At 43.2% G+C, this 57,671-nt stretch carries 48 protein-coding genes and 1 other RNA gene (1 of these 49 running past the window's edge); 29 read left to right on the top strand and 20 right to left on the bottom strand.

Features of this window, described 5'->3' with window-relative positions; genetic code table 11:
• The 4 genes from BTW00_RS11285 to BTW00_RS11270 form a co-directional block, all read right to left on the bottom strand.
• Positions 1-344: the 5' portion of a 16S rRNA (uracil(1498)-N(3))-methyltransferase gene (locus BTW00_RS11285; protein WP_075107488.1), read on the bottom strand. The gene continues 523 nt to the left of window position 1, outside the view; only the first 344 of its 867 coding nucleotides appear in the window; its start codon is at positions 342-344; the stop codon falls past the left edge of the window.
• A 297-nt stretch (positions 345-641) separates the two neighbouring features.
• Positions 642-1,490: a methylenetetrahydrofolate reductase [NAD(P)H] gene (gene metF, locus BTW00_RS11280; RefSeq protein ID WP_058025018.1), complete on the bottom strand. Its 849-nt coding sequence runs from the start codon at positions 1,488-1,490 to the stop codon at positions 642-644.
• Positions 1,491-1,503: 13 nt separating this feature from the next.
• Positions 1,504-2,928, bottom strand: coding sequence for an adenosylhomocysteinase (gene ahcY / locus BTW00_RS11275; protein ID WP_075107487.1), 1,425 nt, complete (start codon positions 2,926-2,928; stop codon positions 1,504-1,506).
• A gap of 352 nt (positions 2,929-3,280) precedes the next feature.
• Entirely contained in the window at positions 3,281-5,194 is a 1,914-nt protein-coding gene (locus tag BTW00_RS11270) for a TonB-dependent siderophore receptor (RefSeq protein WP_075107486.1), read from the bottom strand.
• A gap of 420 nt (positions 5,195-5,614) precedes the next feature.
• On the opposite strand from BTW00_RS11270, the gene BTW00_RS11265 reads away from it, so the two are divergent.
• A complete protein-coding gene (locus BTW00_RS11265) occupies positions 5,615-7,561 on the top strand; it encodes a mechanosensitive ion channel family protein (protein ID WP_371915072.1) in 1,947 nt (648 codons plus the stop codon).
• 40 nt (positions 7,562-7,601) lie between these two features.
• On the opposite strand, the gene BTW00_RS11260 is transcribed toward BTW00_RS11265, so the two are convergent.
• From BTW00_RS11260 to BTW00_RS11240, 5 genes are all read right to left on the bottom strand, one after another.
• Complete coding sequence (locus BTW00_RS11260; RefSeq protein WP_075107484.1) at positions 7,602-8,234, bottom strand: DNA-3-methyladenine glycosylase; 633 nt, start codon at positions 8,232-8,234, stop codon at positions 7,602-7,604.
• A gap of 171 nt (positions 8,235-8,405) precedes the next feature.
• Complete coding sequence (locus BTW00_RS11255) at positions 8,406-9,137, bottom strand: Smr/MutS family protein (protein WP_075107483.1); 732 nt, start codon at positions 9,135-9,137, stop codon at positions 8,406-8,408.
• 107 nt (positions 9,138-9,244) lie between these two features.
• Positions 9,245-10,120, bottom strand: a complete 876-nt coding sequence (gene trpC, locus BTW00_RS11250) for an indole-3-glycerol phosphate synthase TrpC (protein ID WP_075107482.1) — start codon at positions 10,118-10,120, stop codon at positions 9,245-9,247.
• Between the two features lie 80 nt (positions 10,121-10,200).
• Positions 10,201-11,322 (bottom strand): anthranilate phosphoribosyltransferase, encoded by a 1,122-nt coding sequence (gene trpD / locus BTW00_RS11245; RefSeq protein WP_075107481.1) that lies wholly within the window; start codon positions 11,320-11,322, stop codon positions 10,201-10,203.
• Positions 11,323-11,423: 101 nt separating this feature from the next.
• Entirely contained in the window at positions 11,424-12,047 is a 624-nt protein-coding gene (locus tag BTW00_RS11240; protein ID WP_075107480.1) for an aminodeoxychorismate/anthranilate synthase component II, read from the bottom strand.
• Between the two features lie 819 nt (positions 12,048-12,866).
• On the opposite strand from BTW00_RS11240, the gene glnA reads away from it, so the two are divergent.
• Both glnA and BTW00_RS11230 read left to right on the top strand, forming a co-directional pair.
• Positions 12,867-14,276 carry a type I glutamate--ammonia ligase gene (gene glnA / locus BTW00_RS11235; protein WP_075107479.1) on the top strand — a complete coding sequence of 470 codons (1,410 nt, stop codon included), beginning with the start codon at positions 12,867-12,869 and terminating at the stop codon, positions 14,274-14,276.
• A gap of 218 nt (positions 14,277-14,494) precedes the next feature.
• Positions 14,495-15,187, top strand: a complete 693-nt coding sequence (locus BTW00_RS11230; protein ID WP_075107478.1) for a DUF4124 domain-containing protein — start codon at positions 14,495-14,497, stop codon at positions 15,185-15,187.
• Between the two features lie 121 nt (positions 15,188-15,308).
• On the opposite strand, the gene BTW00_RS11225 is transcribed toward BTW00_RS11230, so the two are convergent.
• Entirely contained in the window at positions 15,309-16,025 is a 717-nt protein-coding gene (locus BTW00_RS11225; protein WP_075107477.1) for an SIMPL domain-containing protein, read from the bottom strand.
• A gap of 255 nt (positions 16,026-16,280) precedes the next feature.
• Here BTW00_RS11225 and ffs point away from each other — a divergent pair.
• The 11 genes from ffs (at position 16,281) to BTW00_RS11170 (ending at position 30,831) form a co-directional block, all read left to right on the top strand.
• Positions 16,281-16,377: signal recognition particle sRNA small type (gene ffs / locus BTW00_RS11220), an RNA gene on the top strand.
• A 209-nt stretch (positions 16,378-16,586) separates the two neighbouring features.
• Positions 16,587-17,183: a LemA family protein gene (locus BTW00_RS11215; RefSeq protein WP_075107476.1), complete on the top strand. Its 597-nt coding sequence runs from the start codon at positions 16,587-16,589 to the stop codon at positions 17,181-17,183.
• 39 nt (positions 17,184-17,222) lie between these two features.
• Positions 17,223-20,111 carry a M48 family metalloprotease gene (locus tag BTW00_RS11210; RefSeq protein WP_075107475.1) on the top strand — a complete coding sequence of 963 codons (2,889 nt, stop codon included), beginning with the start codon at positions 17,223-17,225 and terminating at the stop codon, positions 20,109-20,111.
• A gap of 62 nt (positions 20,112-20,173) precedes the next feature.
• On the top strand, positions 20,174-21,079 hold the full coding sequence (locus tag BTW00_RS11205; protein ID WP_075107474.1) for a DNA polymerase III subunit psi: 906 nt from the start codon (positions 20,174-20,176) through the stop codon (positions 21,077-21,079).
• Positions 21,080-21,171: 92 nt separating this feature from the next.
• Complete coding sequence (serC, locus tag BTW00_RS11200) at positions 21,172-22,314, top strand: 3-phosphoserine/phosphohydroxythreonine transaminase (RefSeq protein WP_075107473.1); 1,143 nt, start codon at positions 21,172-21,174, stop codon at positions 22,312-22,314.
• A gap of 295 nt (positions 22,315-22,609) precedes the next feature.
• On the top strand, positions 22,610-24,442 hold the full coding sequence (locus BTW00_RS11195) for an extracellular solute-binding protein (protein ID WP_075107496.1): 1,833 nt from the start codon (positions 22,610-22,612) through the stop codon (positions 24,440-24,442).
• A gap of 132 nt (positions 24,443-24,574) precedes the next feature.
• On the top strand, positions 24,575-25,354 hold the full coding sequence (gloB, locus tag BTW00_RS11190; protein WP_075107472.1) for a hydroxyacylglutathione hydrolase: 780 nt from the start codon (positions 24,575-24,577) through the stop codon (positions 25,352-25,354).
• A gap of 98 nt (positions 25,355-25,452) precedes the next feature.
• Positions 25,453-26,523 (top strand): microcin C ABC transporter permease YejB, encoded by a 1,071-nt coding sequence (gene yejB, locus BTW00_RS11185; RefSeq protein WP_075107471.1) that lies wholly within the window; start codon positions 25,453-25,455, stop codon positions 26,521-26,523.
• Positions 26,523-27,644 (top strand): ABC transporter permease, encoded by a 1,122-nt coding sequence (locus BTW00_RS11180; RefSeq protein WP_256714060.1) that lies wholly within the window; start codon positions 26,523-26,525, stop codon positions 27,642-27,644. The genes yejB and BTW00_RS11180 overlap by 1 nt, the downstream gene beginning before the upstream one ends.
• Before the next feature lie 31 nt (positions 27,645-27,675).
• Complete coding sequence (locus tag BTW00_RS11175) at positions 27,676-29,343, top strand: ABC transporter ATP-binding protein (RefSeq protein ID WP_075107494.1); 1,668 nt, start codon at positions 27,676-27,678, stop codon at positions 29,341-29,343.
• A 183-nt stretch (positions 29,344-29,526) separates the two neighbouring features.
• Positions 29,527-30,831, top strand: a complete 1,305-nt coding sequence (locus BTW00_RS11170) for an iron-containing alcohol dehydrogenase (RefSeq protein WP_075107470.1) — start codon at positions 29,527-29,529, stop codon at positions 30,829-30,831.
• Positions 30,832-31,356: 525 nt separating this feature from the next.
• Here BTW00_RS11170 and folE read toward each other — a convergent pair.
• Positions 31,357-31,953 (bottom strand): GTP cyclohydrolase I FolE, encoded by a 597-nt coding sequence (gene folE, locus BTW00_RS11165; RefSeq protein WP_178379295.1) that lies wholly within the window; start codon positions 31,951-31,953, stop codon positions 31,357-31,359.
• Between the two features lie 384 nt (positions 31,954-32,337).
• Here folE and BTW00_RS11160 point away from each other — a divergent pair, with 384 nt between their 5' ends.
• Entirely contained in the window at positions 32,338-33,147 is an 810-nt protein-coding gene (locus BTW00_RS11160; RefSeq protein ID WP_075107468.1) for an enoyl-ACP reductase, read from the top strand.
• A 135-nt stretch (positions 33,148-33,282) separates the two neighbouring features.
• A complete protein-coding gene (locus BTW00_RS11155) occupies positions 33,283-33,981 on the top strand; it encodes a YoaK family protein (RefSeq protein WP_075107467.1) in 699 nt (232 codons plus the stop codon).
• A gap of 64 nt (positions 33,982-34,045) precedes the next feature.
• Here BTW00_RS11155 and BTW00_RS14085 read toward each other — a convergent pair whose 3' ends face one another.
• Entirely contained in the window at positions 34,046-34,210 is a 165-nt protein-coding gene (locus BTW00_RS14085; RefSeq protein WP_167669405.1) for a hypothetical protein, read from the bottom strand.
• Between the two features lie 404 nt (positions 34,211-34,614).
• On the opposite strand from BTW00_RS14085, the gene BTW00_RS11150 reads away from it, so the two are divergent.
• The 5 genes from BTW00_RS11150 to hrpA all read left to right on the top strand — a co-directional run bounded on the left by BTW00_RS11150 (position 34,615) and on the right by hrpA (position 42,392).
• Positions 34,615-36,036 carry a DASS family sodium-coupled anion symporter gene (locus tag BTW00_RS11150; protein WP_075107466.1) on the top strand — a complete coding sequence of 474 codons (1,422 nt, stop codon included), beginning with the start codon at positions 34,615-34,617 and terminating at the stop codon, positions 36,034-36,036.
• A 128-nt stretch (positions 36,037-36,164) separates the two neighbouring features.
• Entirely contained in the window at positions 36,165-36,965 is an 801-nt protein-coding gene (locus BTW00_RS11145) for a metallophosphoesterase (RefSeq protein ID WP_178379294.1), read from the top strand.
• A gap of 68 nt (positions 36,966-37,033) precedes the next feature.
• Positions 37,034-37,621: a DUF1543 domain-containing protein gene (locus BTW00_RS11140; protein ID WP_075107465.1), complete on the top strand. Its 588-nt coding sequence runs from the start codon at positions 37,034-37,036 to the stop codon at positions 37,619-37,621.
• Position 37,622: 1 nt separating this feature from the next.
• On the top strand, positions 37,623-37,940 hold the full coding sequence (locus BTW00_RS11135; RefSeq protein WP_075107464.1) for a hypothetical protein: 318 nt from the start codon (positions 37,623-37,625) through the stop codon (positions 37,938-37,940).
• A 234-nt stretch (positions 37,941-38,174) separates the two neighbouring features.
• Entirely contained in the window at positions 38,175-42,392 is a 4,218-nt protein-coding gene (gene hrpA / locus BTW00_RS11130) for an ATP-dependent RNA helicase HrpA (protein ID WP_075107463.1), read from the top strand.
• 70 nt (positions 42,393-42,462) lie between these two features.
• Here hrpA and BTW00_RS11125 read toward each other — a convergent pair whose 3' ends face one another.
• The 3 genes from BTW00_RS11125 to BTW00_RS11115 all read right to left on the bottom strand — a co-directional run bounded on the left by BTW00_RS11125 (position 42,463) and on the right by BTW00_RS11115 (position 44,998).
• A complete protein-coding gene (locus BTW00_RS11125; protein ID WP_058024686.1) occupies positions 42,463-42,792 on the bottom strand; it encodes a hypothetical protein in 330 nt (109 codons plus the stop codon).
• Positions 42,793-43,417: 625 nt separating this feature from the next.
• The gene (locus BTW00_RS11120) at positions 43,418-44,278 is read right to left on the bottom strand and encodes an AraC family transcriptional regulator (RefSeq protein ID WP_075107462.1); all 861 of its coding nucleotides are present in this window, start codon (positions 44,276-44,278) and stop codon (positions 43,418-43,420) included.
• A 63-nt stretch (positions 44,279-44,341) separates the two neighbouring features.
• A complete protein-coding gene (locus tag BTW00_RS11115; protein WP_075105864.1) occupies positions 44,342-44,998 on the bottom strand; it encodes an IS1595 family transposase in 657 nt (218 codons plus the stop codon).
• Positions 44,999-45,166: 168 nt separating this feature from the next.
• On the opposite strand from BTW00_RS11115, the gene BTW00_RS11110 reads away from it, so the two are divergent.
• A complete protein-coding gene (locus tag BTW00_RS11110) occupies positions 45,167-45,580 on the top strand; it encodes an organic hydroperoxide resistance protein (RefSeq protein ID WP_058024690.1) in 414 nt (137 codons plus the stop codon).
• A gap of 350 nt (positions 45,581-45,930) precedes the next feature.
• On the opposite strand, the gene BTW00_RS11105 is transcribed toward BTW00_RS11110, so the two are convergent.
• The gene (locus tag BTW00_RS11105) at positions 45,931-46,848 is read right to left on the bottom strand and encodes a DMT family transporter (RefSeq protein ID WP_075107461.1); all 918 of its coding nucleotides are present in this window, start codon (positions 46,846-46,848) and stop codon (positions 45,931-45,933) included.
• A 326-nt stretch (positions 46,849-47,174) separates the two neighbouring features.
• Here BTW00_RS11105 and BTW00_RS11100 point away from each other — a divergent pair, with 326 nt between their 5' ends.
• Positions 47,175-47,858, top strand: a complete 684-nt coding sequence (locus BTW00_RS11100; RefSeq protein ID WP_075107460.1) for a DUF421 domain-containing protein — start codon at positions 47,175-47,177, stop codon at positions 47,856-47,858.
• 48 nt (positions 47,859-47,906) lie between these two features.
• On the opposite strand, the gene BTW00_RS11095 is transcribed toward BTW00_RS11100, so the two are convergent.
• The 4 genes from BTW00_RS11095 to pnuC form a co-directional block, all read right to left on the bottom strand.
• Positions 47,907-48,563: an IS1595 family transposase gene (locus BTW00_RS11095; protein ID WP_075107459.1), complete on the bottom strand. Its 657-nt coding sequence runs from the start codon at positions 48,561-48,563 to the stop codon at positions 47,907-47,909.
• A gap of 127 nt (positions 48,564-48,690) precedes the next feature.
• Positions 48,691-48,948, bottom strand: coding sequence for an inner membrane CreD family protein (locus BTW00_RS14305; protein WP_371915071.1), 258 nt, complete (start codon positions 48,946-48,948; stop codon positions 48,691-48,693).
• Between the two features lie 60 nt (positions 48,949-49,008).
• A complete protein-coding gene (locus BTW00_RS11085; protein WP_256714059.1) occupies positions 49,009-49,587 on the bottom strand; it encodes an AAA family ATPase in 579 nt (192 codons plus the stop codon).
• Positions 49,559-50,263, bottom strand: a complete 705-nt coding sequence (gene pnuC, locus BTW00_RS11080; protein ID WP_075107456.1) for a nicotinamide riboside transporter PnuC — start codon at positions 50,261-50,263, stop codon at positions 49,559-49,561. Before pnuC ends, BTW00_RS11085 begins: the two co-directional genes overlap by 29 nt.
• 279 nt (positions 50,264-50,542) lie before the next feature.
• On the opposite strand from pnuC, the gene BTW00_RS11075 reads away from it, so the two are divergent.
• From BTW00_RS11075 to dnaX, 6 genes are all read left to right on the top strand, one after another.
• Positions 50,543-51,688, top strand: a complete 1,146-nt coding sequence (locus BTW00_RS11075; protein WP_075107455.1) for a beta-ketoacyl-ACP synthase III — start codon at positions 50,543-50,545, stop codon at positions 51,686-51,688.
• Positions 51,689-51,926: 238 nt separating this feature from the next.
• Positions 51,927-53,018, top strand: a complete 1,092-nt coding sequence (prfA, locus tag BTW00_RS11070; protein ID WP_058024705.1) for a peptide chain release factor 1 — start codon at positions 51,927-51,929, stop codon at positions 53,016-53,018.
• A 104-nt stretch (positions 53,019-53,122) separates the two neighbouring features.
• Positions 53,123-53,431 carry a type II toxin-antitoxin system HigB family toxin gene (locus BTW00_RS11065; RefSeq protein WP_058024706.1) on the top strand — a complete coding sequence of 103 codons (309 nt, stop codon included), beginning with the start codon at positions 53,123-53,125 and terminating at the stop codon, positions 53,429-53,431.
• Entirely contained in the window at positions 53,421-53,771 is a 351-nt protein-coding gene (locus BTW00_RS11060) for a type II toxin-antitoxin system HigA family antitoxin (protein ID WP_071001597.1), read from the top strand. Before BTW00_RS11065 ends, BTW00_RS11060 begins: the two co-directional genes overlap by 11 nt.
• Positions 53,772-53,854: 83 nt before the next feature.
• The gene (lysS, locus tag BTW00_RS11055; protein ID WP_075107454.1) at positions 53,855-55,381 is read left to right on the top strand and encodes a lysine--tRNA ligase; all 1,527 of its coding nucleotides are present in this window, start codon (positions 53,855-53,857) and stop codon (positions 55,379-55,381) included.
• A gap of 151 nt (positions 55,382-55,532) precedes the next feature.
• A complete protein-coding gene (dnaX, locus tag BTW00_RS11050) occupies positions 55,533-57,518 on the top strand; it encodes a DNA polymerase III subunit gamma/tau (protein ID WP_075107453.1) in 1,986 nt (661 codons plus the stop codon).
• Positions 57,519-57,671 lie beyond the last annotated feature (153 nt).

The raw sequence follows: 57,671 nt of genomic DNA, 5'->3' as shown, positions 1-57,671 counted from the left end.
CCAAGCTCGGTTGCTTTTTGTACCGCATAATCCATACGCTCGCCGCGACTCATTACTAAGCCGATTTTACTAATAATAGGCGCCGTACGATCATCCTTTAGATGAGTGAGGAGGGTAGCCGTCGCGTTTTTTTTACTGATTGCTTTTAGCTCTACCTTATATTCACCACCAAATCCATCGAACAAGATACCTTGATCACCGATATTTGCACGCAGCACTCGGCACCAATGATGGACGATGCTGTCTGGCAACTCAACGTGGCTCCCTAGAGGTAGGTCACCCAGCTTAGGTAAAGGCATAGCATCAGTATTGTCGTTATTAATGGCATAAAAAAAACGTCGCACTTGGTCTTATTCCTATTATTTGATTGTGAGCAGTTATTATTGACCCAATAGAATATCACTTGATGCCACGAAAGGCATTCCTTTTATGATAATTACTGCCAGATAACAGCGCTCAACGGATAAACGACATTATCATATAGTAAGAAAAATTTAAGAAATACATTAAGATGAAATGTGTTTTTTGATACATGAATGTCCAGTAGATAAAATTTTCCAATAAAAAAACTGGCACTCCGAAGAGCGCCAGTTAGTTATAAATTCATTATATACTTGCTTAATTATCAAGATTATCAAGTATTAAACAGTAAGTCCTAATGCTTCAACCAAGCGTTTATTTGGCTCAACTTTGTTCATGCTATAAAAATGCATGGCTGGCACGCCTTCGCTCATTAAGCGCTCACATAAGCGATACACCACATCAAAACCAAACTCGCGAATAGATTTGCTGTCATCGCCAAAATCCGCCAATCGCTTGCGCACGTAACGCGGAATATCAGCGCCGCAGCTATCAGCAAAGCGTATCAGGTTACTAGAGTTGGTGATCGGCATGATGCCAGCTACCAATGGTTGGGCAATGGTATCGATACCGCGTTTCTCTAACGTGTCACGCAAATACAGATAGCTGTCTGCATTATAAAAGAACTGCGTAATTGATGCATTGGCACCAGCGCGGTACTTATTCACCAAGTTGTCAACATCAAACTCAAAGCTACGCGCTTGTGGATGCATCTCAGGATAGGCCGCCACTTCGATATGGAAGTGATCGCCTGAGTGCTCACGAATGAACTTGACCAAATCTACTGCAAATGGCAGCTCACCCATACCCACCTGACCGGATGGCAAATCGCCACGTAGTGCGACAAGACGTCTGATGCCTAAGCTTTTATAAAACTCAAGTAACTCAGCGATTTGCGCTTTGTCATCGCCGATACAAGACATATGCGGCGCAATTTCAGTCTCACTGCGCGCGCTTAGTGCTTGTACGATGTCTAAGGTACGGCTACGAGTTGACCCGCCCGCACCGTAGGTCACCGAAAAATACGCCGGTGACAACTTATTTAGCTCATCATAAGTGCTAAGAAGCTTTTCGTGACCTTGCTCGGTTTTTGCAGGAAAGAACTCAAAGGAGAAAGCAGGCTTACTCACAGTCAGGCTCCTTTTAGTATTTATAAGTGTCAGGTTTGAATGGACCTTCGACAGGCACACCCAAATATTCAGCTTGCTTTTGGGTCAGCTTAGTCAATGTACCGTTAAAGCCTGCAACCATCGCAGCGGCCACTTCTTCGTCCAACTTCTTAGGCAATACTTTTACGTATAAGTTATCAAAGCGCTCATCAGTCGGCAGATCAGCGAACTTCTCTTCGAACAGATACATTTGAGCCAAGACTTGGTTGGCAAATGAGCCGTCCATGACGCGTGATGGGTGACCAGTAGCATTACCTAAGTTCACTAGACGACCTTCAGCAAGCAAGATCAAATAATCGTTTTCATCGTCTGAGCGGAAAATTTGATGAACTTGTGGTTTGATCTCAACCCAGCGCCAGTTATCACGCATAAACTGTGTGTCGATTTCGGTATCAAAGTGACCAATGTTACATACAACCGCACCAGGCTTAAGGGCAGCTAGCATATGACGGTCACAAACGTGATAGTTACCAGTCGTGGTGACGATCATGTCAGTGTCTTCAAGCAAGCGTTTGTTGATGCTGTCTGCACCGCCAGTGTTGTCACCGTCAATGTATGGTGATAATACTTCAAAGCCGTCCATACATGCCTGCATGGCACAGATAGGGTCAACTTCTGAGACACGTACAATCATGCCCTCTTGGCGTAAGCTTTGTGTAGAGCCTTTACCTACATCGCCGTAACCGATAACCAAAGCACGGCGACCAGCAAGGAACATGTCGGTAGCACGTTTGATAGCATCATTTAAGCTATGACGACAGCCGTACTTGTTGTCGTTTTTAGATTTGGTAACCGCGTCGTTGACGTTGATAGCAGGCACCTTTAGTGTGCCTTTGTTCAACATCTCAACCAAACGGTGTACACCAGTGGTGGTTTCTTCTGAGATACCATGGATATTGTCAAGAAGCTCAGCATATTCATCATGAATCAGAGCGGTCAAATCACCACCATCATCCAAGATTAAGTTGGCATCCCACAGCTGGCCTGACGCTTCGCCGCCAACATGTACTTGCTGGCGTAGGCACCATTCATACTCTTCTTCTGTTTCGCCTTTCCAAGCATAAACAGAGATACCAGCAGCAGCGATAGCCGCAGCAGCATGATCCTGAGTTGAGAAAATGTTACATGAGGTCCAGCGTACTTCAGCACCTAGCGCGACTAGCGTTTCGATAAGTACGGCAGTTTGAATGGTCATGTGGATACAGCCAGCGATTTTCGCGCCTTTTAATGGCTGGTCTGCTTCGTAGCGACGACGCAAGCCCATTAGGGCAGGCATTTCGGCTTCGGCAAGGGTTATTTCACGGCGGCCATAATCAGCAAGGCTGATGTCAGCAACTTTATAGTCAGTGAAAAAGGGATCGATCGTATGGGCAGAGGGTGTAGTAGACACTGCGTCCATAATATGCTCCTATCAGTGGTTAAAGAATGATAAAAAGAATAAAAACGCAGGTGCCGTTATTTGCGCTGTTGATGACCAAGAATAGGTAGCCAACAGTTAACCGAGCCTAACATAAGGGTTGAATAGCAAGTGCTTCAACATAAACACCGCCATCCGTCATTATGGCGCAACACCTCTCGGAGGTCGTTATTGTAATAGATGAGTGGTTAATTGTCACCTATTGACTGAGATAAATAGCTGACGGCGTAGGTAAACAAAACTTTAAACAGGAATCTATAGCCATAAAAAAAGGCCACCTTTAGATGACCTTTTTTATTTTAGTTCAGATGGTTTTAATCAGACTAAGTTAAACTTAGTACCAGTTATAAGTTAGAGAGGTGAAATAGTTAATACCGTCAGTATTATAGCCAATATCTGTTATATAATCTTCGTTAGTAATATTATTTAGACGTGCAGTCATAGACAAGCTATCAGTAAGTTTGTAGTTACCACTGATATTCAACAATCCATAATTGTCTACAAATTGAGCGTCAGTATTGGTAATTCTGCTGTAATAGTCTCCCACATACTGATATTCAGCGCGTATATCTAAACTTGGTAAACGGTAGCCTATGTAGACTAATCCTTTATGTTCAGGACGATAAGGAAGGTGGTTACCACTGTAATCTATGGCATTCTGACTAAAATCTACTCTGCCAGTATAGTCACTCTTATCTTTAGCATCTTGATAGTCATAGCTACCACCAAATAAATAGCTATCAATAACCCAATCAGATGTTAATGATACACCTCTAATTTCAGCTTTATCTACATTGACAGCTGTGCCTTCTGGAAACGAAATTAGATCATCAACATCATTATAATAGCCAGTCAGCCGTGTAGCTTGTAATGGTGTGCTGTATTCAACAAAGGCTTCATAGTTGTCGCTGGTTTCCGGCTGTAGATCAGGGTTGCCACCATATCCAGGGTATATATCATTGAACGTAGGTGCGCGGAACCCTTTTGCGTAGCTGGTACCAATACGCCATTCAGGGTTAATATGGTAGGCGCCGCCGAAATTATAAGTGGTTTCATCACCATATTGTGAGTTGTCATCAAAACGTATATTAGCTTGGGCATCGAACTGGTTAGTTGCCAAAACATAGCCTAAAAAGGTACTGGTCACATCGCGATCATCAATGTCATATTCACTACTATCTAGGCTTTGATTTAGGTACTCAACGCCGTAAACGCCTTGGCCGACCGCAAGTTGATGTTGACCTACTAAGCTGATTTGATCTTGTTTGCTGTCAAACACTCCACCGTATTCGCTAGAAGAGTCACTTTTATCAATTGAGTGACCATACTGTAATTTAAGTGAAGAGCCTGGTAGATAACGCCAATCTACGTATGCTTGAGCGCTACCGTTTTCTTGATCAGCATGAGCATTCTCATAATCACCATCATCAAAATCGGTAGTGGATTTACTGTACAAAGCACTGGCGCCTGCCAACCATTGATCATTAATACGTTGATTTAAAGCAATACTTACGTTGTCGCTTTCAAATCCATCTTCATCTTTATTATAACCAACTGCATTAGGCAGCTTGGCGCTAATGCCGTCATCTTCATTGTGACTAGCTGACAAACTCAATGTCGTGCCAGTCTCGTTAGCGAACTGTGCGCTAGCACCGTATAAGTATTGATCATTTGAGCCGACACCAGCGGTAACTGACATACTGCTTCGATCTATATTGCCGCCTTTAGTGAATACTTGAATGACACCGCCCATCGCATCCGCACCGTAGATGCTAGAACCTGATGCTCCATAGAGAACTTCAATTCGATCAATTTGATCAGCAGGTAGCAAGTTTAACGCGGCGCCGCCCGCACTTAACGAGCTATACCGTATACCATCAATAAGTACTAATATTTGTTTATTATCATAACCGCGCATATAAAAATTTGAGGTAGTCCCTGAGCCGCCATTGGTGTAATGACTGAACCCTGGCTGACGTTTTAAAACGTCAAGTGCCGTCTGACCTTGATAACGTTGTAGCTCTTCCTTATCGATCACTCGTGTTTGCGCGACCACATTACTGGTTTTGGTAGGCGTACGAGTCGCTGTCACGACAATTTTGTCAAGCTCAACTTGTGGCATCTCGCTATCGTTAGTATTGATTACCTCAGGAGTCGCCGCCATTGCTGTGTTGACTGCAAATAAACCAAGCGCGCTTAAGATACTTAGGCGAAGATAGGTACGTGAAGATGAACGTGATAAAGACATGGTCAATTCCAAAATAATCAAATTAAAAAATACAGACATAAGAAATAACTATTAAGACGTAAAAGGTGTCAAAAGTTACAAAAATCAGTATATAAGCAAAACTGCGCTCATTATCTACAAAAGTTCCGCCTTTATAAACCACTTTAACCTAATGTTTCTTCACGGTAGGATGAATATAATTCATGATGAGATGCTACTCATTCATTGGAAAGCTACTTTTCTTATTAATACATATTATTTTTAGCAAGTGAGAGAGGTTGCACAGAGCAATAAAAATAACTGACTCACACAGTTAGCGACAAAAACCTATAATCAAAAGCACTGCTGTTATAAATAATTGTTATCATAGTGCCGATATTATGTGTTCTTCATTGTGCCACTCATAAAGTTAAGAGGTTTGTTTTGTCTACTCAGCATAATCTGACTCCCAGTACCGCGTCCTCTCTCCTAAATTCCATCATCAAAATATCCTCTATAGTCATAGCGCTGGTGCTGGCTGCCGTGTTGAGTATGGTGGTGCCGCATACTGCTTTTGCTGTGGATGCGGGCGCGCTTGGCGTGAATGGTGATAGTAGTGAGGAGACGGTAGCTACACCTTTACCTGATTCATTTGGGCGAGATACGCCGCGTCATACTGTACAGGGTTTTATCAGTGCGCTGGGCGAAAACGACTACTTGCTGGCAAGTAACTATCTAAATTTATCCAAGTCCGATAACCCAACGACTGTCGTACGTCAGTTTAAACAAGCGCTCGATGCGGGTGGACGATTCCAACCTGATTTGCAAATCAGTAATACCCCTGAGGGCAATCTCACCGATCAACTACCTCCAAGTCAAGAAAATGTCGGTGTGATTAATATCGGTGAAAAAAGTGTGTCGTTGTTACTAGAAAGAGTGGTCTCCAAGGAGAACGAGCAGTATTGGCAGTTCTCGAGTGAGACGCTGAGTTCTATACCAGAAGTGATAGAAAACTCAGAGCCGACCTTGGTATCGCGCTACACGGTGGATTCGTTAGATGGCAAAAAGCTCTTTGGTTATCAGCTGGCTGATTTGGTCGCTGCGCTATCCATGATTGTGAGTAGCTTTGTCCTCACTTATATCGCAGTATGGCTGTTATACCATCTATTGAGGATTGTTTATCCTCGTGTGCGCGGCGTGCCTTTGCCATTACCTGACAAAGTGATACTACCGCTTTCTGTGGTCATTATGGCGCTGATCTTATCTGAAGTGATGGTCTATGCAGGCGTGTCCGTCACGCTGCGCGAACCAGTCAATCGCTTTACTGATATTGCTTCTTGGCTTGCGCTAACTTGGCTGCTATTACGAGTTATTGATGCAATATTTACTCGAGCGGTTAACCTAAGCTATAAGAAAAACTATACTGAGCGTGTCTCAATCTTGGGACTGATGCGAAAAGTCGTCAAAGCGCTACTCTTAATATTTGCGGTCATTGTCATTTTTGGTAATTTGGGTTTTGACTTAACCACGGGTATTGCTGCACTGGGTGTGGGTGGTTTGGCATTGGCACTTGGTGCACAAAAGACCATTGAAAACCTTGTTGGTAGCGTCGTAGTCGTCGCGGATTCACCAGTACGTATCGGTGATTATTGCAAATTTGGCACTTATGAAGGTACTGTTATTGACATCGGTATTCGCTCATCACGTGTGCGCACATTGACACGGACCGTTGTCACGGTGCCAAACGGTGATTTTTCATCGATGCAGATTGAAAACTTTACCTCGCGTGATATGTTTCGCTTCTTTCATCAGTTATATCTGAAGCGTACTGCGGATATCGATGTGGTCTTCAAGATGGTCAAAGACTTAGATGAGTTTTTAAATGAGCATTACTTGACCAACCAAGAATGGAATCAAGTTAATATTTTAGAGCTACGCCAAGATTGCTATGTCATTCAGCTACAGGCATATATCAATGCCAATAATGTGATGGAGTTTTATGATAAGCAAAACGTGGTATTCGTTGATGTATTAAACCAAGTCACAAAATATGATGTCGAACATGCATTGCCAACCCAGCAGCTAATCGTCAATCAAGCTGAGCTTGAACATCATATGGAAAAAAATACTACTGAAACAGAGGATGAGGCCTCAGAAGACCATAGCGATACGAATAGCAATGAAACGAACGTCAGTCTAGAAAGTAATGATGATAATAATTCTGACGGTGTGATTATCAACAAAGACAATGCTAACGATGATATGGCAAATAACCAAAAGCCATCTATGGCAACTGTCAGTAGAAAGGGTGCGCTCAAAGCGCTCAAACACAAAAGTCGTATGCTAAGAAAAAGCAAATTTAAGCACACTAAAAACAAATTTAGCTTGTCTATATGGAATCAGCCTTAGAAGTGATTTTTCCATATAGGCAATTATTCTACACGGTCAGCTATAAAGGTACTGCGGTTTTATTGCGTAATAAGCCGTGGTAAGACCAAAGCAGTAAGCTGGCAGCGCTGCGATACGGTGACCAGTGCTGAGTGAAGTTTTTGAGCTGCTTGGGCGTTGGTCGCTCTTCTAAGCCTAGCAACTCCATCGCCGCAACCTTAATGGCCAAGTCATCGACAGCAAGCACGTCTGCGCGTTTTAAAGAAAAGAGCAAGTACATCTCAGCGGTCCAGCGTCCGATGCCCGTAACCGCGGTAAGTGTGTTTATTACCTCTTCATCAGGCATGTTTTCTAAAGCCATAAAATCTATATCATGATTGACTAAAGAGCGGATATAGCGAGTTTTTTGCTTAGACAATCCCTGAGCTTTTAAAGCCTCGTCAGTTGCTTCACCGATTTTATGCGGCGTTGTCAACGCTGCATCAACCAACCGCTTCCAGATACTTGCCGCAGCGGCGACAGACAGCTGCTGACCAACCATCGCTCTCATTAATTGCTCAAACCCACCTGCATTGTGCCTAAGATCAGGTAGACCAACTTGCTCGTAGATAGCCGCGAATTTTGGCTCAATTGCAATCAATGCGCTGATGTTTTCGGATAGCTCTTGGGGTGTCTCAATGGTTTGTATGCTCATATTGATGTCACTTTGGCAGTTAAATAGTGAGTGGATAATCCAATAGTAAGGGGTGGGAGGCACATATTAAAGGGAAAATCGTTAAAGATTGATATACGAGTTATAGATAAAAAAAGGACTGCAAGTAAGCAGTCCTTTTTTATTTAACAGAGTTATCATAAGCGATAACTTCTATTCGCCATCTGCTTTAGGTTTTTTAAGCAGTACCAATACCGCACCATTACCACCATCCTTTGGTGGCGCAGAGCAAAATGCCAATACCTCTGGCAATTGGCGTAACCAACCATTGACACAGGTCTTTAGAATCGCTTCGCTACCTTTACCGTGGACGATTTTTACCATGGTTTCATTTTTTTGCTTCGCTTGGCTCAGTAGCTGAGTCATGGCGTCGCGGGCTTCTTCTATCGTACAACCATGGACGTCTACCGCATCGTACCAACGCAACTTCCCTTTTTTGAGCTGATCAAAGATTTTATTTTGCAAGGTTGGCTGCTTATATGACAGGTAAGCTTCAGCGGCGACAGGGTTCAGTAGGGCTTGCATGTCTGACAAGCCTGCGCCTAAATCGCTGGCTTCACTGCCTTGAGCGGCCGCACGTTTTGATAGGGTTGCGGCATCAGGTTTGCCTACTTTTGCCGTGCTAGTAGGTGAGCGTACGTTTTTGTCTTCTAGCTGACTGACACCATGCATAGCTTGCATGAACAGTACTTTATCATCGTCAACATGTTCACTGTCTAGCTGCTTGACGGTCTTTTTCACTTGCTTTTGAGTCAGTAATGACACTGGCTCAGTGGGCTTTTGGTTTTCACCTTCAGGTGAGTTGGTATCACGGCCTTTACTTAATTGGCCTTTTAATTCTTTGAGCTGGTCTTGCATTTCTTTTGAAAACAGAGAGTTTGACATAAAAGTTAACGTATCGTTGGTTGATGAATGAAAGGTTGAGTCATTTATAGGGTAAATATTTTATTCAAGCTATCTGATTCTATTGAGGCTTGAATTATTGAGTTACTTTACTCGTCTACTGCGACGCCCGCAAGTAAGGATTGTAACGCTTGTCCAGGGTGATCGGTTTTCATAAATTGCTCACCGATTAAAAAGGTCTGAATATTATTATCTAACATAAGACGAATATCATCACTATCATGAATACCACTTTCGGTCACAATCAGTGGTTTTTGATCGGCATTATCAGCATCAGCAGAGAGTGCTTCGATTAAGATATTTTTCAAATCGAGTGTGGTTTGTAGGTCCACATCAAACGTGTTTAAATCACGATTATTAATACCATGAATATTGTGCGCTGAACGTGGTAGCTGTAGCGCCCGTTCAAGCTCAGACTGTGTATGCACCTCTATCAACACATCCATGCCAAGCTCAATACTTAGTGCGTGCAACTCTTTTACTTGCGTGTCATCTAAGCAGGCCATGATGAGTAAGATGCAGTCAGCACCCATTAAGTAAGATTGATATATCTGATAGACATCAATCATAAAATCTTTGCGAAGTATTGGTAAGCTTGAGACATTTGCCGCTTGAATAAGGTACGTATCATCGCCCTGAAAATAATCGCGATCAGTCAAAACCGATAGACAGCTGGCGCCCGCTTGCTCGTACTGTTGCGCAAATAGAGCAGGGGTAAAATTATGATTGATGATACCTTTAGATGGCGAGGCTTTTTTGATTTCAGCAATAATGCCAACGCCGTTATTTTTAGCGCTAGAGGCGCGTAAGGCAGCAGCAAAACCTCGGCGCGGTTTGTTAGCAGCTGCGACTTGCGCTTTTAAGTCTGCAAGAGATAGCGCCGCGCGAGCTGCTTTTACTTCTTCTACTTTGGTTGCGACAATGCGCTGTAGTACCGAAGGTATGTCTGAATGAGTTGTGGTCATGCTGTTATCCGAATATCATAAAAGGTGAATGGGCTTAAATAGGGTCGCGGTTAATTTTTGACGGGTTGGGTGCGTAGCAATTAACCTTCAGACATTAGCTGCTGCGTGTATTTGGCCAAAGACTCAAGCTTGAGTAAAGCATCACCATTTTGGATAATTTTTTGAGCTCGGCTAACGCCATTAGGATAGTTGCTGGCAAGTCCGGCGGTATATATTGCCGCACCTGCGTTCAAAGCAATCATATCGCGGGCTTTAAGTACAGCACGGTCATGGGTATCAGCACCAGATAGAGCAGCGCGGATCAATGCAAGGCTTTGCTCAGGAGAGTCGACATCGAGACCAATCAGGGTTTGCGATTCGATACCTGCATCTTCTGGCATCATCTCATAAACGGATATTTCACCATCTTTTAGTTCAGCAACTGTGGTCGAGGTTGCTAGACTGATTTCATCCAGACCATCTTTTGCGCCGACGACCATGACATGCCGTGCGCCTAGGTTTTTCATGACCTTGGCGATTGGCTCACACAGCTGTGCGGTAAAGACACCAATAACTAAATTGGGCGTACCAGCTGGATTGGTCAATGGACCTAAAATATTAAAGATGGTACGCGCTTTTAGCTCACGACGTACAGGATTGGCATAACGCATGGCGCTGTGATGGTTGGGCGCAAATAAAAATCCAACCCCTTCATTCTCGATACAATCTTTTGCTTGTTCTGGAGTCAGCGCAAGACTGATGCCTGCTTGCTCAAGCAAATCTGAGCTACCAGATCTGGTTGAGACACCACGATTACCATGCTTGGCAACTTGTGCGCCAGCCGCCGCGACAACGAATGCCGATGCAGTCGATACGTTAAATAAGTTGGCACCATCACCGCCAGTACCAACGATGTCGACCAAATAGTCGCAGTTTTTTGGCTCAATATTGGCAGCCAGCGCACGCATCGCACTGGCTGATGCGGTGATCTCATCGATAGATTCACCTTTCATACGTAGACCTGTCAAGATAGCGCCCATCATCGCGTCGCTACATCTACCTTGCATGATGATCAGCATCACCTGATACATCTCATCAAAGGTCAAATCGATGTGCTGAAAGATTCTACTCAAAGCCGTCGTCAATAATTGATGTATTTGGGCATCAGACAGTTTTGCAATATCCTCTGGCGTGTGAGCTTCTTCTGTTTTTGTCGTACTCATGATGATCTCGCTTATGATTGTTTTTTTATGTGAATCTGTTTTTTATGTGAATCTATCTATGATTTGAGATAGAGTAATGAAAGCAGGTTCTTAAGTCAAAACTAGCCTACCTGTGGTAGCGCATCTGATGCTAGTTTCACCAAGCCATAAGTGTGTAAAAAGTTATTAAGTAGTTGATAACCTGCTTCGCTCAAAATGGACTCAGGATGAAACTGGACGCCCTCTATGGCAAGTGACTTGTGGCGGATACCCATGATCTCTTCAATACTACCATCAACGTTCTGCGTCCATGCGGTCAGCTCAAAACAATCTGGCAGGGTACGCTTATCAATGACAAGTGAATGATAGCGTGTGACTTGTGATGGGTTTGGAAGCCCGGCAAATACGCCTTGGTCATTATGATAGACGGCTGATAACCGTCCGTGCATAACTTCGCCTGCTTTGACGACTTGTCCACCAAACGCCTGCCCAATCGCTTGATGACCCAAACAAATACCAAGTATCGGAATAATGCCTTTGAATGTCTCGATAACTTCGAGCGAAACACCCGCACGATCAGGGTCGCATGGACCTGGGCCAACAACAATCACGTCCGGTGCTAACGTTCGAATCTGCTCGATATTGACTTGATCATTACGCCAAACGGTGATGTCCTGCTGCAATTCACCAAAATATTGTACGATATTGTACGTAAAGCTGTCGTAATTATCGATCATCAAAATCATGAAGGTTTCAACTTATTAGTTTTATTCTGTTTGTAATATGGCATATACGCCTACCGTTGTTCAGGGCTTTAGTTACCAAACAAAAGCAGCTATGATTACGACAGAGGGCGTTATGGCGCGCGGTTATCTTACCACTATTTTGTTCTCTATCAAATGCAGAGCATGGGCTAGCTAAATAAGCATTACATAAAAATATTTTTCTCTGGTCATAATGATTTCACGAGCAGAGAAAAATCAGCAAATCGATATTTTATTATTGCACCGTAAAAGAACAATATAATAATTATAAAATTTTCTCAGCACCAATATAGTGCAAAATTATCACAATTAGTGCGTCGAATAACCTCTCAACATAGAGGTTGTTAGCAAAAATATATTTTTATATAAAAATTATTTGGCGTAAGTCACTGTAATTATTGGAAAATATTGGAAAATATTGTTTTAAGTGAGGTAAATAGTAATTTCTTTGAGATATTGGCATAGCCTTTGCATTAGGTTGGTATGATTATTGATGACCATAAAAACGGGTCTAAAAATAATTATTCATAAGTGCCAGAAGAGTGCAGCATGACGAGTTATATATTGCTAGAATGATATGAGAATTGACTTAGGATGTTTGTAGACCATTGAGATGACTATTGGTCTAATTAAGAAAGCGTCTTAGGTGAGTGTCTTGACTAATCCGACGAATAGTGCTGATAATAAGCATAATATCGAATGCGCTGTTTGGTATTGGAAGGACATCTGGAATTCTTGCACAAGAAATGGCACCAACAATTTTAAATTGCAATAACGTGACCAACACAACGGAGATTATGTATGTCGAACAAATTATTAGATCTTATTCAATCCTCTAATGCTAAATGGGTTGACTTTCGCTTCACTGATACGCGCGGTAAAGAGCAGCACATCAGTTTCCCAGCATCGACTGTCGATGAAGATGTCATGGAAGATGGCAAGATGTTTGACGGCTCATCTATCGCTGGTTGGAAAGGTATCGAAGCGTCTGATATGATCTTGCGTCCTGATCCAGAAACTGCTTTTGTTGATCCGTTCTTTGATGCCGTTACAGTCGTCGTGACCTGCGATATCATCGAGCCATCAACGCTACAAGGCTACGATCGCGACCCGCGCTCTATCGCTCGCCGCGCAGAAGAGTATCTCAAATCAACGGGCATCGGTGATACTGCTTATTTTGGCCCTGAGCCAGAGTTTTTTGTATTTGACGATGTAAAATGGTCAGTTGATATGTCTGGCGTCAGTCATAAAATCACGGCTGAAGAAGCTGCATGGTCGACTAACGAGACTTATGAGTGGGGCAACATGGCGCATCGTCCACGCGTCAAGGGCGGTTACTTCCCAGTACCACCAATCGACAGCTCGCATGACATGCGTTCTGTGATGTGTGAGCGTATCGAAGAAATCGTTGGTGAAGGTTCAGTTGAAGTTCATCACCATGAAGTGGCGTCTTGCCAGTCTGAAATCGGTGTTGCATTCAACACGATGGTACGTAAAGCGGATGAAGTTCAGCAATTGAAATACGTTGTCCATAACGTGGCGCACCAGTTTGGTAAAACAGCGACCTTTATGCCAAAACCAATCGTTGGTGACAACGGTTCAGGTATGCACGTACATATGTCGATCTCAAAAGATGGCGTAAACACGTTCTCTGGTGATGAGTATGCTGGTCTGTCTGAGACCGCATTGTACTTCATTGGTGGTATCATCAAGCACGCTCGTGCATTGAACGCAATTACCAACCCATCAACGAACAGCTATAAGCGTCTTGTACCACATTATGAAGCACCTATTAAACTTGCGTATTCAGCGTCTAACCGCTCAGCGTCTATTCGTGTGCCACATGTGAGCAGCCCGAAAGCGGTACGTATTGAAGCACGCTTCCCTGATCCAACGGCGAACCCATACTTGGCATTTGCTGCGCTATTGATGGCAGGCCTTGACGGTATCCAGAACAAGATGCACCCAGGCGAAGCAGCTGACAAGAACTTGTATGACTTGCCACCAGAAGAAGAAGCACAAATCCCAACGGTTGCAGAGAGCTTAGATGTTGCACTACAAGCATTGCGTGACGATCATGACTTCTTATTAAAAGGTGATGTCTTCACTGAAGACATGCTAGAAGCGTTTATCGCTTTGAAAGAAGAAGAAGTACAACGTCTGAACGTAACTGTACACCCTGTCGAGTTTGATATGTACTACAGCTGCTAATAATGAGTTAGTCGATTAATTGAATAAAAAAGAACCAGTCAATTGAATCTTGGCTGGTTTTTTTTGTACCTGTTGGAAAAGATAGTGGTATAAATGGATGATATTTTTTTAAATACCATTGATTTCACATCAAATCCTACTGATTTTGCACCAAAAGTGTCGCATAATAGTTCTCATAAAAGTATATTAATAGTAAATACTAATTAGGTTGACTGACTATGAGTTTGTTATCAAAGCGAGATTTGTTACGAGGTAATATACAGTTAGGAGCATTAGCTATCATGGCTAGCCTTTGTGCGCCTCTCAGCAATGCAGCACCCATCTATAAAGTGATTGATGAGCAAACAGGGCAAGTGACTTTTACCGATCGTCCGCAGTCTTATGAGAAGCAGGCAGGAAAACAAGTCAGCCAGACCAGTGTTAATACCGGCGAAAGTAGCGCCCCCAAAGGAATGCCAAGTGAGGTCAGAGGCAATACTGATCTTCCAGCTGCCGCTGCCACCAAACCTGCTGTGAATATCAACTATCAGTTGAGTATGATTGAGCCGAGTACTGAGCGTGCCTATCAGCGCCCTGCACAGAGTATCGTCATCGCGCTTGACGTAAAGCCTGCGCTACAGAATGGCGATCAAGTGAGTATATATTTGGATGGTAAAGAAATCGCCCAAGGATTAAGTGCTTCTGTCGCAACAGTCGATCTGCAGCCAGGCCCGCATAGCATCCGCGCTGTAGTTAAGAAGGTATCAGGACAAACAGGGCAGCAGGTCAATCGTACGGTACATGTCATTCAAAACACACTGATTCTACAAAAGAAAAAGAAGCTTGCCGAGCAGCTTTTGGCTTACGAGCGCTTGCCATGGCACCAAAAGGTTTTGTTAAAAATGCGCGGTAATGACGCTGTATCTCAATAGCAAAGTCATTAGTAATATATAAATAAAAAGGGCAGACGTGATCATCGCGTCTGCCCTTATTATTTATTGCTTCTACTGAGCTTTAAATAAGCCTGTTGTCATTTACTTATTTGGTACTTACTTATTTGGTCAGCTCAATGGTACCATTGGCAGTCACTGAGATAGTGCTGTTACCAGACTCAAAGCTTTGGCTTGGTACCGACTCGTCTGCCATGCCTGATTTCATGCTCATGGCGCTGTACATAGGACGTGGGTAGTTGCTACCTGTGTTTAGGTTAACATTGACGACGCGATAGCCACGTGCATCCCAAGCACGGGTCAGGCTCTTCGCTTGCTGCTGGAAGGCGCGAGACGCTTCTGTCATCAGTTTTTGCTCTAACGCATCTTTTTTGGTGTCTGAAACCCCAAAATTAAGATTGTCCATCACTAAGGTTTCTTGTAAATCTGCAATCAGCTGACTGGTCGCTGCAAAGTCTGTACTCTTCAAATCTATGTTTGCTTGACCTGTCCAGCCGATGATTTTGTCGTTTTTATCATAGCGTGGATAGGTACGCTGCTGCCCAGTGCTCACAGTCACGCTTGGGTAGCGCTTGGCAATTTTCATGGCATTATTGATTGACGTGTTAAGCATCGTGGCTAAAGTTTTGGCATCCGTTGCTTGTGCTTTTTTGTATAAGCTGGCGCGTACTTCATCGTTTTGGATTTCTTCTTTTATTTCTGTCTGAAACGTCAGTTGGTCATAGCCTGTTGGCTCTGCATGGGCGCTACTCATCATGGCTGTCATTAAACAAGCAGTACCAGAAGCGATGGCCAGTTTATTCAATAGAGCATTTTTCATTATTATCTCCTAAATTAGTTTTAATAGTCTTCATATGAGTGTTTTTAAAATCCGTTTTCATATGGGAAGCTGTGCGTCTCATTTTCTAAATGCGGACATGTGTGCAACTTCACTCACTAAAATAGCAAAATCTGTATAAGTTGCTGTGAGAATTTTGTGAGCTAGGTTACCGGGTTATTTTTCGATTAAAATAAACAGTTTTAAGATAGGGGTTGTAAAATTAAAAAATCCTTGTATAATCTCATCCGGTGGCTCCATTGGTAGCCTCGCAACATTGTTCTATGAATCCCGCCAGGACCGGAAGGTAGCAACGGTAATAGATTTGATGTGTGCCGAGGATGTGCTGATGGAGTCGCTTTTTTTTGCCTAAAATTTGATAGATATTCTAATAAAGTACCTAATATACCGGTATTCTGTATTAAGCCCTTCATTGTAAAGGGCTTTTTTTTGTCTAAAATTTCATTCGATTTCTCATTTAAATTAAAAACTTCATTGATTAATATGCGTTAAAATACAATGTATTAACGTTTATTAACATTCTGGACACTTTGAGGTTTGGTTATGAAGATGTTTGTTTGGTTGTTCATTGTATTTATGGTGCTAATCGTTGTATTTGGGGTGTCCATATTTAATAAATTGGTGCGTGCACGTAACCAAGCAAAGAACGGCTTTGCGCAGATAGATGTGCAGCTCAAACGTCGCCATGATTTGATTCCAAATCTAGTCGAAACAGCTAAGCGTTACCTGACTCATGAGGAAGATACACTGACACGAGTTATTAGCGCACGCAATCATGCTCAAAACCTACAAAATTCGCATAAGCATCAGCCAGACTCACAAGAGCACATGGCACTATTTGCCAAAGCAGAAGGCATGTTGTCCAAAGCGTTGAGTCAGTTTTCGGCAGTGGTAGAAGCCTATCCTGAGCTTAAAGCGGACAGTATGATCAAAGAGTTGATGGATGAGCTGACCAATACCGAAAACAGAATCGGTTTTGCTCGTCAGCACTATAACGATAGTGTGATGTTTTATAATAATGATCGTGAAGTGTTCCCTAACAATCTTGTCAGTACAACCTTTAGTTTTCGTCCGCTTAGTCCCTTGGTATTCGCAGACAGAGATGCCATTGCTAAAGCACCGAATGTTAACCTGGGCTAGGATTTAGATAAATTTGGCCAATGTTAGGCAGCCCAGTTGATGGATTTTTTTGTTGAACAGCGGATACGTACACGGCGCAGTCTATTGCTCTATGGACTGTTTTTTCTGATTGTGCTTGCTCATATGGTGGTGGCACTGGCTATCATGGGACTGCTGCTAACGATATTCACGGGTGGTATATATCATTGGGTATTGATACTAGTCATTCTGTTTATATTAGGCAGTTTCGTTGGTGGGAGTTTTTTAGAATATCGGCGCTTGAGAGCGGGTGGTCGCGCTATTGCTCAGCGAGTAGGGGCAGTCAGACTATTTATTGATAACAGTCAGGCACCATGGGAGCACAGTCATGGGGTTGTGCATCAACATGAAACCAAAGAGAAAGTTCACTATAGCGCACGTCATATAGCAGTACGCGATGAGCGCGACTTTCCACCCGTCTATCGTCGTTATTATGAGATTGCCCATCAGTTAGCGATTGCATCAGGTTTGTCTGCGCCTCTCTTATACGTACTACCCAATGAGCAAGGTATTAATGGCTTTGTCGCGGGTCGTCATAACCAAGATATGGTACTTGTTATCACCCAAGGTGCGCTAGATAAGTTGTCTGATGAGGCGCTATATGGGCTCATTGGTCATGAGTATGGTCATATATTGCATGGGGATGCCACGTTCAATCTACAGCTGATGGTGGTATTAGCTGGTTTACAGATATTATATGATTGGAGCGATCCAGTTCCTAATAGTCGCTATTCTGACAATACAGTTGCCACCGATATTCCTCTATCACAGAGACAAGTTGACAGTCGTGCACGCAATATAGAGGCGCAGACCGCCCGCTTTACCACGCATAGTGAGTGGGTAGCGTACTGGCAGACACAATCACAGCAACAGCAGGCATCAGCCAAACGTGAGTCTCGGTGGGTGCAAAGTAGAGCTGTGATCGATCGTCAAGCACCCCGTAGTGTCTGGACATTACTGCTCCATGGTCTAAGCTTCTCAAGTATGGCAAGTGCTCAGTTGATTAAGCACAGTTTTAATCGTGAGCGTGAGTTACTTGCTGATGCAACCAGCGTACAATTAACGCGCTCGCCTGCGATCATAGAAACCTTAAAAGCTATTCACCAAGATTCACTGGGCTCACGATTATCGAGTGTTGCTGATATCAACGGACTCAGCCATTTTTTCTTTGCCAGTAGTGGTACGGACTTGGGTGATGTGTCTTGGTTTGCCACTCATCCAAGCTTGACGGAGCGTATGAGTGCTATTAATGCTGATGCCTATCGTAAGTTTGCCGTACAAGTCGTTAAAGAAAAGCGGATCAATCAGCAGAAAATAAAAGAAATATATCGGCAGCGCCATCTAGGTGATTGGGGAGCTGTAATAAAAAATAGCCTAAGCAAAAATTCACAGAAAAAGTCTCAATTGCCGCATCGATCATTGTTCGATATTGATGCAGAAGAAAACCGTAAGCAGAACGCTATTTTTGATAACACTGCAAGCAACAGTGAGAGCCAGACAAATAAAGGTCTTGAGTTCACTAAAGAGGTAGATACAATTATCGATGGTCGCTTGCAGGTAGAAATAGCACCTATAGATACCGATAATTTGCTGAAGCCTTGGCAGGCCAAACCTGACGCTGACCTACCAGAAGATATATTAATTGAAGCGAGCGATATTCAAAAGGTGTCACTCCCGCAATATGTACTCAATCATATTTATCATCCACTTGGTGCACAAGCGCTAATAGAAGCGGTCATGCTTTGCCATCAGCATCAACCATTGTCAACAAATGCATTATATGGTTTGGCAGATATTTGGGGTGAGGACTTTTCTATTGAAAGTGACTCTACTAGTCATAAGCAAGTATTACCCCATAGGATAGATGCTAAGCTACTGGCCATAGTGGCCAATTTGGATAGACGTTTGGACAGTGCTTTGATTGTATTTGCATTAGCCCAGTTACGTCGTCATGACTTATCTGAAATACATATCAAAAAATTAAAGCTTCGAAGTGACAGCGAACACAGTCACGAAAGCGATCAGTACTATAAAAAACAAGCAAAATGCCGTACGATGTTGTTGCGTTACCAACAAGGTATGGTTGAGTTATTTCACCAACAGCTGACATCTGACTTAACTAAAAGCTTAGCTTGTGATTCTGTAGATCAAAAAATATCGAGTGATCGCTCTTACTCGGCAGCGAATTCATTCAATCATTCATTAGCTGTAGAGAGGCAAAAATCATCCATACTGTCATTATGGCAAGCGTTACAATTACAGCAGTTACTACCGATATTGTCTGAGGTTTTACACGATACGGATACGCAAGCTCTATCATCACAGACACTCAAAACTGGTATAGAAGGCGTAAGGGTACAGCTAGATCCTTCAGGGCAAGTATTTGAAGCACTGAGCGATGCTCAGATGTCGGTAATAGTTTTACTGGCGTATCGCCTATCAAAAGACGCTAAAGGCCAGATGATCTCAATATATGAGCGCTCATTATTGAGTGAAGGTGATGAGAGTGTGGCGCATTACATTGTAGATTTAAGACGTCATGCGCGTTTGGTTGATATTGATTTAACGACAGTGAGCGATGTCAATTTGCAATGGTTGTTATTAAAAGCACTACACTTAAATAGTATTCAATTATTAGCGATTATTGCTGCGGTTCCTATTTCTACTATTCATTCTATCAAGCGGCCCATAAATACTTTGGGTAGTACTAATTATCCAGAGAGACAACAGGATGGTAGTCAAATAGATTATAATGACGATAGCACGGTCAGACCTGCTCATCATGAGTATCGACAATGGCTAAGTACATTGCATACCGTGATGTTACACGATACGATAATCAGCCAAGATGAATATGATTGCCTGCTCGCAATGTCAGAGCGCTGGCTAGGCGTTCGGCAGCTTTTTTGATAAGAACTACCAAAATCATCTAAAAAACAATATAGACAACATAATTAGGATAGTAGAGTCGTATGAGTGATATTCAAGACCCGCTAAGTGTATTGCAGCGCCGTGTGCAGCAACGCCAAATCCTAGCGATGATGGGTATCAATCAATGGGTGCGGCCTGAGTCAAGTACCGTAAATATAGCGGATATCACGATAGATTCGGTTGAGCATTCAAATACTGGCTCTATTGATACTGAATCCGCAAATAATGAACCCGCGAGTGCTGGATCTGCTATAGAGACAGTCGTCCAGCCGACCAGTGGTTATGATACGAATGACTCTTATAGCAGCAACCATGATGATGTGAATGACGATACTCATGGTCTAGGTATTCATGAACAGGCAGCCACCGAGCAAAGCCCAGTCACCTATAGTTTTGATAGTGTGAGCAATGAGATATCTGCTACTTCAGATGCACCTCGTCTTCACAATAGTCCAGATATCGAATCAAACCAAACCGCCGCATTTTTTATAGATGAAGTGGTGCAGTCAACAACTGCGCCTATTGCGTCACATCAATTATCTCAAAGCAGTCATAATAGTGATAGTGTAAATGACGACAGCTTGAAAAAGGTAGCACCATTTAGCTTACAAGGTGGACGCTATGGGGATTGGGTGATATTGGTTGATATTCAAGCACTTAATAATGATAGCCAAAAGCTATGGAATAATATCACTCAAGCACTCTCAATGACTCATGAGACGACCTCATTTCCGATTTGCGCCGGTATGGACACAGTAGAGCTTGCCAATGCCAGCCTTGCTGGATATGTCTTTAGAATTGGTCTGCGCGAAGAGATAAAAGTTGCTGCTTTAACAGTACTACCTGAAGGTCTTCAGCACCCCAATCTTATGACTGTGCCTACATTAGATGACATGATTGCGGATAGTGATGCTAAACGTCAGTTGTGGGAGCGCATATCTCATTGAGTGATATTAAAACTGATATCGATGTAAATTTTTTTATCAACAAACTGAAATAAAGGTCGCTTCTTTATTTCATCATACCTAGGACTGTGATTATGTCTACAACCCAAACGTCTACACCCACTGCTAATACTAATAATAGTACGCCGCATCGTCTGCCAAACTTCTGTGCTGGCCCTGCCGCCATGCCAACATCCGTATTGGAGCGTGCTCAGAGCGAATTGCTCGACTGGCAAGGTCGCGGCCTATCGGTCATGGAAGTCAGCCACCGTAGTAAAGAGTACATGGCGATTACTGACAAAGCAGAAGCTAAGCTACGCACGCTTATGGAGATACCAGACAACTATAAAGTGCTGTTTTTGCAAGGCGGCGCTAGCTTGCAGTTTTCTGCCATTCCATTGAACCTGCTCAATGGTGGACGCGGCGATTATTTGACGACTGGTGCATGGTCAGGTAAGGCGATTAAAGAAGCTCAGCGCTATGAAGCACTTGGTCTGGGTAAGATTAACTTGGTCGCGACTGGCAAAAAGGATAACTTTACGACTGTACCCGCCCAAAGTGAGTGGACTGTGAGTGACGATGCCGCTTATTTTCACTACTGTGCCAACGAGACCATTCATGGGTTGCAAATATTTGAGCCGCCACAAGTAGACGCGCCAATCATTGCCGATATGTCATCTTGTATCTTGTCACAGCCGATAGACGTGTCTAAATTTGGTATGATCTATGCAGGTGCCCAAAAGAACATCGGTCCTGCAGGATTGGTCATTGCAATCATCCGTGATGATCTGTTGGGGCAGGCAAGTGAGTGGTGTCCTATGCTACTGAACTATGAGCACCAAGCAGACAAAGAGTCTATGTCTAACACGCCAGCGACGTACTCTTGGTACTTAGCAGGACTGGTGTTTGATTGGTTGGAAGAGCAGGGCGGTGTGGCTGCTATTGGCAAAATCAACCAGCAAAAAGCCGATTTACTTTATAAGACAATTGATGACAGCAGTTTTTATAACAACCCAGTCGATCCTCAGTATCGCTCTATCATGAACGTGCCATTTACCTTAGCAGATAGTAGCCTTGATAAAGTGTTCTTAGAAGAGTCAGAAAAAGCTGGCTTGTTAAATCTAAAAGGTCATCGTGATGTAGGCGGTATGCGAGCCAGTATTTATAACGCCGTGCCACTTGAGTGGGTACAGCAGTTGGTTGATTTTATGATTGCGTTTGAGAAAAAGCATGCATAGGTCATACTAGACTTTAAAATAAAAGACGCCGCTTTTACAAGTTGCGTCTTTTTTTATGAGTATATTTATCGATGCACAGTTTGAGTAAAAAGCGTTTAATATCTACCATCATTATATCTAATACCAATGATGTCGTACTGATAGATGTCGCACTGATGCTGCGTAACATGGCAAACCATTAGGATGAATTACCTAAGTTTGTTATGATAAAATTTTGCCATCAGGCTATTTTGCCGTCAGAGCTTAATTTCTGATACCCGCATTGGTTAGCATAGAGGTTTGTTATAACGTTATGATAAGAAAAAATGCTCTGCTAAAAGCTGTTTTGCTAGCCATCACTGTCAGCTGGATACCGAGCAGTATTGCGGCGCCTATCACAACGACAGCGCTTGGGCACAATAGCCCAACTGAGTACATTAACGTACCTTACATGCCCTATGCCAATCCAGAAGCGCCGTCAGGTGGTACGTTGTCGCTAGATACACGCGGTACCTTTAATAGTGCCAATAAGTGGATGACGACGGGTGTGGCGATGATCGGTACGGATTATCTGTATGATACTTTGATGACGGGCTCATTAAATGAAGCGTTTACCATGTATCCACAGCTGGCAAGTAAGGTAACCTATGATCCAGACGATACCAGCTGGATTGTCTATCACATCAATCCTGCTGCCCGTTTTTGGGATGGGACGCCTGTGACCAGTCATGATGTCAAAGCGACTTTTGATGCAATATTGAATAAAGGTCCGATGTCTATTCGTAGCTATCTGGCTGATATCAAAGCCGTTCAAGTCATCGACGAGCAGCAAGTCAAATTTGTCTTTGCCTCTGCTGAAAACAAAGAAATCCTACTGACGGTTGGGCAGTTTCCTGTTTTTGCAAAATCCTCAATTGAGGCTGATTTTGAAAAGATCAGCCTGACACCCTTGATGGGTAGTGGGCCTTATAAGCTGGGACGCGTCGATGCGGGCCGTTCGGTGAGCTACATACGTGATCCCAATTACTGGGGTCGTGATTTGATGGTCAATCGTGGTCGCTACAATTTTGACATGATCAAGTTCGTTTATTATCAAAGCGATGAGATTGCCTTTGAAGGATTTAAATCTGGTCAGTACCGCTTTCGCCCCGAAAACAAAGCATCAAATTGGGTGAGTGGTTATGATTTTCCTGCAGTGAAAGCAGGTCTTATCAAAAAAGAGACCATAACCAGTCAAAACCCAGTGCCGATGCAGGCGTTGGTGATGAATTTGCGCCGCCCAATCTTTCAGGACATACGGGTGCGCCAAGCACTGACGGCTGCTTATGATTTTGAATGGATGAATAAAACTTTGTTTCACGGGCAGTATGAGCGATTGCAGAGTTTCTTTCATGGCTCAGAGCTTGCGGCAACTGGCACACCATCTAATGAAGAGATGCAGGTACTAACGCCTTTATTATCTGAGCTTGAACCGATTCAGCGTAAAGCTGTATTAGCAGAATGGCAGCTACCCACCAGTGATGGCAAAGGCTTTAATCGACAAGGGTTATTAAAAGCACGGCAATTATTGCTAGATGCTGGATTTTATTATGATGATATGAAGCTATATCAGCCAAATGGTCAGCTCGCCCAAATTGAGATTTTGATGACAGGCGAGACCATGGGCCGTGTGTTGTTGCCTTATATTCGTAATTTAAAACGCTTAGGATTTGAGGCAACCTTGCGCCAAGTGGATGGGCCGCAGTATTACGAGCGAACGCGCCGTTTTGATTATGATATGGTCGTCGATGTGTTTGCCCAAAGTCTATCGCCTGGTGCTGAGCAGGCTGCATTTTGGGGTAGCGCGGCGGCTGACGAGCCTGGCAATCATAATAGTGCTGGTATCAAAAACGCGGCCGTCGATCAGGTAGCCGCGGCTCTTGGTAATGCCAAAAATCGTGACGAGATTGTACTCTATACGCAGGTGCTTGATCGGTTGTTGCGAGCGGGTCATTATGTCGTACCCTTATATGGCAAATCTGGCACCAATGTTGCTTATTGGGATCAATACCGTCATGCAGACACATTACCGACCAATGCCGTCGGCATCGATTACTGGTGGGTAGATAAAGAGGCAGAAGGACGCATCAACAAATATTTAAAGCAGTAAGCAATACCTTTTTACAGGATTTGGTCTAATAATAGCTGACTGCCAAACGCATAGGCTGTCACCGCGCAGTAAAAGCGCAGCGAAATAATTCAAAATAACGAGCAAAAAAATAACTACTGGTAAGGATTTGACATGAGTATCCGTATTCACCCCATTAAAGCATTTAATGATAATTATATTTGGACCTTAATTAATGAAAATAATAAGCAGGCAATCGTCATTGATCCAGGTCAAGCCCAGCCAGTCATCGACTATCTGGAAAAGCACGAACTAGAACTCACATCAATCTGGACCACGCATCATCATCACGATCATATTGGCGGCGTTGCAGAGCTGCAAGAATCGTATCCCATGACTCATCTGGTTGCGCATAGTGAGCATGGGGTTGATGAGGATCAAACCATCAAAGATGGCAGCACGGTGAGTGCATGGGGCTGCTCTGCACAAGTCTGGGATGTATCAGGACACACCGCCAGCCACATGGCCTATATCTTAGATATCGATGGGCAAAAACATTGTTTCTGCGGTGATACGTTGTTTAGTGCAGGTTGTGGACGTGTTTTTACTGGTACGATCGAGCAGTTACATGATAGTTTTAAACGTCTAAATGAATTACCTGATGAGACACTACTGTATCCTGCGCACGAATATACGGCTAGTAACCTACGCTTTGGATTGTCTATCGAGCCTGACAACGAGGCAATGCAACAAGCACTAGCGCAAGCTGAGGCACAAACGGCACAAGGTGCGCCAACACTGCCAGTGACGCTAGAGCATGAGCGTGCGATAAACGTGTTTTTGCGTACCCAAGAGCCAAGTGTGATTGCAGGGGTTAAATCAAAAGTAACTATCGACGATGATAACTCTTTGACGGTATTTGCAGCGTTACGCGAGCTTAAAAATAACTTTTAACATGAATTAAGGCAAACATTGCTTTCGTGCCTATCATGAATATCAAAGAATCACTGCTGTCGTCATCGCCCTCTCTCTTTATTTAGGAAGTCGCCATTATGGGTCGTTATATCTTAAAAAGACTCCTACTGATATTACCGACACTATTTTTGATATTGCTTGCCAACTTTGTAATCGTACAAGCGGCACCAGGCGGACCTGTTGAGCAGCAGCTTGCCCTTATTGAGCAGGGGTCAAAAGACAACGCGCTTGGTGGTAATATTGGCGCGGGCAGTGCAGGTGGCAACGACAGCACTTATCAAGGAACGCGCGGTCTCTCTGAGGAAATGGTCGCTGCTATTAATGCTCAGTATGGCTTTGACAAATCCGCTCCAGAACGATTTTGGCTTATGTTAAAGAACTACGCTCAGCTAGATTTTGGTGAGTCGTTTTTTAAAGGACAGTCGGTGACCGATCTCATTATAGAGAAGCTACCAGTCTCGATATCGCTTGGTCTTTGGAGTACGCTACTCATTTATCTGATCGCAATTCCTTTAGGGGTGTATAAAGCGATGCATCATGGCTCAGGCATTGATAAATTCACTGCTATGCTGCTGGCTATCGGACATGCGATACCTGTGTTTGTGTTTGCGGTGATTTTATTGGTGTTTTTCGCGGGTGGCACCTACTGGAATATTTTCCCGCTACAGGGACTAACGTCCGAAAATTTTGATCAGCTCAGCGCGCTTGGCAAAGTAAAAGATTACTTTTGGCATTTGGCACTACCGCTGCTAGCCAGTACCGTAGGTGGTTTTGCGGGCTTGACGTATCTGACCAAATTTAGCTTTTTAGAAGAGCTGGGCAAGCAGTATGTATTGACCGCTCGCGCAAAGGGACTGGGTGAGCGTCAGGTGTTGTATGGTCATGTATTTCGCAATGCTATGTTAATTATCATCGCAGGTATCCCAGCCGCTATCGTTGGTATTTTCTTTGCCGGTAACTTTTTGATTGAGATTATCTTTAAACTAGATGGCTTGGGGTTGTTAGGTTTTGAGGCCATTCAACAACGCGACTATCCAGTGATATTTGGCACGCTATTTATCTTCACCTTGGTAGGGCTGCTATTGCAATTAATTAGTGATTTAAGCTATCACTTGATTGATCCTCGTATTGATTTTGAGGGGCGCTAATGTCAAATCATCAACCTTCATCAAAGGCTAATAATATTAATAGCGAACCAAATAAAGCACCAACACCTGAGCACAATCCTCAGGTAACACTACCGAAAAAGCAGCGCTTAAATCCTATTTGGCAAGCCAGACTCAATCGCTTTCGCCAAAATCGGCTTGGGGTGATATCACTGTTTGTTTTTGCGGTGATATTTGTCATCTGCATGGCGGCCAATGTCATCGCCAATGACAAGCCACTGTTGGTGCAATATCAAGGCGATTATTATTTTCCGGTATTAAAGGCCTATCCTGAAACGACATTTGGCGGCGTGTTCGAAACCGAAACCAATTATAAAGATCCTGCAGTGCAGTCGCTGATTGATGAGCAAGGGTTTTATATAATGCCGCCTATTCCGTTTGCTGATCAGACACCCAATGTCGAGCTTGGTCTGCCTTATCCAGCGGCTCCAAATGCTCAGAATTGGCTTGGCACTGATGATATGGGTCGCGATGTGCTCGCAAGGATACTTTATGGTATGCGCGTCTCATTGTTGTTTGGTCTGGCGCTGACGCTCGCTGGTGCTCTCATCGGTATTATTGTCGGTGCAATACAAGGCTATTATGGCGGCTGGGTAGATCTGGCAGGGCAGCGCTTTATGGAAGTATGGGGCGGCATGCCTCAGCTATTTATGATTATTATTTTGGTCAGTCTGTTTAGTCCCAGCATTACTATGCTATTTGCCATGATGCTGTTATTTGGTTGGATGGGGCTGGTCGGTTTGGTAAGAGCAGAGTTCTTACGTGCCCGTAATTTTGACTATGTGCGTGCCGCGCGTAATCTCGGTGTGTCTGATAGCCAAATCATGCTCAGGCATATTTTACCCAATGCGTTAGCCTCAAGCTTGTCGCAGCTACCGTTTATCTTAACGGCCAATATCATTGCGTTGACCGCGCTGGACTTTTTGGGTTATGGGTTGCCGCCTGGCTCGCCGTCTTTAGGTGAGCTGATGGTACAAGGAAAAAATAACCTTGATGCCCCTTGGCTGGCTTTATCAGGGTTTTTTAGTTTGACCTTTATTTTGTCATTGCTCATCTTCGTCGGCGAAGCACTGCGTGATGCGTTTGATCCGAGGCGCTCTTGATATGACTGATAATAGTATTGATAGTATAAGTATGGCTACCGAGCAATACAACGCGCCAAATGAAAGTCTTAATCACGCGCAAAAAAAGCTCATGCTGGCAGTAGATAGCCTAAGTATCACGACTGCTACAGGTATCCAGCTGGTCGATGCGTTGTCTTATGAGTTAAGACAAGGGCAAACTCTGGCTATCGTTGGTGAGTCAGGATCTGGCAAATCGATTGCCAGTCTTGCATTACTAGGTCTGCTACCAGAGAATTTGACGATTAAGGGTGAGGTTCAGCTGGCAAGTACAGCAGGCATGTCTCAACTACCGATAGCGAATGACAAATCGCGTAATGCCGCATTACGTGCTATTCGTGGGCAGCGGATCGGTATGGTATTTCAAGAGCCGATGACAGCGCTGAATCCGCTACATACCGTTGCAAAACAAATCGCTGAATCACTGCGTTTAAGCGGCGTACCCAAAAAGCAATGGCGAGACACCAGCATTGCCTTGCTAAATGATGTCAATATCACGGATCCCGCTGACAAGTTGAATCGCTATCCACATGAGTTGTCAGGTGGTCAGCGTCAGCGAGTAATGATTGCGATGGCATTGGCTCAGCAGCCTGATATCTTGATCACTGATGAGCCAACCACCGCACTTGATGTGACATTACAGCATGAGATTTTGGCACTACTAGATGATCTCAAATACCAGCACAATATGGCGATGATATTAATCAGCCACGATCTCAATCTGGTCAGGCGTTATAGCGACGACGTTATCGTTATGCGCCAAGGTCAAACGATTGAGCAGGGTCAAACGTCGGCGGTATTTGATCAGCCTAAAGCCGATTATACTCGCACGCTCATTCAGCAAGACTTCGGTCAAGCGCTACAGCCAGTAGCAGATCATGCAGATGGACCATCAACTGTATTAAAAGTGAGCAATCTCAACGTACAATTCCCAATCGAAAAAAGTCTATTTGGGAGTACAAAACGTTGGTTTGATGCGGTCAAAGCTGTTGATATGACCTTGCAAAAAGGACAGGCATTAGGGATCGTCGGTGAGTCTGGATCTGGCAAAACCACCATTGCACTGGCGCTGAGTCAGCTGCTTGGCAATCAAGCGCGAGTGCATGGACAAATAGTGGTGAATGGGCAAGATATCTCAGCACTGTCCAAAAAAGCGCTACGTAACTTTCGCTCGCAGATTCAAATGGTGTTTCAAGACCCTTTTGCCAGTATCAACCCTCGTATGACGGTCATGCAAATTGTGGAAGAAGGACTGTTGGTACAAGGCGTGGATAAAGACGCGCGTCAGCAGGCGGTGATGGAGAGTTTGGCTACCGTCCATTTACCTTTAGCATTCGCGCAGCGTTATCCGCATGAGCTGTCCGGCGGTCAACGTCAACGCGTGGCATTAGCGCGCGCACTCATCATGAAACCGAGCCTACTTATATTGGACGAGCCTACCTCTGCGCTTGACAGTACCACGCAGGTAACGGTGGTCAGTTTATTGCGTGAAATTCAACAAAAGCTGCAAATAAGTTATGTCTTTATCAGTCATGATCTCAAAGTAGTACGCGCACTATGTCAGCATATTATGGTGCTAAAACAAGGGGCATGCGTGGAGTCTGGGCTCACAGAAGATATCTTTAGCCAGCCACAGCATCCGTATGCCAAGCAGTTATTAAAGGCGAGCAGTACACAATAATAGCGACATACCAAAAAAGGCAGTGGTACAATCATGCTAGACAGTGGTTTGCTTTATTCAAACATCCTTGCTGTACATATACTTATCTACTCTGCTATTGGCAAACGTCGTTTAGCCTTTATCAACTAGCTCAAACTATTGTTATCGCGGTTAAAATCATCATTAAAAAGGATTTTTGTACCCATGAAAAAACAAAACAGTATTACTAAATTAGTAAAGAATAACAGCTTGCAGTATGCTGGTTATTTGGCAGTGGCTAAGACACGCGCTAAAGTGCTAAAAGCAGTCTCTTACGTGATACCTATCAGAAGACCGATGTTGTTTGTCGGTGAGGCTGCCTGTAATGAGCTATGCGACATGCTCATCAACGAAGGCAATACCAATGTCTTTATCGTCACTGATGCCGTGCTAAACAAACTCGGTATCCCTGCAAAAGTCACTGATTATCTAGATGCAAAAAATATCAGCTATCATGTCTATGATGGCATTACACCAGACCCTACTTTTAACGTAGTCGAAGAAGGACTGCGCCAATCTATAGCAGCAAATTGCGACGCTATCATCGCCATCGGCGGCGGCTCAGTGATCGATGCTGCCAAAATGATCGCTATGTCTCAAGGCAATAAATGCAAGCCTCAGAAGCTTATCGGGATCCTTAAAGCAAGAAAGCCGTCGGCGCCATTATATTGCGTGCCTACAACAGCGGGTACTGGCTCAGAGGCAACCCTTGGTGCAGTGATATCTGATGATAAAACACACCAAAAAGCATTGTCTATTGATCCAAGAATGGTGCCGCTCGCCGCAGCGATTGACCCCAATATCATGAAAGGTATGCCAGCACACATCACCGCTGATACGGGTATTGATGTATTGACCCATGCATTAGAAGCATGGATGAGTGCCAATGCCAGCGTGGAGACGGACTACTATGCCGCCTCTGCCGTCAAATCTGTCATGCATTATCTACCATTAGCTTACAAAGATGGTGGCAATCTAAAAGCAAGAGAAGAGATGGGAATTGCCGCCCATTATGGTGGTATCGCCTTTAACAAAGCGGGCTTGGGTTATGTGCATGCCATTGCTCACCAATTAGGTGCCTACTATAGCATTCCTCATGGTCGTGCTAATGCGATCGTGTTGCCTTATGTGCTTGATGTCAATCGTAAAGCAAGCAAGCAGAGACTGGCCGCACTGGCAAAAAGAACGGGTATGGTAGCAGACGGCCAAGCTGGTCATGATGCTAAAGAAATAGCAGATCATCTCATCGTACAAGTCAGAGCGCTTATCGCAAATTTAAATATTGATCCGACCGTTAGCGGTATGCAGGCCAGTGATTTTGATGATATTGCAAAAGCAGCAGCAAAAGAAGTCAGCGATACTTATGCTGTACCAACCTATCTCTCAGCAGCTGAAATTAAGGAAATATTAACGAAAATTAAGCAAGTAAGTGATGAGAGTGCTGATAAAAACACTCAGAAAGCATCATAGCATCATAGCATCATAGCATCATAGCATCATAGCATTGTACTTGTACTGATAGACTTATGATAGACAAAAAAAGCCTATGACTCTTTTGAGGATAGGCTTTTTTAACACGTTTAAAACAATATAAGATATTGAAATAGAATAGTTTATCTCTATATGTTAACTATCCTAAAGCCTGTGTCATGATCAAATCATCTTGTAATTTATCTTGTGCTACGACTTAATTAATAAAAAATAACTTAATAAATTGTAAGTATATAACAATACAGGAATGTTTTATTGATACATAAGCGTTACGATGGTTAAATGATATTATGTTTGGGAGATTTTTATGAATCGCATATTATCGTCTACAATGATTGGCCTGGTTATCGTAACAATCATTACAAGACTCTGGCGTATACGGCAAAGACTATGAGCTTGATTTGCTAAAACTTGAAATCTTACTTTGTATAGCTAAAACAAAAAGGACGCATTAGCGTCCTTTTTATTTGGTTGTTATTTATAACAGCATAAAATATTAATAGTTTAAAACGCCGGTTGGCGCTTAGGGACGGCACCCAAAAACTCATTACGAGCTTGATTGTTGTGTTGATACTCACCAAGCATCGCGGTACTACGCGTAGTCGAATGCTGTTTGCTGACACCGCGCATCATCATACACATGTGCGAGGCATCCATGACTACCGCCACGCCGCGACAGCCAGTAACATCCATGATGGTTTGTGCAATCTGTTCACTCAGGTTTTCTTGTATTTGTAGACGACGAGCAAACATATCAACAATACGGGCAAACTTCGACAGCCCCAGTACTTGACCATCAGGCAGGTAGCCAATATGAGCCACACCATGGAACGGTAGCATATGATGCTCGCACAGTGAATAAAACTCAATGTTCTGTACCAGTACTAGCTCACGATTGGCTGATGGAAAGACAGCATCATTGACCACCTCTTCAATACTTTGATGATAGCCTTTGGTTAAGTGCGCAAAAGCCTTTGCCGCACGTACAGGCGTGTCTAATAAACCAGGACGATTCAAGTCTTCGCCAGTCGAACCAATCAGTTGGCGATAGGATTCGGTACTTTCTTTATAATCTGGGGTTATTATTGGGGTGTTACTCATAAGTTTGGCAGCCATCCAAAATGTGGGTGTAGCTTAACGTTGAATCCTATCATGTCAGGATTCTTATAAAATTGTGCAAGCTGGGAAGGGCTGTGATTATACTCGAAATCTGCTGAACTTCATACTGCTGTGGTGAGTAGTTCAGAGTTTAGTCATTACAGGGCTGTCAGAGATACAATTAGAACGGTGACCATGATGATATTTCATTAGTATTATTGCGATACTAATGATAGTAACCAAGTACAGTTTACGACTGTTTACTTAAACTAATTCGTGTATAATAAGTCATCTTTTGATTTGCATCATTTCATGACGCGTCACTTTCTAATTACTCTAAATAAACCTATATTCTAAATCATCTCGATTGATTCAAAAGGAAATCTTATGCTATTGCAAGGACAACGATTTGTCGTAACTGGCATCGCAAGTAAACTCTCTATCGCTTGGGCTATTGCAGAAGCGCTACACCGCGAAGGCGCCTCACTGATCTTGACGTATCCTAATGATAAAATCAAAAAGCGTGTGGACATGGCTGCCGAACAGTTCGAAGCGGATTTGGTGCTAGAGTGTGATGTCGCCTCTGATGAGTCGATTGCTGCTTGTTTTGAGCAAGTAACCGCGCATTGGGGTGATGGTATTGATGGTGTGGTACACGCCATTGGTTTTGCCCCAATGGATCAGCTCGATGGTGACTTTGTGAGTGCCACCACGCGTGAAGGCAGCCACATAGCACATGATATCTCTAGCTACAGCTTTGTGGCATTGGCAAAAGCAGCTCGTGAGTTGCTTGCAATGCGTCATGGTTCTATGCTGACATTAACTTATGAAGGCAGTATCTCAGTATTGCCAAACTACAATGTCATGGGTATGGCAAAAGCCAGTCTTGAAGCCAGCGTGCGCTACTTAGCGACTTCTATGGGCGGCGAAGGTATCCGTGTCAATGCGATCTCAGCAGGTCCAATTCGCACGCTAGCTGCTAGTGGCATCAAATCATTCCGTAAAATGCTCGATATCAGCGAAAAAATCGCACCACTACAACGTAATGTCAATCAGATGGAAGTAGGTAACGCAGCACTATTCCTATTATCGCCTTGGGCATCTGGTATCACTGGTGAGATCATGTTTGTTGATGCAGGTTTTAATACCGTCGCTATTAGTGAGCAGTTGATGATGCTGGATGAGCCAGCGCAATAATCATTTAAGTATTTTTTGCGTTGATGGTCATTACCAATGATTCACTCAGCTATTGAAATTGAAAAGGCAGCCAATTGGCTGCCTTTTCTCGTTATACTATGAGTCTTTTTGGCAGTAGACCTTTAGGTGACAAATATGATAACCAAGTTACCAAAGTGGATATTGTGGGGTGGGGCAGTATTGGCATTTAGCGCTGGCTGCGTGAATACAACCGCATTGATGGGATTTGCCAATTTATCGGTCTCGCATGTCACTGGCAACGTTAGCTTGTTTGCAGCAGCTATCGCTTACTCAGATTCTCATAGTATTTTGTATATCGGTGCGCTACTATTGTCTTTTTTGTCAGGGGCAATATTAAGCGGTTTTGTCATTGGACAGACATCCTTAACACTAGGCCGTCGTTACGGGCGTGCGCTATATTTTGAAGCAGCATTACTAATAGCTGCCTACTGGTTATATCAGCAGCATGATTATCTCGGACAATTGGCAGCAGCGATGGCCTGCGGATTACAAAACGCGATGGTAGCCACTTATAGTGGAGCAGTTATTCGCACAACTCATTTGTCAGGACTGACATCCGATATGGGTGCAGCAATCGGTAACTGGCTTGCGGGTCGCTCCATTAGTAAGCCGACATTGGGCTTTCAGGCTGTTATTTGGTATTGCTTCTGCGGTGGCAGTACAGTGGGGGCTTTTTTGTTTGCCAAAGTTGGCTATGATGCGTTGCTTGTACCCATCGCAATCGTTCTAACAGCAGCATTTATATATAACTATGTCTCCAATCACTTGCCAGAACAAAGAGAAACCAAACTAAGAAAGCGCTCATCATCATGACAAGCGCTTCTTATTTTTGCTGTTAATACTAGATAACTGGCTTTATCTGCCGTTCTGCCATCTTTTATTTTGCGCCTTCTTCTTGATGATCTTCATGCTCATGCATACCTTGCATCATATCTAGCGCTGAGTCGTCAGTACGCTGTTGATCTTCTTTGGCCAGACTATCTTGATTAATGTCTTTTGGCGCCATTTTTGTGGTTGCATCGGTTTTATTTGCATCTGTCATAGTGTCATTCCTCTTGTTTTTATTGATGATTATCTATCTAACCCTAAGATTATGTGGTATCGGTTTTTACTTGTATAGCCCCAAATGATGAATGTTTGAATGCTTTATGTAATTTTTATCAACCAAGGCGTCCATACAAAGCAGTGAGAACAGAGCAGTGAGAACAAAGCAGTGAGAGAGCTACTATTGAAAAATCTCACAAAGTCGAGAGGTGATTATCATTAACGAATCAAACAGATATCCTAAAAAAACAAAATTAATCAAAATGTATTCATATATAAGTTATTCTGATATGATATTTTCGCGCGTAATGTTCGCTATATGAATATCATGATGTCTTATAATAAGTGTGTGTTGCAATAACTTTGACTTCATACTCACTTTGGATGCGATAAGGATAATTTATGTCAGAGAAAAAGCTGGATAGCCATATTCCTGATGATGGTAACGAGTATTTATTTACGGATACATTCCCAAAGGGAACGGGAAAAGGATTGATCGTGGTCGCCATTGCGGCAATCATTAGTCTTATTATTTACAGTGTATTGCCATTTGAGGTCAGTGCTAACAAAGGGCTAGCAATGCTGTTTTTTATCGGCGTGCTATGGCTCACTGAAGCGATACACGTCACAATCACTGCGATCTTGGTGGTTGTGGTTGGGACATTAATTGGCATTCCTGATTTTAATGCTGAAGTCGGTCTGCAAAGCTTTGCCAGTCCCATTATTTATCTCTTCTTTGGTGGTTTTGCCTTGGCGGCCGCGTTACATGTACAAAAGCTTGATAGAAAGATTGCGCTAAAAATTCTTTCGTTATCAGGTGGTAAGCTAAGTACCGCTGTACTATTGATTTTTGGCGTGACTGCGTTTTTGTCAATGTGGATCTCAAATACGGCGACAACGGCAATGATGCTACCGCTTGCCCTCGGTATTTTGACGCAAGTCGATAGTAAAGAAGATCGCGGTACATTTGTGTTTGTACTGCTCGGTATTGCGTATTCAGCAAGTCTCGGTGGTTTGGGTACGATTGTCGGCTCGCCACCAAATGCGATCGCCGCAAAAGCCTTGGATATTGCGTTTGTTGATTGGATGAAATTTGGTATTCCAATGATGCTGATACTATTACCAGTATTGTTGGGTGCGATGTATTTGTATCTAAAGCCGAACCTGAACCGCACGATGACCCTACAGCAAGATGAAACTATTCATTGGACCAAGCCGCGCGTGCTGACGATTATTGTCTTTATTGTGGCAGCGGTGAGCTGGATACTCTCTAAGCAAATTGGTGCTGCAGTTGGTATCGAAGATACAGATGCCGTTGTTGCATTGCTTGCAGCAGTGGCGGTCGTGAGTTTGGGTCTGGTGTCTTGGAAACAAGTATCAGACAACACAGATTGGGGTGTATTGATGCTGTTTGGTGGCGGTATTGCGCTATCGAATATCCTAAAAGTTTCAGGTGCGTCATTAGTACTGGGTGAGACGGTTGCTAATGGCTTACAAACCGCGCCACTATTGGTTGTGATGCTTGCAATCTCAGCCTTCATTATTTTCTTAACAGAGTTTGCATCAAACACGGCATCAGCTGCGCTCTTAGTTCCTGTATTTGCGGCAATTGCCGAGCATATGGGTATACCGAGCGAAGTCTTAGTACTTATTATTGGTATCGGTGCGTCCTGTGCCTTTATGCTACCAGTTGCGACGCCGCCAAACGCTATCGTGTTTGGTACCGGTTTGATCAAACAAACAGAGATGGTACGTACAGGTGTCATCCTTAATATTATCTCTACTGTTATCGTTGGGTGTTGGGCGTATTTCTTCCTACTATAAGTCTAACGAACCATTAGCATTACCATGATAAATAAAACCTGATGTCCCAATATTAATGAGGCATCAGGTTTTTATTTTTTATACTCTCTTAATTTATAACATCATAACTTATGGGGATAATAGACATTATGACGACATTCAATAATAAAAATTGCATTACAATCGCTGCTATTTCAGATATTCATAGTAATGTCTTCGCGCTTGACGCTGTGCTTGCTGATATCAAAAAGCGCGATGTCAATCAAATCGTCAATCTTGGTGATATTTTATATGGGCCGATAGCGCCTAAGGCGACCTATGAATTACTAATGACCCATCGAGATGATATTGTTACCATTCGGGGTAATCAAGATAGGCAGATTTATGAGGCGCTGAATTTATCAACCATGGCAGAAATCGCTGATAATCCAACGATGGATTTTATTGTGAAAGATTTACCTAAAGACGCGATTGAATGGATGCGCGCTTTACCGTTTGATTGTCATTTAAGTGAGGATGTTTATCTTTGTCATGGGACGCCAACTGATGACATGGTATATTTGCTTGAAGATATCGCAACAGGCGTACCGACAGTACGTAGCGACTCGAACATCTTGTCATTATTAAATGGTATAGCCAGCCCTGTCATTATCTGTGGACATACGCATATTCCGCGCACGGTGACACTATCATCAGGGCAAATGGTTATTAATAGTGGCAGTGTGGGTTATCCCGCCTACGAAGATAATTTGCCCATTCTTCATAAGATGCAAACGTATTCGCCTCATGCCAGCTACGCGCTTATAACCTGTATAGAAACGGCGCAAGGTAAATGCTGGCAGACTGAGCATATTAAGGTCGCTTATGATCATGAAGCAGCAGCAGAACTGGCGCTCAAAAATGGACGTAGAGATTGGGCATTTGCTTTAAAAACAGGGCGGGTATTGTAATAAGACGCGCTCGATATTATGTTCAATTAAAATTAGCTACAATGAAAAATTTATAAGGACTGCGTTACATGTTAACTTTATATATGGCTCAACTTGGTGGCCGTCCCAAAGGTCGCCTGATTGAACAGCATGACATCTTTTTTGGTGTGGCCAATCACGTCAGCGAGCTGGTAGAGGATATCAATCAGCATTGGCCAGAAGTCAAAAACAAATGGCACATTGATTCGTATCGAGCGATTACTAAAGTTGATGGCTATGCGATCAAACTGGTTAAATCAAGTGAGCAGGTAAGCAAAGATGCTAACTTAAAGCTGTTTTTTATAAATTTGGGCGGCTATCAGCAGGGAAGTTTTGAAGAGTTTCATTATAAGCTTCTGATCGTTGCCGCCAGTCAAGCCGAGGCCATTAAGCAAGCCAAACAAAGCGAGTTTTATAAACAGTTCACTTTTAAAGATGACGTATCGCCGTTCGACGCCGCTTCACATATTGATGATAAGTTTGAGGTCGATATAGATGATATCTATAACGTGAATGATCTGCTCTCAAATGCTCAGCTGTTGATTGAGCCTATCGTTGATGCAGGCGGTGTCGATATCAAAGAAGATAAAGAATACGTGGGTTATCTGAGTATTAAAAATCTAAGGAAATTATCCTAATATGTCATTAGATATGTATTATAAAAGTGGTCTAATCCGCAAAGCGCGATGTCAGATATCTGATGATATGCTGCCCATCCTTTATCAGATTCACGATAACGCAAAATTTCCACGATTAACGTGGTTAATTGACAATATTTATGAAAACCCGCAGATTCGTCCTGACGTAGCGAAAGAGTTAGTTAATGAGATGTTAGGGTTTGAAAAATTGATACTGTCACTACATCTTCCTTTTCCTAGGCTGGCACTGCAAAAAATGCATACCTTTTTTGTGGGAGCTGCGACTCACCAACAGGTTATTTATACTGTTAGTAATTAGTTTTCTCATTTAGACCATTTCTATGCCTTTAATGATGTGAAATTTAATATTTATGGTCTAAGTGTGTCTTGATTTAATACTGATTATTAGATAGAGGCATTATCGTCCTCATAGCCATAGAAAAAACTTCAGCTTTGCAACTAAGCATCATACAAGCATCATAACTACCTTGAATCACCCTGCATTTGCCTCCATAATCTAACCACTTATACATAATAAATAGCCTAAGCAAATATGTCTGATACTTTTGAAAATACCAGTCTAAAAACATCTACCGTAGATGAAACTAACAGTGCAAAGCGACCAGTAAAATTACTGAGTGATTTACCAGTTCTTGCTAAAGACAGCTATTACTTAAGCCGTCTTGAAAGAGAGCTGGCACGTGCTGCTGTATCTAAAGATAAAAAATCTAATAATAGTTCTGAGCAAAAGAACAATCTAGATGATGTACTTGCCAAGAAACGTGCTCAGTACGAGAAAATAAAGACACGTTCTCAAGAAGCCGTGCAGGCACGTATCGATAGCATCCCAAGTGACTTACCTGCCAAATTAAATCTTGACCTGCCTGTTAGTCAACGCGCAGAAGATCTGGTACAAGCGATCATTGATAATCAGGTCATTATCGTGGCGGGTGAGACAGGTTCGGGTAAAACCACACAGTTGCCTAAGCTCGCCATGCTGGCAGGACGCGGTATTACTGGACAGATAGGGCACACGCAGCCAAGACGACTGGCCGCGCGCAGCGTCGCAAATCGTATTGCTGAAGAGCTGGGTGAGCCTTTGGGTAATACGGTTAGTTTTAAGATTCGCTTTAATGAGCAAGGCTCAGCGCAATCTGTAGTCAAGCTGATGACCGATGGCATCTTGCTTGCTGAGCTTGGTCACGATCGTTTTTTGAGTAAATACGATACGATTATTATCGATGAGGCGCATGAGCGTAGTTTGAACATCGATTTTATTATGGGTTATCTCAAAAAAATGCTACCCAAGCGCCCAGATTTAAAAGTCATTATCACTTCAGCGACCCTCGATACCACGCGCTTTAGTGAGTACTTTAGTCATTATGATGCCAAGCTAAAACGACAAGTTCCTGCACCTATCTTTAATGTTGAAGGGCGTAGTTTTCCAGTAGAAGTTCGTTATCGTCCGCTGACCGATGAGCCAGTAAACAGCTCAGAAGATGACAGCTATGATGATTTTGAAGAGAACCTGCCGCGTGCGGTGGTTGCTGCTGTCGAGGAATGTTTTAGCGACGCGCAAAATAAAGGCCATGCCGATCAGGCTGATATCTTGATATTTGCCGCGACCGAGGCGGAAATTCGTGAAATGCAAGAAGTGCTTGAGCGCCATGGTCCACGTCATACCGAAGTGTTGCCACTGTTTGCACGGCAGACGTATGAAGAGCAGCAGCGTATCTTTCAGCCATCAGGTCGAGGTCGACGTATTGTCATTGCGACCAACGTTGCTGAGACTGCGTTGACTGTACCGGGTATTCGCTATGTGATTGACTTAGGATTTGCGCGGATTTCGCGTTACTCGTATCGCTCACGTGTACAGCGCTTACCGATTGAGGCGATTTCGCAAGCGGCTGCCAACCAACGTAAAGGTCGTTGTGGCCGTGTAGCGCCAGGTGTCTGCATTCGCCTATATTCTGAGGAGGACTTCAACGGTCGTCCTGAATTTACTGAGCCTGAGATTCTACGTACCAATTTGGCATCTGTGATATTGCAGATGGCAAACTTGCGCTTGGGTAGTGTCGATGACTTTGATTTTATCGAGCCACCTGATAGTAGGTTAGTCACAGATGGTCATAAGTTGCTTGATGAGCTGGGGGCAATCACTTCCAAAAAGGACATCGCTGCTCAGGATAAAACCAATAAGCCAAAACGTCAAAAAGGACTCGATCACCTGCGCTTGACAGCGACTGGTCAGAAAATGGCACGTATGCCAATCGATCCACGGCTGGCACGTATGCTGGTTGCTGGTTCTGACTTTGATTGTATTCGTGAAATGCTGATTGTGGTGGCTGCGCTTGCGGTACAAGATCCACGTGAGCGCCCTGCCAACAAGCGTACGCAAGCGGATCAAAAGCATGCGGTCTTCCGTCAAGATGATTCAGATTTCTTGTTTTACTTAAGTCTATGGAAGGCACTGTTTGAAAAAGACGAAGACGGCAATAAACTGTCTGGTAATCAGCGTAAGCAGTTTGCGAAAAAGAACTATCTGAGCTTCCCGCGTGTTCGTGAATGGCATCAAACGCATCGTCAATTGCTACAAATGGTGACAGATCTTAAGCTGATAGATACCAGTGATGCACAAGCATCCGATAAAAATTTCGCTAAGAATGACCCGACTGCAATCGAAGACGAAGCGTTAAAAGCGGTCAAATACGCCAATTTGCACCGAGCGTTATTAACAGGATTATTGTCCATCATTGCGCATAAGACTGAAAGCCGCGGTGAGTATTTGGCGGCGCGTCAGCAAAAAGCCAAAATATTCCCAGCCAGTACCGTGTTCAAACAGATTCCGCCTTGGGTAATGGCGTTTGAGATGGTCGAAACCTCGCAAGTCTTTATGCGTACCGTTGCCAAAATTGAACCCGAGTGGATCATCTCAGCAGCAGGCGACCTGCTCAAATATCATTACTTTGAACCGCATTGGTCCAAAAAGACAGGACGTGTCAAAGCATACGCGCAGATTAGCTTGTTTGGCTTGATCATCATTAGCAAGCAGCTGACCAATTATGAGCAAGTAAACTTGGTCGAGTCGCGAGAGATTTTCATTCGTGATGGGTTAGTGACTGGTAACTTCGGTCGTAATGCGCCATTTTTACAGCACAATATGGACAAGATTGCCCATGTTGAGCGTATCGAAGATAAGCTACGCCGCCGTGATCTATTGGTTGATGAAGAAACGCTATATCAGTTCTATGACAAAAAGATTCCTGAACACGTCGCCAGCCGCAAAACGTTTGAAGACTGGCGCGCAGAAGTAGAAAAAAACGATGCTAAGTATCTGTTTTTTACCGATGAAGACGTACTTACTAGCCAAGCACCGACCACGGGCGATTTCCCAGAAGTATGGAAGCTGGGTGATCTAAAACTGCCACTGCGTTACGTCTTTGATCCAGCAAGTGATGATGATGGCGTGACCATACGCGTACCGCTTGCTGCATTACCACAGCTCGACGCCATTGAGCTACTATGGGGTGTACCTGGTTGGCGCTACGAGCTGGTATTGCAGTTGCTCAAATCATTGCCAAAAGATATCCGTCGTCAGATCGTCCCGATACCTGATACCGCAGATAATTTGTTTGATGAGTTGCAGCAGCAAGGTGGACAAGGGCTGTTAAAACAGCTGTGCCAAGCGCTCAATCGCCGCGGTATTATGTCGGTGACGCCAGAGAGCTTTAGCCCTTCCACGATTGATCGTTATCTGCAGCCACAAATTTGTGTGGTCGATGACAAAAACCGCATTATCGAAAAAGGTCGTGATCTACAAACGCTACAGATTCGTCATGCCTCTGAGACCAGTCAAGCGGTGAATGAGCAACAAGGCGCGCATACTGAATTCCCTGAGCATTTTGCCTTTAGCAAAAATCATCATAGTGCAGGCGTGGTTATGAAGCAGTTTGCGGCGCTCGTGGCTGATGAAGCAGGCGAAGCGGTATCGATCCATCAGTACACCGATGTCAATGCCGCACTACAAGCGCATCGTATCGGCGTATTAACCTTGATCAAAGGGAAGCTTGGCGCAAAGAAAAAACAGCTCACCAGTCAAGTGGATAAAATATTCAAACTGGCATTTGCACCGCTTGGTGATATGGAAAAGCTAAAAACAATCGTCATTGATGCTACATTGGATGCTACGCTTGAAGAGCATTATGTGTTATTTGATCATACCGAGAGCCTGCCTGAGAGCGCTGACGATATCGCAGTTGGATTGAGCGAGGAGTTACCGTTTACACCTGAGGAGTATGCACAGACGCTAGAAGTTGTGTTAAATAACTTCTTATTGACCGGTCAAAGCGTCATAAAAACGCTGAAAAATGTTTATACGCGCTGGCAGCGTATTCGCCAGAGTCTGTTGATGTTAGACCGCGAGATATTTGGGGAATCTATCGATGATATCGAAGATCAATTAGAAGATTTGTATTTGGCTGATTTTGTTTACCGCATGGATTATAGCCATTGGCAGCAGTATCCACGTTATCTTGAGGCACTAGAGATTCGCTTAGAGCGTCTTGAGCATAATTTGGATGCCGACCTCGACGGTGTCTACGCGCTTGACTTGCATATGGAGCGGTTAGCAGGGCGTGCGGACAAAGAAGCCATTAGCGAATATCGCTGGATGGTGGAGGAGTATCGTATCCAGCTATTTGCTCAGCCGATGAAAACTCGTGTGGCAGTTTCGCCCAAGCGTCTTAGTAAAATGTGGGATAAGGTGGGCTAGAACTAAAAGTTTCTTTGAATGTTAAGGCCGGATCAGCAATTGCTAATCCGGCCTTTTATTTAAGTAGGTTTTAATGACTCATCTTTTCTGTGAGCACACCCATACTATAAAGCATGAACGCAATCACTGTCAGTGCTACGATAAATGGTGTCAGTATCCAAATCACCACGTTAATCAGAATTGACGGCAGCAATCCATTAAATAGATCGAGATCTGGGGTAAAAAAATCTATCATCACATCCACTGCACGCTTGGCAATGGGGAAGAGTAGAGTGCTGAGGGCCAGCATATATATATATTTGCTAAAGCCTGGGTCACTCATGACGACCATAAAATAGAACACTGAAAAAAAAGTGATACCTAGCGCCCAGCATTTGAGAGTGTAGCTTAAACGAATCATGTCATTTCCTCCCCAAGCTTTTCGATAAACATACGTAAAAAAAACTACGCTATATATCCAATATTTTGAATATATATTATATGTTATAATACGAATATATTGGTGAGTCAACTGTTTTTTATTCGAATAACAAATCTCTTTTAGCTAAAAAATAAGAAAGTATAGAGATACCTTGAGTAGATATTTGCCTTAAAATCTATTTATAGTCAATCCTCTATAAAATAGTGACAGCGTTAACCTCACTTGAAGTATCACATATACATCTGCGCTTGGTTGCCTTGTATCTCTTTTAAACTGAATCAACTATATCAGTGGATATCTCGATACTCAGATGAGCTCTTGTATCACAAGAGGTTAGCGCTAGAAAGGGTTAGAAGAATAGTTAATCAATAATCTGTAGTAATAGATAAATGATCAATTCATTGAATCGTTCTGTAAGTACGCTATAGGGATAGTTTGCTCTAAAGGCGTCACCCACCTCACGTTGATAAGTGCTTGAAGTTGACCAAGGTAAGCGAGGTAGGCCTGACATTGAGTCTGTTATGCCAAAATCGATAAGTCCTAGAGTTACCATCACAATGATAATAAAATCCTGCCGCTATAGGTATCAATGGTGAGACAGTTATCACATCAGCTCACTGCTCGGACTGACTCCAAACAGCCGCTTGTATTCTCGGCTAAATTGACTGGGGCTTTCATAGCCAACTTGCATGGCTATTTGCGATATTTGTGCTCCTTGCCCATGTATTTTAATCAATCGTTTTGCTTCCATCAATCTTAAGCTTTTTTGATACTGTAGTGGACTCAACTGGGTGATTTCTTTGAAGTGCTGGTGAAACCCTGAGACACTCATGCCGCATCTACTGGCTAGACCCTCTACCATAATAGGCTCATTTAAATGCGACTTGATCCAGTCAGTGGCTTGGGCAATACGGTGTGTATGGCTACCATCAACGACCAACTTTCTAAGCTTGTTACCTTGCTCCGCTGAGAGTAGTCGATAATATATTTCTTGTTGAATCAGTGACGCCAAAAATTCAATATCGTTTGGATAATCAAGCAAGCGTATCAATCGATCAAATGCCGCCATTATCGCCTCATCTAACGGCCACTTTATGCCTAAGTGACCATTTGCTGTGGGTGTTTTAGAGGGTATTTGCGCCAATATCTCTCTAATCATGGCGAGATTTAATTTCATAGATAAAACGATGACAGGATTCACTACTGAGGCATGTTTTATGTGCATGCTCAGCGGAATATTGACAGGACAAAACATCAAGTGGCTATTACTGAATCTTTGGCAGTCTGCTCCTAAATAAATCTCACGCTCACCTTGCAAGACAATACAAATGCTTGGCTCTTGGATATAGCTAACAGCTTTGCTTGGTCTATCGGCACAGTAAAAGAATAGCCCTGCGACAGCAGATTCGAGGGTTTGATTCCTAGGCAGTATATTAAGAAGTCGGTCTATGGTTTCTTGATTCATGAGGATAGCTTGTTTTTTAAGACTGACTGATAGTATAAAAATTGGGGCTGTAGTAGATAAGGATTAAATATCACACCATTTTCTCAGGAATTTTAGCTGATTAGATGGTGAACCATAGTTAAATCTAAACTCGCACTCTTTTAAAAACAAATGGAAGTTTTTCTTATTAATCCCATTATACTTTCTGAGTGTTCGTTTAGACTGATTCCAGAAGTTCTCAATGCCATTGATGTGATTGTTTTTATCGCAAGTGAACTCTATAGAGTGATTGACTCTGAAATGTTTAAACTCGCTCACATCCAGTGCATTGTAACTTCGATAGCTATCCGTATAAACAAAGCTGTCAGGCTTGATTTTACGCTTAATAACAGGCATTAGAGTAGTCTGTTTGGTGTCTGCTACGACAATGGTATACACCTTACCGTTTCGTTTTAGAATACCAAATACAGCGGTTTTACCAGCAGCCCCGCGACCTCTTTTGCCTTTGCGTACACCGCCAAAGTAACTTTCATCTAATTCGACCTCACCATCAAAAAGCTCATCAGCTTCTAATGAGAGATGGTAATCTATCACAAGTCTTATTTTATGATAAAAAAGTGCAGCAGTATTAGGCTGAATATCAAGCAAATCTGCGGCTGTTCTAGCAGTCACTTCAGCTGTGAAAAACTCTAACAGCCTTCGCTGTACTTTTTTACTTAGTTTACAACGGGTTATCTTCATAAAAGTAGTCTAGCATAGTGCTTATCTACTACAGCCCCTAAAAATTTATAGAATTAGGCAAGAGTTATAGAGGTCTGTTCTAACGGATAACTGCCAGCGATTCTATAATAGTCTTATCGCAACAGCGTAAGCACAACCTCTAATAACATCAATAAGGAAGCATAAATTATGAAAATATTCTATAAAACTCGTGCAACAGCAACTGGTGGACGTTCTGGTCATACTGGACTAGACGATGGTTCATTAGGTTTTGATTTGGTGTCTTTTCAAGAACAAGATAAAGAAGGTGTGAATCCAGAGCAGCTTTTTGCTATGGGTTATGCCGCTTGTTTTGATAGCGCTTTGAGCATGGTTGCGCAGCAAATGAAATTGCCTGTCACCGCTTCTAAAACTTCTGCGCAAGTTGGCATCGGTATGAAAGCAGATGGTAGCTACAACTTGGATATAGAATTGCATGTCGAAGTATCAGGTATTGATGAAGCGCAAGCACAACAGTTGATCGAAGCCACACATCAGGTGTGCCCATATTCTAATGCCACTCGTGGCAATGTAGATGCCCGCTTAGAAGTTACCGTTATCTAAAGGCTTTTAGCTTTGCTTTTACTGGTAGCAAGCGAATCATTAACTCAATATGATAGCTTACACAAAACCGCCCCGATTTTTATAAATCAGGGCGGTTTTATACTATCTGGTAAAATAGAATAGATTGATAGCGCGAACTTTTTGTCATTAGCCGAGCTAGTGATAGAGCATCATAAGTAATATCCTCACTAAGGCGTGTCCCTAGTTCAAGCATTTATCACTAAATAAGCTAAAAATGGCTCAATCTTTGACAAATAGCTGGTCAATATCTCGATATTGTCTGCACTATTTTCCTTATTTGTCTGCGATTTATCTCATTTTTATCACTATTTTTAAAATAGTGACACGCCCTAGGCTGGCACTTTTTTATTTAACGTAAACACTAAGACTGCGCCTAAAATAACTGCACTGGCAATGATAAATGGTAACGTTAGCTGCTCAGATAAAAATATCACGCCTAGTACAGCCGCAATCACAGGCACACACAGCTGAACGATCGCCGCTTGTGTGGTTTTTAACAATGGCATCGCCGTATACCAAATACTGTAACCCAGCCCTGATGCGATCGCTCCTGACGCACAGGCGAGCAATATCCCTTCGCTCGTAATACTTTCTAAGCTGATGTTTTTTAAACCTATTTCATCCAGATACATTAGGCCCACCAGTAACAATATCGGAACGGCTACCAAACTCCGCACAAAGTTAAACCCTGTCGCTCGTAGCGGTGAGATGCATGATTTACCGCGTATGCTGTATACTCCCCAAGCCGCACCGCTCAGTGCCATCAATGCGGCAGCGTTGGGTGATGGAACGGCCGCTGATGGCAACATCAAATACACAAATCCTGCGACTGCGACGATAAATGCCAGCCACTGTACAGCACTAAGCTGTTCTTTTTTGTAGATACCCCAGCCAATCATCGTAATCTGAACGGCCGAAGACAAAATTAAAGCACCTGTACCAGTATTAAGCTCTACATAGGCAATCGAAAAACATAACGCATAAATGACCAAGCTGACACTACTAAGCCAACTGCCTTTGTCATTTAAGATAGCATCAATAGAAGGCTTGTCAGAGGCGAGTACTTGACGCTGTAGTTTGTAGGCGTGAATCGTCATAATAAACACTAAGCAAACAGCCGCACTGAGCAGACGAATGACCGTAAAACTCCAAGCATCTATATAACCTGCTGCTAGGGCCATCCGGCAAAACAGGGAGTTTGCGGCAAATGCGATCAACGCAATAATAGTATAAACAGTGGCTTTCAAAAATTATTCCTATAATGAATAAATGGCACAAAACAGGCAAACATAGGATTTTAGTTGTAGGTCGTGGGATACGCTGCTATAACGATCGATTGTTTCTAGCGAAAATAATAGATTGATAACTAATTAATTAATACAATCCATAGTTGTCTCACAAGACAGGATATTTTGTCGTACTTGTGGCAAAAAATCTCTCTTAAATGAGAATAACGATAGTTGTATTGACGATAAGGTCTGAAAATAGGGATGATGTGCTTCGCATCAAACGAACTATTAGAACATCATTCATTAAACACAACACATCAGATAAATAAATTGGAAATGAGAATATGGATTGGGCAAGTATTTTTATTCATGACACAACTTGGTCGTTTGCCGTTGAAATCTTAATACGTGTCACCGTCATGTTTGTATTAATTATCACGTTCTTGCGCTTCACCGGCAAGCGCGGCGTTCGTCAGCTTTCTATCTTTGAGTTGACCATTATCCTATCACTTGGCTCTATCGCGGGTGACCCTATGTTTACTGAGGATTTGCCGATTATTCAAGCCGTACTAATCATGGGTACGGTCATTTCACTTTATAGGCTTTGTACTTGGGCGATGATGAAATTCCAACCTTTTGAAGACTTATTGGAAGGCAAGTCACTTTATATCGTAGAAGATAGCATGCTGGTACTAGATAAAATTAAGAAAGGCAAAATGTCTCACGATGAGTTTTTTGCTGAAATGCGTCAACAGGGCATTGAGCATTTGGGTCAAGTGCGCATCGGTTTGCTTGAGACAGACGGCAACTTTAGTATTTTATTGCATTCCTCTGAAAATACAGTTTACGGCATGCCGCTGTTTCCTAAGCAATATCAAGCTGTTGAGCAAGTAGAGATAGGGGCTCATTACGCCTGCATGTATTGTGGTTATGTCGAGCAAATATTAGAAGCTGATAAATGCTGCCCGCGCTGTGAGGATGATTGCAATAATTGGGCTAAAGCGTTAAACAATCAGATAGTCAAGTAGCGTAACGACTAGGCTAATATAACGATAAGGGGCTGTAGTAGATAAGGATTAAATATCACACCATTTTCTCAGGAATTTTAGCTGATTAGATGGTGAACCATAGTTAAATCTAAACTCACATTCTTTTAAAAATAAATGGAAGTTCTTCTTATCGATTCCATTATACTTTCTGAGTGTTCGTTTAGACTGATTCCAGAAGTTCTCAATGCCATTGATGTGATTGTTTTTACCGCAAGTGAACTCTTTAGAGTGATTGACTCTGAAATGTTTGAATTCGCTCACATCTAATGCATTGTAACTTCGGTAACTGTCCGTATAAACAAAGCTGTCAGGCTTGATTTTACGCTTAATAACAGGCATTAGAGTAGTCTGTTTGGTGTCTGCTACGACAATGGTATAAACCTTACCATTTCGTTTTAGGATACCAAACACGGCTGTTTTACCAGCAGCTCCGCGACCTCTTTTGCCTTTGCGTACGCCGCCAAAGTAACTTTCATCTAATTCGACTTCGCCATCAAAAAGCTCATCAGCTTGTAATGAGAGATGATGATCTATCACAAGTCTTATTTTATGATAAAAAAGTGCAGCACTGTTAGGCTGAATATCAAGCAAATCTGCGGCTGTTCTAGCAGTCACTTCAGCTGTGAAAAACTCTAACAGCCTTCGCTGTACTTTTTTACTGAGTTTACAATGGGTTATCTTCATAAAAGTAGTCTAGCATAGTGCTTATCTACTACAGCCCCAACGATAATGCTGCCTTATCAACTAAGTTAAGGCAGCATTAATTCAAACTATTATCAGTTTATGTGACTTTTTTCATACAGCGCTTGGCTTATGTGACTTTGTACCAGTCAAGTTTACGAGTCATCACCATGACACAGGCAAGTACCATAAAGCAGAATATCGCGCCCAGTAATAGATTGAGATCTTCTGTACTTAAAATGCCGAAAAAGGCAGCATATAGTCCAGCAAGTGGTAGCAATAGGACATAAAAAACAATTTGGTTAATAGTGTTTTTTGCATGTTGGCGCCTCCTAAATGTCTTGAATCCAACGCTGCTGATACAGTTGGCTGCGGCGTTAATAGACATCATAGAGAGGAGGTAGCGAGAAAATATGCAAGGAAGATGAATAGTATGTGGAAAACGATTCTAGGGACTACCGAGATGAGCGAGCTGCGCGATTACTTGCCGGACACGTTCTTTTCTATCGCCACTAATACGCACAAAAGGTTTTTGATGCTTGCTTAATTGACTGGCAAAATAGGCGCTTATCTCATCACGTTGGTACGGACTGTCTCGCAGGTCATCAGCCACCCAGGGTATATCAACCTCAGTCAATAGTATCAAATCATAATGATGCGCCAATGCTGCTTGCTCAAGAGCGGTGGGGCAGTTACCATAATACCAATGAGAGTAGACCATTAGCTCAAACAGACTGGTATCACAAAACAAATAGCGGTTTTCATTAGACGTTTGGGTGACTTGTTTGGCCAGTTTGTTCTCTAACGCAATCTGACCTTGTGCGATAGGTAGCAGGTCATCCCATGTACAAGTAAGCTGCTCATCATCCCACTTCGCTTGCAAGTAAGTGCGCATATATTCTGACACCCACAGACTATCGAAATGCGCTGCCAAATCACGGCATAGGGTTGTTTTCCCCGTACTTTCTGCGCCCAAAACTGCGACAGTAATGACAGATTCAGGCGTATGCTGTTCGAGGTTGTACACGGTAGCGTCGTTGCCATTCATAATAGGCCCAGATTGCAATGAGAGTGAAGACTACATATTGTAGCGCGGTAAAAGTAAAGCCTTTATAAAAGTATAGTGGTACTGATATCGCATCAGCAATGATCCATAGTATCCAATGCTCAATTTTGCGCCGTGCCATGAGCCACATTGCCATCAGGAACAAAGCTGTAGTGAGCATGTCGGTATAGTCCACCCAAGTGAATAAATGCACACCAAGAACGGCACCATCAAAACTAAAGCCGTTATTAATCACCGGACGGAAATAGTATATCAGCGCCACAAAAGACATGGTTGCTATTGCCAAAGCAGACAAGATAGGTACATCGCCTGCATGCAAATGCTCAATACGGACATTGTTTGACTCATGAGTCTCTATAGGCTGATTCTTTTTGTTCTTTGACCAGTTAATCCAACCATATAAACTCATCACCGTATAGTAAGCATTGATGAACATATCGCCAAACAGCTGCCATTTCCATAGTAAATATACAAATATCGCCGTGCTGATTAAGCCAATTGGAAAGACTAAGATATTGGTTCTGCTGGCAAGCAAGACACTTGCCACACCAAAAAACACGGCAATCAACTCTAAGACGATAAATGTCGTGGAGTAATCCGCATATTGACCAAATAACCAAGTAAGAAGTTCTGCCATTAGTATTCCTAAAGATGAGCGTGTATCGATGTGTTTGGGTGGTTACACAGAGCAAAATGGCGCTAATTATAACGTAGCTATCAAAGAATGACGTGAGTCTTTGCTTATTTATCGCCAGAAACAGATTATTTGTAACAAAGTATTAGAAAAATTATAATATTCAGGCATAATAAACACACTGATTTTAAGTTTACAGTTATTCACTGAATTTGAATGGCTATTATTTTTCCACTTTTATGCTTATTCCAAGCACCACAGTAGTAGACAAGGAAGCGTATCATGACGACTTGTATCACAGGCACTGGTCTTTATATCCCACCTTACAGCATTAGTAACGAAGAGCTAGTTGAGTCATTTAACCAGTATGTTGAAAACTATAATACCGAACATGCTGAAGAGATAGCTGCAGAGACAATGACGGCACTTGAGCCTTCTTCAGCTGCTTTCATCGAAAAAGTATCTGGTATCAAATCACGTTATGTGATGGAAAAAGACGGTATTTTAGACCCTGAAATCATGGCACCAGTCATTGCCTATCGTAACTTAGGTGAAGAGCTGTCTGTGATGGCAGAAATGGGCGCGGCTGCGTTAAAAGACGCATTGGCTGATGCTGGACTTGAGGCCAACGATCTAGATGGTATCATCCTTGCTTGCTCAAACTTCCAGCGCACTTATCCTGCGGTTGCTATTGAAATCCAAAATGCCATTGGTATGGTTGGCGGCTTCGCTTATGATATGAACGTCGCCTGTAGTGCGGCAACGTTTGGTTTATCGCAAGCGCATGGTTCTATTGTTTCTGGTCTTGCCAAACGTGTGGCTGTGGTCAATGTCGAGATTACCTCCGCGCATCTAAACTGGCGCAATCGTGACAGCCACTTTATTTTTGGTGATGTAGCAACGGCGACTATTGTTGAAGAATTAGACACGCCAAAGGGTTATGAGATTCTAAACGCTAAGCTATTTACTCAGTTTTCGACCAACATCAAAAACGAATATGGCTTTATGGATCGCTCAGAGTATCTAGCCGCGCAAACGGAGATGTATCCAGATATCAAAGCCCCAGTTACTGATAAACTGTTTTTGCAAAATGGTCGCAAAGTATTCCGTGAAGTTTGTCCAAAGGTGTCTGAGGTTATCACTGAACACCTACAAGAAAATGATATACCGACCTCTGATGTTAAGATGATGTGGCTACACCAAGCCAATGCCAATATGCTAGATTTGATTTTACGCACTGTCATCGGTAAAGATGCTGACAAATCAATCGCACCAAGCGTCATTGCTGAATTTGCTAATACCAGCTCAGCCAGCCCTATGATTGTATTCCATCGCTATAAAGATGAGCTAGCGTCAGGTGATCTAGGTGTTATTTGCTCATTTGGTGCCGGTTACTCTATTGGCTCAGTATTGGTTCGTAAAGTCTAACGTCTCAATACGCACCTTTTATCGATAAAAATAGCTAAGAGTCTTCTTAGCTATTTTTTTGTCTACTAATCTTGGTATCAGAACCAAGTATCTTTATTTAAGAATAAGTAGAGATATTTGAGAGTATAGTGACAAGATTGCTGCGAATATTGAGAAGAATGCTTAGAGGTTTTAATTTACCCCAAAAAATTTGCTATAATCACGAGCTTATTCCTCTTATCCAATTAAAAGTCCTTTTATGAAAGAATCCTTACGCCTGCGTTTAGACCAGATGGTAGACCGTTATGAAGAGGTCACCGCCTTGTTATCAGATCCTAGTGTCATCAGTGATAATAATAAATTTCGCGAATTGTCTGTCGAGCATAGCGACTTGATGGACATCACGACCTTATGGCAGAACTATCTGAATGCAGAAACGGATCAGGCCGACGCTGAGGCGATGCTAGCTGACGCGACAGATCCTGACATGAAAGAGATGATGCTCGACGAAATTGAGACAGCCCGTGATACCATTGTAGAGATGGAAGAAGCGCTTAATGTCATGATGCTACCAAAAGATCCTAACGATAAGGTGCCAGCATTCTTGGAGATTCGTGCTGGGACGGGCGGTGATGAAGCAGCGATTTTCTCTGGTGATTTGTTCCGTATGTATCAAAAATACGCGCAAACCCAGGGCTGGACTGTTGAAGTTCTATCCGCAAACGAAGGTGAACACGGCGGTTATAAAGAAATCATCACTCGCGTATCGGGTAATAGCGTCTATGGACGTTTAAAGTTTGAATCTGGCGCTCACCGTGTACAGCGTGTGCCAGAGACAGAAAGCCAAGGTCGCGTGCATACGTCAGCTTGTACGGTTGCGGTCATGCCAGAAGTTGAAATTGATGATACGGTAGACATCAATCCTGCAGATATTAAGATGGATACTTTTCGCTCAAGCGGCGCGGGTGGTCAGCACGTCAACACCACTGATTCAGCCGTACGTTTGACGCATATTCCGACGGGTACTGTGGTAGAGTGTCAGCAAGAGCGTAGTCAGCACAAAAACCGTGCACATGCGATGAAAATGCTGGTCTCTAAAATCCAGCAAGCCAAAGTACAAGCGCAGGTCGATGTAGCGGACTCTATACGCCGTGATTTGGTCGGTAGTGGCGACCGCTCAGAGCGTATTCGTACCTATAATTTTCCACAAGGCCGTATGACCGATCATCGTATCAACCTTACCTTATACAAGCTTGATTCTATCATGGAAGGTGACTTGGATGAGATTCTTGATGCACTGTTACGTGAGCATCAGGCTGACTTGATGGCTAGCATCGGCGGCGAGATGTAAGCCATAGCGGTGAACTATGCGAGTGAGGTTAAGAAGGGGTATAGCGATTAGCGTTGCTATATTCCCAAATTGGGAATATAATTGGATGCTATATACTAAGTCATATGAGAGTTATTGCCAAAAGCAGTTTACGTAAATTCTGGGAACAGCCTAACAATGATGATGCAAAAGGTCAGCTAGAAGCTTGGCATGATTTTGCACTAAAAGCCAGTTGGCAATCACCGCAAGATATCAAAAACGATTTTAAGAATGCGAGTATTTGCGCTAATAATAGAGTCGTTTTTAATATTGCAGGCAATAAATACCGATTGGTGGTTGAGATGCAGTATCAGGCTGGTATTGCTTGGGTCAAGTTCATCGGTACTCATAGTGAATACGATAAAATTGATGTGGAGGTTGTCAATGAATATTAAACCAATTCGTAATGATCAAGATCTAGCACATGCATTTGCTCAGCTACAAGCTGTGTTTCAAGCTGATGAGGGTACACCTGAGGCTGATGAGCGCGAAGTGCTAGTAACCTTAATTGAAGCTTACGAAAACAAATATTATCCTATCGAACATGCCGAAGCTGTCGATGCTATTATTTTTCAGATGGAAAATCTAAATTTAAGTAGAAAGGATTTGACACCTTATTTGGGATCGGCAAGTAAAGTATCTGAAGTATTAAATCGTAAACGCCGATTGAGTTTGCCAATGATAAGAAAACTACATGAAGGGCTGCACATTCCTTATGAAAGTCTTATTCACTAGGTCTCCTCTATTTGAGATACTATTGTTTTGAGTATCAAATATTAACTAAAGATAGTTTACGGCTATCGTATTATGAGAGTTTTATGTCAAGAAATAACCAAGACCAAACCCAAGCGCCAGAAGACACCAATGAACTGATCGCGCAACTTCAAGCCAAGCTAGATGATATCACTGCCTCAGATAAACAGCCGTACCCAAACACCTTTAAACGCACCCATTATGCAAAAGATTTGCAGACGGCTTTTGATGGTGTGTCAAAACAAGAAATTGAAGAAAAAGCGGCGAATGGTGACAAAACACAGGTCAATGTGGCGGGCCGTGTCATGTTAAACCGTGGCTCATTCATCGTTATCCAAGACATGACAGGTCGCATCCAATTATATGTGGCACGTAAAGAGCTTGATGAGGAGACGCGTGCAAGCATCAAATCTTTGGATTTGGGTGATATTGTTGGTGTGTCAGGCTATATTGGTCGCTCGGGTAAAGGCGATTTATATGTGCATATTGAAGAGATTACGCTGTTGACTAAGACCCTACGTCCGATGCCAAATAAGTTCCATGGCCTAGCAGATGTAGAAGCGCGCTATCGCAACCGTCATCTTGATTTGATGACCAATGAGACGACTCGCGATACCTTTATGGTTCGTAGCCAGATTATCAGCGGTATTCGTCAGTTTATGCTGAATGAGCGTTTTATGGAAGTTGAAACGCCAATGATGCATCCCATTCCAGGTGGCGCGGTGGCTCGTCCATTTGAGACACATCATAATGCTTTGGATATGCCATTATACTTGCGTATCGCGCCTGAGCTTTATCTCAAGCGTTTGGTCGTTGGAGGGTTTGAGCGAGTATTTGAGATTAACCGTAGCTTCCGTAACGAAGGGGTCTCAACCCGACACAACCCTGAATTTACCATGATTGAGTTTTATCAAGCCTATGCTGATTATCATGATTTGATGGACTTGACTGAGCGCATGTTTAATCAGCTAGCGATAGATGTCTTGGGTACGACAGAGATTACCTATCAAGAAGAAACCATCAGCCTAAAAGCGCCATTTGCTCGTCTATCCATGTCTGACGCCATTGCAAAATATGCCAAAGACTTTGATATGTCACGTATCGACGATCGTGACTATCTGGCACAATACGCCTCAGTGACCCTTAAACAGCAGGTCAAAGAGGTGTTCGGTGTGGGCAAGCTCAAGACCATCATCTTCGAAGAAACGGCTGAGCACCAATTACGTCAACCAACGTTTATTACTGAATATCCAGCTGAAACCTCACCATTGGCACGTCGTAATGATGACAATCCTGAGATTACCGATCGTTTTGAGTTGTTTATTGGTGGTCGCGAGTTGGCGAATGGTTTTAGCGAGCTCAATGATCCAGCGGATCAAGCTGAGCGCTTCCGTGGTCAGGTTGCCGAAAAAGATGCAGGCGATGATGAAGCGATGCACTTTGATGAAGAATATATCGAAGCATTGTCTTATGGTCTACCGCCAACCGCTGGTGAAGGTATTGGTATCGACCGCCTTGTGATGCTATTTACTGACTCTGCCAGTATCCGTGATGTGATTTTATTCCCACACATGCGCCGCAAAAATGATTAATGAGTCGTTAAACAAAGTCGCTTATTAAGCGCGGCTGAGTCATAATCAAATCAGCAAGAAGCCAGACGAATGCGCTGGCTTTTTGCTATAATGAATACCGAAAAATCGTATTAAAAATAAGAATATTAATTACTTGGCACAATGGATAGCTATGTCGCAGCAATATCAAGTTTTAGCTCGCAAATATCGACCCAAAAACTTTCATGAGTTGATTGGGCAGACGCATGTCTCGCAAGCGCTGATTAATGCGATTGATTATAATCGCTTGCATCATGCGTATCTGTTTACTGGTACCCGAGGTGTGGGTAAGACGACGATTGCGCGTATTTTATCTAAATGCTTGAACTGCGATACGGGTATTACTAGCACGCCGTGCGGTGTTTGTGATAATTGTGTGGCGATTGATCAGGGACGTTTTATTGATCTTATTGAGATTGATGCCGCCTCTCGTACCAAGGTCGAGGACACGCGTGAGCTGCTTGACAATGTGCCTTATGCGCCAAGCCAAGGGCGATATAAGGTGTACCTCATTGATGAGGTGCATATGCTGTCGACCCACAGCTTCAATGCACTCCTCAAAACGTTAGAAGAGCCACCCGAGCATGTGAAGTTTTTGCTAGCGACCACTGATCCACAAAAATTACCGATTACGATTATTTCGCGCTGCTTGCAGTTCGTATTGCGTCCATTACCACAAACATTACTTAGCGAGCATTTAGCAAATATTTTGGCCAAGGAGCAGGTTGGGTATGCTCAGCCTGCCATTTGGCAACTGGCAAGTGCGGCTAAAGGCTCTGTGCGTGATGCATTGTCACTGACAGACCAGGCCATTGCATTTGGTCAAGGGTCACTTGATGATGCCACTGTCAATGCGATGCTTGGTCTTATTGACTCTGCCGACTTGGTACGATTGATCACAGATATTTATAACCATGACAAAACCGCTGTTGCCGCGCATATTGAGCAAATGCGTGCACAGATGGTCGATGCAACGAGTATGTTTGATGGGCTTGCTGAGCTATTACATCAATTGGCATTGACCCAGTTATTGCCTGAAGTTGCACTCAATGTCAATGAGGCGCAAGCCAAAAACATCTATACACTTGCCCAGCATATTAGCCCTGATGTGCTACAGCTATACTATGAAATTGTTATACAAGCACGTGAAGGCGTCAAGATTGCTAGTACGCCGATGCAAGCGCTTGAGATGTGCATTTTGCGATTACTGGCGTTTCGTCCATTACCAGTCGATGAAGTATTGAGTAACACTTATGATAGTGAGGTTCCTTCTACAGAAGCGACAACTATAGAGCCGACTACTTCGATGCCGCCTTCAAGTGCTATTACGCATGAAGCGTCAGCGCCATTACAGCCTTACGATATTGACTATCAAGTGCAAAGTCATAATGAGTTACAAAGCCCCATTTATGATGACAGCTTCAGCATAGATGACTCTATTGGACAAAATGATAGCGTAGCACACTCAGCTACTAGCTCTGAGCCAATTGTTGAGCCTGAGCCAATTGTTGAGCCTGAGCCAATTGTTGAGCCTGAGCCAATTGTTGAGCCTGAGCCAATTGTTGAGCCTGAGCCAATTGTTGAGCCTGAGCCAATTGTTGAGCCTGAGCCAATTGTTGAGCCTGAGCCAATTGTTGAGCCTGACGCAAATGATTCTCAGTTAGCAGTACCATCAGATGAAGATCCTCGTACTTTATTACGCTGCGCCCCTCAAGAGCTGACAGGGGAGTGGAACTCGGAAAAATGGGATTACTGGTTACAAATTGCTCGTGAAGACAACGTACTGGCACAGGACGAGCTGGCACTTGCCCGTCAAGGTACGATGATAGGTCAATGTAATGGTAGTGCCACTTTTTTGACTAGTGTCGATAGTAGACATTTACAAGCGACTTTCCAGCAATTAGCTGCTAAGCTGCAGCAACAGTTCACAAGTGCAGAGATTGATTTAAAAATTGATAGTAGTATTATGCAAAGCGATGACAAAACACCAGAGCGTCGCCAGCAAAAACGTCTGGAGCAAGCCAAAACGGTTGCTGAGATGAGGTTGCGACATACACCCGTCATGCAGTATTTGACTGAGCGCGGTGAAGGAAAAATGGGTAAGGTACAGCTATATTAAGTTTCAAAAAAAGCTGTTATTAGGGCGTGTTGAACGTTCGACCATGGCACTGACAGCGACTATTTTTTAGGCGATTCGATGTTAAAAATAATAAGTTTAGTCATTCTAAGCGCTTATTTTTAACGATGAAGCGGCAAAAAAGAGTCCTGTCCC

It is taken from the genome of Psychrobacter sp. C 20.9, from assembly GCF_001921765.1.
GTDB classification, from domain to species: Bacteria; Pseudomonadota; Gammaproteobacteria; order Pseudomonadales; family Moraxellaceae; genus Psychrobacter; species Psychrobacter piscatorii_B.
Note: the sequence above shows the minus strand (reverse complement) of the source record. Positions and strands in the feature narration are given on the sequence as shown.

What these genes read in the sequence shown, in the direction of transcription:
- ahcY (WP_075107487.1), bottom strand. Translation starts at nt 2,928, where the DNA reads ATGGACGCAGTGTCTACTACACCCTCTGCCCATACGATCGATCCCTTT.
- BTW00_RS11270 (WP_075107486.1), bottom strand. Translation starts at nt 5,194, where the DNA reads ATGTCTTTATCACGTTCATCTTCACGTACCTATCTTCGCCTAAGTATC.
- BTW00_RS11260 (WP_075107484.1), bottom strand. Translation starts at nt 8,234, where the DNA reads ATGAGCATACAAACCATTGAGACACCCCAAGAGCTATCCGAAAACATC.
- BTW00_RS11255 (WP_075107483.1), bottom strand. Translation starts at nt 9,137, where the DNA reads ATGTCAAACTCTCTGTTTTCAAAAGAAATGCAAGACCAGCTCAAAGAA.
- trpC (WP_075107482.1), bottom strand. Translation starts at nt 10,120, where the DNA reads ATGACCACAACTCATTCAGACATACCTTCGGTACTACAGCGCATTGTC.
- trpD (WP_075107481.1), bottom strand. Translation starts at nt 11,322, where the DNA reads ATGAGTACGACAAAAACAGAAGAAGCTCACACGCCAGAGGATATTGCA.
- BTW00_RS11240 (WP_075107480.1), bottom strand. Translation starts at nt 12,047, where the DNA reads ATGATTTTGATGATCGATAATTACGACAGCTTTACGTACAATATCGTA.
- glnA (WP_075107479.1), top strand. Translation starts at nt 12,867, where the DNA reads ATGTCGAACAAATTATTAGATCTTATTCAATCCTCTAATGCTAAATGG.
- BTW00_RS11230 (WP_075107478.1), top strand. Translation starts at nt 14,495, where the DNA reads ATGAGTTTGTTATCAAAGCGAGATTTGTTACGAGGTAATATACAGTTA.
- BTW00_RS11225 (WP_075107477.1), bottom strand. Translation starts at nt 16,025, where the DNA reads ATGAAAAATGCTCTATTGAATAAACTGGCCATCGCTTCTGGTACTGCT.
- BTW00_RS11215 (WP_075107476.1), top strand. Translation starts at nt 16,587, where the DNA reads ATGAAGATGTTTGTTTGGTTGTTCATTGTATTTATGGTGCTAATCGTT.
- BTW00_RS11210 (WP_075107475.1), top strand. Translation starts at nt 17,223, where the DNA reads ATGGATTTTTTTGTTGAACAGCGGATACGTACACGGCGCAGTCTATTG.
- BTW00_RS11205 (WP_075107474.1), top strand. Translation starts at nt 20,174, where the DNA reads ATGAGTGATATTCAAGACCCGCTAAGTGTATTGCAGCGCCGTGTGCAG.
- serC (WP_075107473.1), top strand. Translation starts at nt 21,172, where the DNA reads ATGTCTACAACCCAAACGTCTACACCCACTGCTAATACTAATAATAGT.
- gloB (WP_075107472.1), top strand. Translation starts at nt 24,575, where the DNA reads ATGAGTATCCGTATTCACCCCATTAAAGCATTTAATGATAATTATATT.
- yejB (WP_075107471.1), top strand. Translation starts at nt 25,453, where the DNA reads ATGGGTCGTTATATCTTAAAAAGACTCCTACTGATATTACCGACACTA.
- BTW00_RS11180 (WP_256714060.1), top strand. Translation starts at nt 26,523, where the DNA reads ATGTCAAATCATCAACCTTCATCAAAGGCTAATAATATTAATAGCGAA.
- BTW00_RS11175 (WP_075107494.1), top strand. Translation starts at nt 27,676, where the DNA reads ATGGCTACCGAGCAATACAACGCGCCAAATGAAAGTCTTAATCACGCG.
- BTW00_RS11170 (WP_075107470.1), top strand. Translation starts at nt 29,527, where the DNA reads ATGAAAAAACAAAACAGTATTACTAAATTAGTAAAGAATAACAGCTTG.
- folE (WP_178379295.1), bottom strand. Translation starts at nt 31,953, where the DNA reads ATGAGTAACACCCCAATAATAACCCCAGATTATAAAGAAAGTACCGAA.
- BTW00_RS11160 (WP_075107468.1), top strand. Translation starts at nt 32,338, where the DNA reads ATGCTATTGCAAGGACAACGATTTGTCGTAACTGGCATCGCAAGTAAA.
- BTW00_RS11155 (WP_075107467.1), top strand. Translation starts at nt 33,283, where the DNA reads ATGATAACCAAGTTACCAAAGTGGATATTGTGGGGTGGGGCAGTATTG.
- BTW00_RS14085 (WP_167669405.1), bottom strand. Translation starts at nt 34,210, where the DNA reads ATGACAGATGCAAATAAAACCGATGCAACCACAAAAATGGCGCCAAAA.
- BTW00_RS11150 (WP_075107466.1), top strand. Translation starts at nt 34,615, where the DNA reads ATGTCAGAGAAAAAGCTGGATAGCCATATTCCTGATGATGGTAACGAG.
- BTW00_RS11145 (WP_178379294.1), top strand. Translation starts at nt 36,165, where the DNA reads ATGACGACATTCAATAATAAAAATTGCATTACAATCGCTGCTATTTCA.
- BTW00_RS11140 (WP_075107465.1), top strand. Translation starts at nt 37,034, where the DNA reads ATGTTAACTTTATATATGGCTCAACTTGGTGGCCGTCCCAAAGGTCGC.
- BTW00_RS11135 (WP_075107464.1), top strand. Translation starts at nt 37,623, where the DNA reads ATGTCATTAGATATGTATTATAAAAGTGGTCTAATCCGCAAAGCGCGA.
- hrpA (WP_075107463.1), top strand. Translation starts at nt 38,175, where the DNA reads ATGTCTGATACTTTTGAAAATACCAGTCTAAAAACATCTACCGTAGAT.
- BTW00_RS11125 (WP_058024686.1), bottom strand. Translation starts at nt 42,792, where the DNA reads ATGATTCGTTTAAGCTACACTCTCAAATGCTGGGCGCTAGGTATCACT.
- BTW00_RS11120 (WP_075107462.1), bottom strand. Translation starts at nt 44,278, where the DNA reads ATGAATCAAGAAACCATAGACCGACTTCTTAATATACTGCCTAGGAAT.
- BTW00_RS11115 (WP_075105864.1), bottom strand. Translation starts at nt 44,998, where the DNA reads ATGAAGATAACCCGTTGTAAACTAAGTAAAAAAGTACAGCGAAGGCTG.
- BTW00_RS11110 (WP_058024690.1), top strand. Translation starts at nt 45,167, where the DNA reads ATGAAAATATTCTATAAAACTCGTGCAACAGCAACTGGTGGACGTTCT.
- BTW00_RS11100 (WP_075107460.1), top strand. Translation starts at nt 47,175, where the DNA reads ATGGATTGGGCAAGTATTTTTATTCATGACACAACTTGGTCGTTTGCC.
- BTW00_RS11095 (WP_075107459.1), bottom strand. Translation starts at nt 48,563, where the DNA reads ATGAAGATAACCCATTGTAAACTCAGTAAAAAAGTACAGCGAAGGCTG.
- BTW00_RS14305 (WP_371915071.1), bottom strand. Translation starts at nt 48,948, where the DNA reads ATGTCTATTAACGCCGCAGCCAACTGTATCAGCAGCGTTGGATTCAAG.
- pnuC (WP_075107456.1), bottom strand. Translation starts at nt 50,263, where the DNA reads ATGGCAGAACTTCTTACTTGGTTATTTGGTCAATATGCGGATTACTCC.
- BTW00_RS11075 (WP_075107455.1), top strand. Translation starts at nt 50,543, where the DNA reads ATGACGACTTGTATCACAGGCACTGGTCTTTATATCCCACCTTACAGC.
- prfA (WP_058024705.1), top strand. Translation starts at nt 51,927, where the DNA reads ATGAAAGAATCCTTACGCCTGCGTTTAGACCAGATGGTAGACCGTTAT.
- BTW00_RS11065 (WP_058024706.1), top strand. Translation starts at nt 53,123, where the DNA reads ATGAGAGTTATTGCCAAAAGCAGTTTACGTAAATTCTGGGAACAGCCT.
- BTW00_RS11060 (WP_071001597.1), top strand. Translation starts at nt 53,421, where the DNA reads ATGAATATTAAACCAATTCGTAATGATCAAGATCTAGCACATGCATTT.
- lysS (WP_075107454.1), top strand. Translation starts at nt 53,855, where the DNA reads ATGTCAAGAAATAACCAAGACCAAACCCAAGCGCCAGAAGACACCAAT.
- dnaX (WP_075107453.1), top strand. Translation starts at nt 55,533, where the DNA reads ATGTCGCAGCAATATCAAGTTTTAGCTCGCAAATATCGACCCAAAAAC.